A 52,202-nucleotide genomic window follows, 5' to 3' on the forward strand; every position below is an offset into this window, starting at 1 on the left:
TAATAGGCCAGTTTGCAGTATTAGTTTTAAGTATTGACGCTCCATTAAGAATGCTACTAGGTAGCAAACAGGCGAAAGAATTTATTCCACGTAAATTGCTCAAGAAAAATCGTTATGGAGCTTATATCAACGGAATATGGATGGTTGTTATCCTCTCTGGTGGATTAACCTTGGCACAAGCTTTAGTTCCAAGTTCAACTGCTGTTATGGCTCAATTGGTAAAATTAAATTCTACAACTATGCCGTTACGTTATTTATGGGTCTTTGCAGCATATATTGCTCTTCGAAAGCAAACCGATAAATTTACCAGTAATTATAAAATGACCAAAAATCAAGGCTTGGCTTTATTTGCTGGATTTTGGTGCTTCTTTGTGACTGGTTTTAGTTGCTTAGTTGGAATTTATTCACCTGATCCCTTTACTTTATTTTTAAATATCTTAACTCCAATTGTATTAACTGCATTAGGTGTAATTTTACCTATAATCAGAAAACACGAAGATAAGAACTAAAGAAAAGCATCCAAAAGGATGCTTTTTTGCTAAGCTCTATTTCTTTCAATTACTCAATTTTATGCTAAACTATTTTTAGAAAAAGAGATGGAGGTGGAAAAGTTGTCAGAAGAAAAGATTGCTGATCAAGCTGCAAAAATCATTCGGGCTCATGGTTTAAAGAGAACCCCGCAACGCCTAAAGATTTTAATTTACCTGATGACCCACCATAATCATCCAACAGCAGAAATGATTTTTAATGACATTTCTCTATCTGATGAAAAGACAGGTATTGCAACAGTTTATAATACTCTTAACACTTTTGTTGATTTAGGATTTGTAATTGAAATTAATAATGGAAATGATGGTTCAACTCATTATGATTTCTTTGCTAAGCCACATTTTCATGTAATCTGTACCAATTGTGGGAAAATCGCCGATGTTGAATACGCAAATTTTGATAAAATAGAAAGCAAAATGCGACAAGAAACCGAAAAACAAACAGGCTATATTACCCGCAGTTCTCACATTAAGATTTATGGCTTATGTCCTGATTGTCAAAAATTAGAAAAATAACTTAAAAGGCACCTTTATTGACTAAATTTAATAAAGGTGTTTTAATTAGCACTGTATTCAAATGAGTGCTAATTTTTATTAGGAGGTTAACTAATGTTAGTACCTACAGTTATTGAACAAACTGCACGTGGTGAACGTGCATATGATATTTACTCACGTTTATTAAAAGATCGTATTATCATGCTTAGCGGTGAAATTAATGACCAAATGGCTAACTCGATTATCGCCCAATTGCTTTTCTTAGATGCGCAAGATAATACTAAGGATATTTCCCTATACATTAATTCACCAGGTGGTGTAATTACTTCTGGTTTAGCAATTATGGATACCATGAACTTTATCAAGTCTGACGTATCAACTATTGCAATCGGTATGGCAGCTTCAATGGCTTCCATTCTTTTAACTAGCGGTACAAAGGGTAAGCGTTTTGCTTTGCCTAACTCTACTGTGCTCATTCACCAACCACTTGGTGGAGCTCAAGGTCAACAAACTGATATCCAAATTGCCGCTGAAGAAATTTTAAAGAGCAGAAAGAAATTAAACGAAATCTTACACGAAACAACTGGGCAACCAATTGAAAAGATTTTGAAAGATACTGAACGTGATAACTACTTAACTGCTCAAGAAGCTAAGGACTACGGCTTGATTGATGAAATCATGACAAACATGAAGTAGTAATAAATTTTTAATAATCAAAAAGACAGCTCGCATTGCGAACTGTCTTTTTTACGCTTGTTTAACTCGTCCTCGTTTATAATATATTAACATTCCAAAGAATAAGACTAATCCCACAATCGCTAAACTTTGCCAAGCTAGTCCAATACCATAATGATCAGAAAGATAGCCATTGAGGCTTAAAATCAGCACTGACACCCCAGCATCAAGTGCATTACATACTGATACAATTGTCGCCCTACTCTTTTCTGTTTTTATTGATTCTTGGAGCAAGGTTCCTTGAATCATTTGTTGAATAGTTCCAAATAAGTTATGAATCATAAAGATTCCCAAGGCCAGGTAGTAATTCCCTTTCAACATAACTACCAATTCAATTGAAATGGTTAAAAAAATCACTGAAAAAATGAGTAAAAAGAGTTGATTAATTTTCTTCTTATACAAATAGCGATAAATGTAACTACCAATATACCCTACAATCCCAATTGCAACCAAAATAGAACCAGAATCTACCCTTTTGCCATGTTGAAAGTATAGCTGCCATTGATCAATAGGACCAGAACTAATGAACCAAATTGGCAAACACAAAAGAATAAACTTAAAAGTTTGATATTCATTTGTAATAACTTCTTTTACCTCACTAACAACATTGAGTTCTTTAAAACTCAACTTCTGTGTACCAGCTTGAGAATCATATTTAAATAATGCAACTAAAATAAAAAAAGTCACCGCTAAAAAAGCAGCCCCTGTCAAAAGAGGTAACCGTAAATCAATATTGGCTAAAAAATGCGCTCCTATAAAACCAACAATCATATTAAACGGACTCGCAATTAAACTATAAGTTGAATAAATCTCTCCAAGCTGGTCTTTTTCATTATTTAAAGCTGCTTTATTTGCAATCCATGATGGTAGTGTACCAGACATTAAAGAATCGCCTAGTGCTGTCAAGAATGCGCTTAATGCCAAGAGAAGAAAATTTTTAGGACTTAATGCAAGAACTGCTAAGCCTGTAGCCCTAACTAAATTACTAATACTTGCTGTCTTTAAATAGCCTAAATGATCTGCAATAAAACCAGATGGAATTTCAGCTATAAAAGTTACAACCCAAAATATTGATAGAAAAAAGTTAATTTCTCCATAGCTATAACCAATATGATGCATAAATAAGTAAATAGTCCCCGACCAAACTGCGACACCTAAGCTATAAAGTAAATTTACTAAATAATAGATATTGCGATATTTTTTCATTAAAACTCCTCTAAAAAATAATTTTTTACTGTATTATATCTAACAAAAAAATAAACACAAGTTAAAATTAATAATCTTTTTTTAAGCTAAATAAAAAGGCCAAACATAAGGTTTGACCTTCCTAGCTAATAATTAAAATTTTTATTCTTAACGACTTACCACAAAGTGAGCTCTTTCACCTTTGGCTATTGCAAGTGTATCTTTCAAACTTATTTCAAGCATATTTCTAACTGAAGTTTTAGTAAAGTATGCTGAGTGAGGTGTCACAATTACATTTGGCATAGCTGCTAATTTCTTATAGTCAGCCGGAATTTGAGCATCATCAACTTTCTTAAAGAAGTAACTTGATTCATGAGCTAATGTATCAAGTCCGGCTGCAGCAATTTCATGTTTTTCAAGTGCTTCAATCAAAGCAGCTGTATCAACTAATTCACCTCTCGCGGCATTAATTAAAATTGCATCATTCTTCATTTCCGCAAATTGCTTTTTACCAATCATATTCTCAGTACTCTTAAGTAATGGCGTATGAAGTGAAATAATATCTGCTTCTTTCAAAACAGTATCAAAATCAGCATAAGTTAAATATGGTTCAACTTCGGGATTATAAATCACATCGTAAGCTAATACTTTAGCTCCCATGGCACTAAAAATTTGAGCAACTGCACTACCGATATGTCCAACTCCAATAAGTCCAATAGTCTTATTATAAATTTCATTGCTAATTAAACTATCAGGATTGGTAAAGTCACCTTTATCCATATTAGCCTTAAATTCGCCAATCTTGCGGTTCAAATACATTGCTTGAGTTACAGCCATTTCAGCAATTGCACGTGGTGAATATACTGGCACATTGGTAACTGTTAAGTGATATTTTTTTGCTAGATCAAAATCAATTGTATTAGTTCCCACAATTCGAAGACCAATTGATTTGATACCATAATCAGCTAATTTCTTATAAACAATTTCATCATCTAAATTGCCAAGTGGTTTAAGCAAAACTCCATTACAATCAGCTACTTGATCAACATTTTCTGCAGAAAGTGGATCATCAATCAATTTTAATTCACAACCGAATTTCTTTTCCGTAGCTGCAATTAATTTTCTTTCACTTTCACTTGGACTAAAAACTGCAATTTTCACTATAATTACCTACTTTCAAAAAGAAAATACTTGTTTATATATTTACTTAAATAATAATACTTTAGTTAGAAATTACTAGTTATCTTGCTTATTTTTCTTCTAAAAGCTAGCAGTAATACTTCTTCTACCAATATGTAAATTCCAACTGCAAGGAAAAATGCTAATCCTGCTTTAGAATCAGTTAATGGTAAAACAAACATTAAAACTAATTGGATAAATACTAAACCCAATTTACTTATTCCTTTTTCAAACCTCAGCAAGATCGCTGCTATAAAGGTTAAAAGTACAAAAATAAATAGTCTATAGTTTACAATAACTGTCCCTTGTAACGTTAAAATGCCAATAAATGCACAAGATAAAAGTGAAAAATACATCTTTGGTAAGGGCTGTGAATAGGCTTTCAAAACTAACTTCAATAGTTCTAAAACTAAAATTGCAATTGCAAAGATTGTGCTATTTAACTTTAAAATTAATAAAAGCGCGATTACTAAACTAAAATCAAAATAAATAAACTTATCTTTTGCTCTAGCCATGAACACACTGTATAAAATCCAAATTCCACTAACACCACTAACATAATTAAGGTTAGTTGCAAAAAGCCCCAATAAACCAATCAAAAAGGTTAATACAAATGAACTCCTTCGAATTACATTAGCATCAAAAGTAACATGTTTCTGCTTTAACCAAGCTAAAGAATATAGGAACAACTGATCTAAATGTAGCCATAGCGCAATTACTAAAAAGTATAATACTGCTGTTGTTATCCCTTGTGTCATACCAATTAAGAACCTAGTTACCAAGCTTAAAATTGCTCCTAAAAGTAAAAACACCATACTTTTTTCTTTAGATAAAAATAAAACTACACCAAAACCAATTATGAAAAGTCCAGCAACTATACTCGCATTGGTTATATTAAGTTTTGAATTAAGAAAAACTATACTCAAAGCCATAATTACAAAAGTAATCACTTGAAAATGAAAATTAAATATAGTTTGTTTTTGATTGTTTAAAGCAATTAGCAATAAAAGACCCGCAATTATGACAAGTTCATATTTCAAATTAGAATGTACTATATGAATAAGTAACATAAGAGATAACACATTCCAAATAGTGAAAGTTAAAATTCTTGAACTGTTCTTAAATAGAAAGTAAACGATACCACCTATAGATACAAGCGCAATAAAATAAAATAGCAATATCATGGCTTGCCGAATTGCATAATCTAGTAGAAGACCATATACAATAAAAATTAAGCTATTTCTTATCGTTAAAGTTTTCATAGTATAACCTCCAACAATCGAGATTGTTTTACTATAGGCTTTTATTTCTCCACTTATATTATATAATGCTTCAGAATATTAAACTTGCAATTAATACTCTCCTACCAAAAAAGTCATGAGAATTTCTCTTCTCATGACTTCTATCCTTCACGTAATTTATCCGCAATTTCTCTAATTTTCTGAAAACGATGATTAACTCCAGATTTAGAAATTGGACCATCTGGAACTTGTTCAGCTACTTCTTTTAAAGTTAAGTCACTATTTTCTAACCTAAATCTAGCTAATGATTCTAACTTTTCAGGAAGCTGATCTAATCCTAGTTTTTCATCTATCAATTGGATATCTTCTACTTGCCTTGCTGCAGCATTAGCTGTCTTTTTTAAGTTAGCTGTATCACAATTTACTAGTCGGTTCACTGAATTTCTCATGTCCCGCATAATTCTTAAATCTTCAAAAGCTAACATTGCATTAAATGCACCAACAATATGTAAAAAATCACCAATCTTTTCAGCTTCTTTAAGATATGTAATGTAACCACTTCTTCGCTTGGTTTTCTTACTATTTAAGTTAAAATAATGGTTCATTAAATATGAAATATCGTCATTATGTGCTTCATAGACAGAATAAATTTCTAAATGGTATCGACTAGTTTCAGGATTGTTTACACTACCACTGGCTAAAAAAGCACCTCGAAGATATGACATCGCGCGCTGTTCTTCTTCAAGCACCTTTTTAGGTACTCCAATTACAAACCCTTTTTCAGGATCAACAATCTCCAAATCAGCTAAGATTTCATTTACTTGTTGATTAAGTCTAACCAAATATTGGTTATTCTTTTTTAGTTTCATCTTACGAGAAACAATTAATAATGGCTCTATATTATAAGCTACCTTGATTAACGTAAAAATCCGGCGAGCAATCGCTGGATTTTCAGTTGTGATATCTAAACTTAATTGGTGGTCATGTAAGTTCAAAATTCCATTCATCCGTAAAAAAGCGGATAATTCAGCCTTGGCATGTTCAGGATGAACTTCTAAATTAGTTAATTCTTTTTTTACTTCACTTGCATAACTAACCATTATTTTCACCTCGTCGGCAATGTGCTTCGAAAGCGAGATCAATAATTTCTTTAGCTACTTTTTCACCATCATGAAAAACCAATCCATGTCTTTGGTCAATAAAGTCATCAGTGATAACGCGACAATTTTGCTCACGTAAACCTGCAAAATCACTCGATACTGGTTCAAGATACTCGTCATAATCAGCTGGATTAAACTTACTCATATCGATTTTTGCCCCATTGACTAAAGCAGTATCAATATAATTTCCACCTAGGTGAGCATTCAAAATCCGCACATGATCTGCATCAGAAAAGTGATCAGTTTCACCCTTTTGCGTCATAATATTGCAAATATAAATTACTTCGGCACTTGTCTGTCTAATAGCTTCCCCTAAATTACTAATCATTAAGTTAGGTAAAATTGAAGTAAACAAGCTTCCTGGGCCTAATACCACAGCATCCGCCTGCATAATTGCCGCCAAAACAGGTAATACCGCTTCAGGTTCTTTGTCATCATTGGTATCAGTCACCCAAACTCGCTTAATCCTTTTATCCTTACTAGTGATTTCTGTTTCACCAGCTTCACGACTGCCATCAACAAATTCAGCATTTAAAGTCAATGGTTCATTGGAAGCAGGGAAAACATGTCCATCTACTTTCATCATTTTAGATAATGATTGAACAGCATCAAAAATATTCCCATGCATTTCGTTTAATGCCGCAATGATTAAGTTACCAATCGCATGACCGGCAAAAAATGAATCTGAGCTATCAAAACGATATTGAAAAATATCTTTTGCTTCTTGTGGCAAATCACTCAAAGCAGCTAATACATTTCTGATATCACCTGGTGGGACAACATTAATATAATTTCTAATTGCACCAGAAGAGCCACCATCATCGGCAACTGTAACAATCGCTGTAATTTCAGCATTCTTTTCTTTTAAGGCATTCAAAATAACTGGTAAGCCCGTACCTCCACCAATTACTACTACCTTAGGCCGACGCCCTTTAATAACTCGGATAATCCGGCTTTCAGCATAAGCCAAATGCTCCACCTACTTTCTGATATAACGGCTTATTTCACGATGTGAAATATCAACTGGATACTTCTTTGATAAATCACGTGCTAACTGTTGTGCAATTGATACACTACGGTGTTGTCCGCCAGTACACCCAATTGCAATTGTTAACTTTTCTTTTCCCTCTTTAATGTAACCTGGAATTGTAGTTTCTATTAAGTCCAATAACTTTTTATAAAAAACCTTAGTTACATCTTTATCCATAACATAATCAAACACTCGCTTATCAAGCCCAGTAAAAGGCTTTAAATTAGGAATGTAGAAAGGATTTGGCAAAAATCTAACATCCATAACAATGTCGGCATCAATTGGCATACCATATTTAAATCCGAAACTCATTACTTCAACTGTAAACGGCTTACGACCATGTTCACTAAAGAGGCCGGTTAATTTTGCTTTTAAATCCTTGGGGGTCAAACTAGAAGTATCAACAATAATATTAGAGATGTTTTTTATTGGTGATAAAATTGCCCGTTCTTTTTGAATACCATCAAGCAAACGGCCACTTCTTGCTAATGGTGGCAGACGCCGAGTTTCTTTATAACGAGCAACTAATACGTCATCACTAGCATCTAAAAATAAAATTGTTGCTTGAGTATTTCCGTTATCTTCTAAAGAATTAATCTCATTTTCTAAATCTTTGTAGAAGCTTTTAACTCGCAAATCAATTAAAACCGCAACTTTATTAAAGTCATCAGATGTATTCATTAAATCCCAAAAACTGCCTAATAAAGTGGGTGGTAAATTATCAACAACAAAATAGCCTAAATCTTCTAATGAATGGGCAGCTACAGTTTTTCCTGAACCACTCATTCCAGTAACAATTAATAATTGTCTTGTTTCGCTAGCCATAATAACCCCTCCTTGTGAAAATTATATCACACCGGGTGTTTCATTTAATATAAAAAAATTCACTACCGTAAAAGTAGCAAATTTTTTAAACTTACTTTATTTTTCGTTTTCCAAAGTGCGGTTTTTATCCCTCTGTAAAACTGGCTTCAAATACTTTCCTGTCCATGATTTTTCGCATTCTGCAACTTCTTCAGGTGTACCAGTCGTAACGATTTGACCTCCACCTTCACCACCTTCTGGTCCTAAATCAATTAACCAATCTGCTGTCTTAATAACATCTAAATTATGTTCAATAACTAGAACAGTATTTCCTTGATCGACTAACCGTTGTAAAACAACTAGCAAACGCTTGATATCATCAACATGTAACCCTGTAGTTGGTTCATCTAAAATATAAAAATTATTCCCAGTTGATAATTTTTGAAGTTCACTTGCTAACTTCATTCTCTGTGCTTCACCACCAGAAAGTGTAGTTGCAGATTGACCTAATTTAACATATCCCAAACCAACATCAACTATTGTTTGCAATTTACGATGAATTTTTGGAATCTTACTGAAGAATTCGCGAGCTTCAGAAATTGTCATATCAAGTACTTGCGCAATATTTTTTTCATGATAAGTAACTTCTAATGTTTCAGAATTATATCTTCGGCCATGGCAGACTTCACATGGAACATAGACATCAGGAAGGAAATTCATCTCAATTTTGATAATTCCATCACCATGACATGCTTCACAACGCCCACCTTTTACATTAAATGAGAATCTCGCCTTAGTATAACCTCGAATCTTGGCCTCGTTAGTTTGAGCAAATAAGGCTCTAATATCATCAAAAACACTAGTATATGTAGCCGGATTTGAACGAGGAGTTCTACCGATTGGGCTTTGATCAATATCAATAATTTTTTCAATATCTTTATAACCGGTTATTTTTTCAAACTTCCCTGGTTTAGCAGAATTATGATTTAGCTTTTGTGCAAGTGCCCGTTTTAAAATTGTGTTAACTAAAGTGGATTTTCCAGACCCAGAAACACCTGTTACAACAACAAATTTGCCTAATGGAAAATCAACTGTAATATTCTTCAAGTTATGTTCGCAAGCTCCAGAAACAGTAATTTTCTTGCCATTGCCTTTTCTTCTTTCAGTTGGAACGGGAATAAACTTTTTACCAGACAGATATTGGCCTGTTAATGAATTAGGATTGGCCATCACCTCTTCAGGCGTACCTGCAGCCATCACTTTACCTCCGAAGCTACCAGCTCCTGGACCCATATCAATCAAATAATCTGCTTGTTTCATTGTTTCGTCGTCGTGTTCCACCACAATTAAAGAATTACCCAAATCACGCATTTTCTTTAATGAAGCAATCAAGCGGTCATTATCTCTTTGATGCAATCCAATAGAAGGTTCATCCAAAATATACATTACTCCAGATAAATTAGAGCCAATTTGTGTAGCCAAACGAATTCTTTGTGCTTCACCACCTGATAAAGTTCCAGCCGAACGCGACAGCGTCAAATAATCTAACCCGACATTAACCAAAAATGTTAGCCGATCAATAACTTCTTTTAAAATCGGCTTAGCAATCATGCTTTCTGCTTCGGATAATTTCACAGATTTAAAGAAAGTTAATTCTTTACCAATTGGTAAGTCACTAACCTCACTAATATCCTGTCCCATTACTTTAACAGCAAGAGCTTTTTGATTAAGACGCTTACCATGACAAACTGCACATGTTAATTCAGTCATGTATTTGCCCATCACTTCACGCATAAATTGGCTCATCGGGTGATGATAGCGCCGATCAATATTATTCATAACCCCTTCAAAAGCTTGCGTTGCATCATTTACGCCAAAATCACCTTCTAAATGGAATTTTATTTTTTTATCTGACCCATATAAAACTATTTTTCGTTGACGTTCAGTTAATTTCTTAAATGGTTTGTCCATATTAATTCGTAAACTCTGACAAGCTTGAGCGAGCATCATCTTATAATAGTCACTATTAGCCCAAGGAGCAATTGCCCCTTCATTTAAGGTTTTATCTTTATCTGGAATAACCAAATCTTCATCAACAGCTAATTTCATCCCTAAACCATCACAAGCTTCACATGCTCCAAAAGGTGCGTTGAATGAAAATAATCGTGGCTCCATTTCGCCAACTGAAAAGCCACATTTAGGACACGCATAATCTTCAGAAAAGTTCAAAACCTGTCCACCAATTACATCGACATCCATATAGCCTTCAGACAAGCGCAAAGCCGACTCAATTGAATCGGTCAAACGACTTTTGATTCCATCTTTAATAATTAAACGATCAACAACAATTGAAATTGAATGCTTTTTGTTTTTATCTAAATCAAATTCATCGCTTACTTCATGCATTTCACCATCAACTAATAAACGAACAAAACCAGCTCGAGCCACTTTTTTAAATACTTCTTGATGCATACCACGCTTTTGACGAATTACTGGTGCCAAAATTTGAATTTTGCTACGCTCTGGTAAATCCATAACTCGTTTAACCATTTGGTCAACTGACTGTCTTTCAATTAAAGTTCCATCATTAGGACAGATTGGATGTCCTACTCTAGCCCATAAAAGACGTAAATAATCATTAATTTCTGTTACTGTCCCTACAGTTGAGCGTGGATTATGTGAAGTAGTCTTTTGATCAATCGAAATAGCCGGATTTAATCCATCGATCGAGTCAACATCAGCTTTATCCATTTGTCCCAAAAACTGTCTTGCATATGACGATAAAGATTCAACGTATCGTCTGCGTCCTTCTGCATATAAAGTATCAAAAGCAAGTGAACTTTTACCAGAACCTGATAAGCCTGTTACAACAACTAACTTATCTTTGGGAATTGTTAAGTCAATATCTTTTAAGTTATGTTCACGAGCTCCATGAATTTCAATTTTATCTCTTACCATCAAAATCCTTCCCCTTATGCTTTTTTGGTGCATGAACTGAATTTTGCAATTCCATAATTGCATCACGCAAATTAGCAGCAGCTTCAAAGTCCAACTTCTTTGCTGCATCTTGCATCTGATCAGTTAAGTTTTTAATCATAGCTTGCTTTTGCTTTTTAGTTAATTCATCAAAGTTAAGATCGGCAAAACTTTCCTTTTCTTTCTCTTCTTTAACAGGTTTAGTAATTGAAATAACATCACGAATCGGTTTAACAATCGTCTTAGGCGTAATACCATGTTCTTCATTAAAGGCAATTTGTTTTTCACGACGACGACGAGTTTCATCAATCGCAATTTTCATTGAATCAGTGATCTTATCAGCATACATAATAACCATACCATCACTATTTCTGGCAGCACGCCCCATCGTCTGAATCAATGGTCTAGTTGACCGTAAAAAGCCTTCTTTATCAGCGTCTAAGATGGCAACCAAAGATACTTCTGGTACATCAATACCTTCTCTTAAAAGGTTAATTCCAATTAAAACATCAAAGTCCCCTTTTCGCAGGTCATGGAGGATCTGCATTCGCTCCAGGGTTTTAATATCTGAATGCAAATAGCGAACTTTAATTCCTAAGTCTTTCAAATAATCAGTTAAGTCTTCAGCCATTTTTTTAGTCAAAGTAGTAACAAAGACCCGTTCATCTCGCTCAATTCGTTTATTTATTTCACCAACTAAATCATCAATCTGGCCTTGAATTGGTCTTACTTCAATCTTAGGGTCAAGTAAGCCAGTAGGTCTGATAATTTGTTCGACTACTTTATTAGTTCGATTCAGCTCATAATCACCAGGTGTGGCAGAAACATACAAAATCTGGTTAACGTGTTTTTCAAATTCTTCAAGTTTGAGGGGGCGATTATCCAAAGCAGACGGCAGACGAAAACCGTAGTCTATCAAGGTTTCTTTCCGTTTGCGGTCACCATTATACATTGCTCGAATCTCCGGCATAGTAGCATGGGATTCATCAATTAAAATTAAGAAATCATCTGGGAAGAAATCAAGTAAAGTATGGGGTGGCTCTCCTGCTTTTCTACCTTCAATCGGAGCTGAATAGTTTTCGATACCATTTGTATATCCAACTTCACTCATCATCTCCATATCATAAGTTGTTCTTTGCTTAATTCGTTGTGCTTCTAGAAGCTTTCCTTCTCCTTCAAATTTCTTAACTTGCAAATCCATTTCCTGACTAATTCGTTTAAGGGCTTGCTTCATCTGTTCTTCATTAGTCATAAAGTGAGTTGCTGGGAAAAGCGAAATTTGATCTCTTTCACCAATTACTTCTCCAGTTAAAGAATCTACTTCGACAATTCGATCAATTTCATCGCCAAAAAACTCTACCCTAAATGCGTGGTCACTATTGCCTGCTGGAAAAATTTCCACAATATCTCCTCTAACCCGAAAACGACCACGTTGAAAATCAATATCATTACGATCATATTGAATATTTACTAAATCTCGCAATAAGACATTACGTTCATATTCTTGACCTTCATGCAAACTCAAGACACTTGCTGCATATTCTTTAGGATCCCCCAAACCATAAATACAAGAAACACTTGCGACCACCACAACATCATTGCGCTCCATCAACGCACTAGTTGCTCTGTGACGAAGCTGATCAATTTCATCATTAATTGAAGAATCTTTTTCGATATAGGTATCAGAACTTGGTACATAAGCTTCTGGCTGGTAGTAATCATAATATGAAACAAAGTATTCTACAGCGTTATTGGGAAAGAACTGCTTAAATTCCCCATATAGCTGACCAACTAAGGTTTTATTATGAGAAATAACTAATGTAGGTTTATTTAATTTTGCAATTATATTAGCCATGGTAAAAGTTTTCCCCGTACCAGTTGCGCCTTGCAAAATTTGTTCTTTCGCTCCCGCTTTAAAGCCTGCGGTCAATTTATCAATTGCTTGTTCTTGATCGCCTGCAGGTTTAAATTTTGAAACTAAATCAAACTTTCGATTGGTTTGTCTTTTAATCATAAAAAATCCCCCGCAAAAAAAATTGGACTTTAATAGTCCAATTTATCATTATTCTTATTTTACTACTTCGAACATGTTTTCGCAGGTAATAAGCTTATTATTTGGCAAATTTTGCAATTGCATCATGATATGCCTTGCATTTTTCTTCAGCCTTAGCATAAGTTTCAGCATTAGTACCAACATAAGCTTTAATTACTGGTTCTGTTCCTGATGGACGAAGTGCAACCCAAGTTTCATCATCCAAGAAGTATTTAAGTACATTTGACTTAGGGAAGCCAACTAATTCTCTTTCTCCAGCTTCAGTAACTTCTTTAGCCAATTCAAAGTCTTCAATCTTAACTACTTTATGGCCATTAATTTCTTTAAGCTGTTCTTTACGCAAGTTTTCCATTACTTTTGCCATCCGTTTTTGACCATCAAGTCCAGGCATTTCAATTGCCTTAGTGATTTCACAACTTGCACCATACTTGTTCCAGATTTCTTGTAATCCGTCAAATACTGACATATTTCTTGAAGCATAGTAGGCAGCAACTTCAAAGAACATCAATGCACCTTGCATGGCATCTTTATCACGGTTAAAGGTCTTAAATAAGAAACCATAACTCTCTTCAAAGCCCATTAAGAATTGACCATCACCAGTTTTGTGTAAACGATCAATTTCTTCACCAATATACTTAAAGCCAGTTAAGACATACTTAGTTTGAATGCCAAAAGATTTAGCAATCTTAAATGGTAAAGAACTTGAAACAACACTAGTAATAATTTCATATGAAGAATCCAATTTACCAGAATTCTTCAAATTAGTTAATAAGTAGTTAGAAATTAAAGTAGCAATTTGGTTACCAGTTAAAACTTGAAAGTCACCATTTGGAGTTCTAACAGCTGCACCCAAACGGTCAGCATCAGGGTCAGTTGCAACAATAATATCAGCTCCAACTTTATCTGCAACCTTGACCCCTTCATCAAATACTTGACGATATTCAGGATTAGGCTTAATTGTAGTTGGAAATTCAGGATCGATAATCGCTTGACTTGGAACTACTGTAAAGTTTTTAAATCCACCTTGTCTAAAGGCACGATCATAAATTACCTTACCTGTACCATGAACTGGTGTATAAACAATCTTTAACTTATCAGCAGTCTCCTTAATTAAGTCATGGTTAACATTAATGGTATCTAGTGCTTCAAGATATGCTTCATCAACATCTTCACCAACAAGTTGTAAGATATTCTTCGCACGTAATTCTTCAATTGGACTCACTGGAATTGCGAGTTGATTTTCCACTTCTAAAGCAGCTTTTTCAACTACGGCTGCATGTTCTGGAGGCATTTGCCCACCATCAGCACCATAAATCTTATAACCATTATATTGTTTAGCGTTATGTGAAGCTGTCACCATAATACCAGCAAAGGTACCAAGATGGCGAATTGCAAATGACAATTCTGGTGTTGGTCTCAAACCATCAAACAAGTAAACCTTAATGCCATGATAACCCAAGATTTGCGCAGAAAGCTTTGCAAAATCTTCTGAATGATATCGTGAGTCAAAAGAAATTACTACACCCTTTTCTTTAGCTTCTTGACCTTCTTTTTCAATTAATTGGGCTAATCCTTCAGTAACACGACCCACGGTTACAACATTAATTCGATTAGTCCCTGGTTCAAGTAAACCACGCATCCCTGCAGTACCAAAGTTAATATCAGTACCAAAGGCATCATCTACCCAAGCAGGATTTTGACCAAGTTCTTTTAATTGTCTTTGTAAATAATCTGGTAAGTTTTCAGCTTTAAGCCAATTTTCGTATGCTTGTCTAGCAGTCATAAAGTAGCTCCTATCATTAATTTTTTAATCCATAGAATAAACTAGTATAGTTTTTATTATACCACTTTGTAATTAATGAAAAAAAGCATACAAAAAAGCCTGCTACTTGCAGACTCTTATTATTTCTAGTCATTTAAGCTTTGAAGATAATTATAAGCTTCTTGTCCAGCGATACTACCATCACCAACAGCATTCGCTATCTGTCTTAAGTCTTTAGCACGAACATCTCCGAGAGCAAAAACTCCATCTAATGAAGTTTGCATTTTCTCATTAGTTATAATCCAGCCCTGCTTATCAGTAATGCCTAGTTCCTTAAATAAACTAGTTTGAGGTTCAACTCCAACATAAATAAAAATACCGCTTGCATTAATCTCTTTATGCTCACCAGTTTCTTTATCAAGATATTTTATAGCCGTAACTTTTTGGTCATTACCAATAATTTCTTCGGTTTGTGCATTCCAAATAAAGTTCATTTTACTATTAGCAAAAGCTCTCTTTTGCAATACAGGTTGTGCTCGTAAACTATCACGTCTGTGAATTACAGTAACACTTTTAGCAATATTAGCTAAGTATAAGCCTTCTTCAATTGCGGAGTCTCCGCCACCTACAACTACTACATCTTCATCTTTAAAAAATGCAGCATCACAAACGGCACAATAAGAAACTCCACGGCCTGAATATTCTTCTTCTCCGGGAACACCTAAATGTTTATGTTCAGCACCAGTAGCAATAATTACAGCTTTTGCTTCATATTCAGCATCACTAGTTTTGACTAACTTTATTTTTTTAGAAAAATCCACACTAGTTACATCGCCATATTTAAATTCTGGACCAAATTTCATTGCAGATTGATACATTTTTTCACTTAATTCCGGTCCTTGAATTTCTAAGAAGCCTGGATAATTATCAATCGCACCAGTATTATTCATCTGGCCACCATAAATTCCACGATCCAAAATTAAAACACTTAAATTAGCTCTTGCCGCATAAAGTGCAGCAGTTAAACCGCCAGGTCCGGCACCAATAATAATAATATCGTATTGCTTTGTCATCTTATGCCTCCTGCTTACTTTTCATAAGTATAATTATACCTTAGAAAATACTTTTGGCAATTTATCTGCTTACCAGCGAACTTCACTTGTCTTTTCACGGCACATCATTGCACGAATTTCTTCATCAATATCTGCACCTTCATACAAAACTTTATAAATAGCTTCAGAAATTGGCATATCAATACCATCTTTTTGACAAATTTCATGTACAGCCTTAGCTGTAACAGCACCTTCAACAACTTGTCCCATATTTTCTAACACAGCTTCTAACTTTTGACCTTCACCAAGTGCTTTACCGGCACGCCAATTTCTAGAATTTACTGAAGTACAAGTAACTATTAAGTCACCTATTCCTGATAAACCACTAAAAGTCCACGGTTGGGCACCAAAAGAAACACCCAATCTCATAATTTCAGCTAAGCCTCGAGTCATTAAAGCCGCTTTGGCATTATCACCATATTTTTTTCCTACCAACATCCCAGCAGCAATAGCAATCACATTTTTTACAGCGCCACCAATTTCAACTCCAATTAAGTCATTACTGGTATAAAAGCGCATATAATCATTTGAAAAAATTTCTTGTACTTTTTCTGCATTTTCAAAATTAGTCGAAGCACAAGTAATTGCTGTAATATCCTTTTGAGCCACATTTTCAGCATGACTTGGACCAGAAATTGCAACAATCTTATCTTCATGATCTGGATAAATTTCTTCAGTTAAAATTTGTGAAATTAGCTTCTTGCTTCCTGGTTCAATTCCCTTAGTTGCTGCCACAATTAATGGCTGTGTATTAGTGTCGAGCATTGCTTTTTTAACATTTTGAGCAACTTCTCTAATTGCTTTAGTAGGAACAACAAATAATACCAATTCACTATCTTTAACAGCTTGTGTTAAATCAGTAGTTGCTAATACACTTTTATTTAATGACCAATCTTTCATATAATGGCTATTACTGTGTTTTTCATTAATTTCATCGCAAATTGATTGTCGATTTCCATACAATACAACCTGATTATTTACATCATTATCGGCCAACATAGAAGCCAAGACGCTTCCCCATGATCCGCTACCTAAAACTGCAATTTTTCTCATAATTACCTCTCATATGGAAATTTTAATCCACTACCATCTAAGTACCAAGCTACATTATCTTGCTTGCGACGATAAATAACAAAGATAATAGCAGCAATAAATAATACCAAACTCAAAGCTTGTGATACTCGAATTACGTTAAAAATATATAAACTATCTGTTCTCATTCCTTCGACAAAGAAGCGAACTGTTGAATACCAAATTATATAACTAGCAAAAACCTCTCCTCGTTTAAAGAGACCTTTCTTATGTCGAAACATTAAAATCAAAACTAAGCCAATGAAATTAAAAAAGGATTCATATAAAAACGTTGGCTGATAATAATGTCCATTAATATACATTTGCTTAATAATAAACTCTGGCAAATGCAAACTTTGCAGGAATGTAAGACTTGTTTGTGCACCATGGGCTTCTTGATTCATAAAATTACCCCAACGTCCCAAAATTTGTGCCGCTAAAACACCAGGAGTAATAATATCAAGCATCAATAAAGGTGGCAACATACGATTCCTACAAAAAATAAGTAGCACCACTAATCCAGCTAACAAGCCGCCATATATTGCAATTCCACCATTCCAAATTGCAATAATTTGGTCTGGATGCTGTGAAAAATATCCCCACTCAAATATCACATAATACGTTCTAGCTCCTATAAAGCCAATTGGTACAGCCCAAAGCAAAAAATCAATGAAATCATCACTCATTATTTGCCGTTTTTTACCTTCAATAATTGCCATTGTTGTAGCAATCAAAACGCCAGTTGCCATAAAAATTCCATACCACTTGACGCTCAAATTTCCAAGTTGAAAAGCAACTGGATTTAGTGCTAAAAACAAATCATTTCCTCCGTTCTAGCTACTTATTTTTTTCATTTTCTGCAATTAATTTTGCTAATTGTTGTTGGAATGTAACACTTGCATCAAAGCCCATTTGCTTAGCACGAAAGTTCAAAGCCGCAATTTCAATGATAATTTCTAAATTACGCCCTACTTTAACTGGAATCGTAACTTGAGGAACTTCAATGTTACAAATTTCGCGAGTATCTTGATCAAAGCCTAAACGATCATAATTAGCTTTAGGATCCCAATTTTCCAACTTAATTACTAATTTAATTTCTGTATGATCCTTAACTGCTCCTACACCAAACATATCTTTAATGTCAATTATTCCGATTCCACGAATTTCCATTAAATGATTTAAAATTTTAGGTGCTTCACCAACTACAGTATCGTGATCTCTTTGATAAACATCAACACGATCATCTGCAATCAAACGATGCCCTCGTTGGATTAAGGCCAATGCTGTTTCACTTTTACCAACACCACTCGCACCAGTAATTAAAACTCCTATACCATTAATTTCAACTAATACGCCATGAATGCTAGTTCTTTGTGCTAAATGTTCTCGTAAATATTGAGTCAACACGCTCATTATGTATGTTGTTGATTCAGGTGTAGTTAAAATAGGAATCCCATTTTTAGCTGCAGCTTCTGTTAATTCTTTTGGTACTGGTAAACTACGAGAAATCAAGAAACAAGGCGTATCAGGTGTAGCCATTTTATTGAAAACCTGCAAACGTGTTTCATGATCAAGCATTGCTGCATAAGAAATCTCAGTTCTGCCAAGTAATTGAATTCTTTTTGAAGGATAAAAGTCAAAATAGCCAGTTAATTCAAGACCAGGACGATAAATATCAGAAACAGTTACTGCCCGATTTTTAATTAATTCCTTTCCTTGAACTACATGTAAAACATTATTATCTTCAAATAATTCTGTTAATTCAACTTTATCAGCCATAATCTTAACCTCTATTTGTCATTAACATCCTCTGTTGTTACATCACGAGCTGGTTTGCGATGATGCTCCTCTGTATCTTTATTTGTGTTCTTCCCATAAGAAACAAAGTCTTCCCAACTCATTTTATAGTCACTATCCATTTCTTTACTAATTTCACGTCGAATTTTACGTTTCAAGAAATAAATATATAACCAAATTAACCCTGCAATAATCAGAATAAATGGCAAGATAAGAATAAATAGCTTTAATAAAGCGAATAAAACACATACAACAATTGCTAAAATTAATACTACTACTAAAAATTCAATAAATCCCATAATATTCACCCTCTATTCTGGATTCTCTTGACTTAATCTCCATTGTAAGAAAGAATAGATTAAGTTATCGAGCTTTCCATCCATAACACCATTAACATCACTTGTTTCAAAATTAGTTCGATGATCCTTAACCATACTATATGGATGAAATACATATGACCTAATTTGTGAACCCCAAGCAATATCTTGTTGAACACCTTTTAATTTTTCTTTTTCTTTACGCTTCTTTTCTTCCTCTAATTGAAACAATTTAGCGCGTAAAGCATTCATAGCTGTTTCTTTGTTTTGAAATTGTGAACGTTGAGCCTGAGAAGTAGTTACAATTCCAGTAGGTAAGTGAGTAATTCTAACCGCACTAGAGGTTTTATTAATATGTTGTCCACCTGCACCACTTGATCTAAATACATCTATTCTCAAGTCAGCTGGATTAATATCTACTTCAATACTATCATCAATTTCTGGAATAACTTCAACACTTGCAAAAGATGTATGCCGTCTTTTAGCGGCATCAAATGGTGAAATTCTAACTAAACGGTGAACTCCCATTTCTCCTTTCAACAAGCCATAGGCATTAGTTCCTTTAATTAAAATACTTACACTTTTTACACCCGCCTCATCACCAGGTTCATAATCATCAATTTCAAATGTAAAGCCATGGGCTTCACTAAAGCGTTGATACATTCGCATAAGCATTTGCGCCCAGTCCATTGCCTCAGTACCACCTGCACCAGGATGAATTTCCATTAAAGCATTATTGGCATCATATTTACCTGATAAAAGTAAATTTAATTCATATTGGTGAAAACTATCTTTTAATTTTTCTAAATCAGTTTCTACTTCAACTTGCAAGTCATCATCAGGTTCTTCTTTTAATAACTCTAAAGCAGTTTCTTCATCAGAAAAAGCTTGTGCTAAGTCATTAAAGTGATCTCTTTTTTCTTTTAATTTATTTGTTTCACTAATTAATTTTTGAGCTGATTCTTGATTATTCCAAAAATCAGGATCAGCCATCTTTTCTTCATTAATTGCGATACTTTCATTTAAAGCATCAAAGTCAAAGAGACCTCCTGAAATGATTTAATTTAACACGTAATTCATCAAGTACAGTCGAAATTTCACTTATTTCCATTTTTTATCTCCTTTATGCAAAAAAGAGGAAGCTTTTGCCTCCTCTTTTATTATCAACTATCTTGCAATATTTTGTCTAATTTGAGCCTTCATAAATAAGCGAGTAGCATCAAATTCAATGTTGGCAACCATTTCTTCAAACATTCTATAACCAGCATCTTGATATTCAACTAATGGGTTAAGTTGACCATAACCACGCAAACCAATTGATTGCCGCAATTGATCCATTGCATCAATATGATCAGTCCAGCGATCATCAACAACTCTTAAAATAACAACCTTTTCAAATTCAAGCATTTGACTAGGATCAGATAAAGTTTCTTCTTTATCTTTATAATTCTCCTCTGCCAAGTTATAAAGCTTTTCTTTAAGTTCATCAGCAGATTTAATATTCTTCAAGTCAATCTTATCAGCAACTTCTTCATTGGTAAGACTTGAAACAATGAAGTCACGTAATGAATCGATTCGCCAATCTTTTTTGTCACCCTGAGTAAACATATCAACTTGATGAGAAATAGTCCGCTTAATCATTGGCATCAAGACATTTTTAAGTGATTTATCTTCTTCAATCACTTGCATTCTTTCACCATAAATAATTTCACGTTGTGTTCTCATAACGTCATCGTATTGCAAAGTTTGCTTACGAGTATCATAGTTATTACCTTCAACACGTTTTTGAGCTGATTCAACTTGACGAGTTATCATTCTACTTTCGATAACTTTATCATCATCATTGTCAGAAATTCGGTCTAAGAATACTTTTACTCGATCTCCACCAAATCTCTTCATCAAATCATCTTCAAGTGATAAGTAAAAGCGTGAATAACCAGGATCACCTTGACGTCCTGAACGTCCACGAAGCTGATTATCAATTCTACGTGATTCGTGTCTTTCAGTACCAATAACTGCTAATCCACCAAGTTCACGAACACCAGGCCCCAGCTTAATATCAGTACCACGTCCAGCCATGTTAGTAGCAATTGTAACTGCTCCTCTTTGACCAGCTTTCATGATAATTTCAGCTTCTTTAGCATGGTTTTTGGCGTTCAAAACAGCGTGAGGAATATTTTCTGCATCTAGCATTTTGCTCAAACGTTCTGAATTTTCGATTGCAACAGTACCTACTAAAACAGGTTGTCCCTTGGCATGTCTCTTTTTAATTTCTTCGACAACAGCTTTAAATTTAGCATCAAGTGTTGGGTAAAGAATATCTGGCATGTCTTTTCTTTGAATAGGACGGTTAGTTGGAATTGTGATAACTTGCATGTTGTAGATTTCACGAAATTCTTCTTCTTCCGTCTTAGCGGTACCTGTCATACCAGATAGTTTTTTGTACATTCTAAAGAAATTCTGATAAGTAATTGTAGCTTGAGTCTTAGATTCTTCTTGAATCTTAACTCCTTCCTTGGCTTCAATTGCTTGGTGTAAACCATCAGAATAACGACGACCTTGCATTACACGTCCAGTAAATGAGTCAACGATTAATACTTCCCCATCTTGGACAACGTAATCAATATCTTTAAGCATAATGTAGTTCGCACGTAAAGCCTGATCAATATGGTGAACTAAAACTTGGTTTTCAACATCATATAAGTTTTTAAGGCCAAAATGCTTACATGCCTTAGCAATTCCTTGACGAGTTAATGAAATAGTCTTGGTTGGCCAGTCAATCTTATAGTCACCATAATCCTTGTCATCATCAACATCATCGTCACTCTTATCTTCAGTTAAGGTTTTTACAAAACGATCTGCTCTAATATATTCGCCTGTGGCTTGTTGAGCTTCACCAGAAATAATCAATGGTGTTCTAGCTTCATCAATTAAAATAGAGTCAACTTCGTCGATAATTGCATAATTAAGTGGTCGTTGAACCATTTGTTCTTTATAAACAACCATGTTGTCACGTAAATAATCAAAACCTAATTCAGCGTTAGTTGAATACGTAACATCACAATTATATGCTGCACGCTTTTCATCTGGTGATTTTTCATTCAAGTTTAAACCAACAGTTAAGCCCAACCAGCGATATAACTGCCCCATTTCTTCTTCGTCACGTCCAGACAAGTATTCATTAACAGTAACTACGTGAACACCCTTGCCAGTAAGTGCATTAAGATAAACTGGCATAGTAGCTGTTAAAGTCTTACCTTCACCAGTCATCATTTCTGAAATATTACCAAAGTGTAGTGAAATACCACCAATTATTTGAACGCGATATGGATAAAGGCCTAAAACTCTCTTAGCTCCTTCACGACAAACAGCAAAAGCTTCTGGAAGTATATCATCTAGGCTTTCACCATTTTCAAGTCTTTTCTTAAATTCAGGAGTCTTAGCTTGTAACTGATCGTCACTTAATTTAGACATTTCATCAGCATAGCCTTCTACCTTATCTGCTAATTTTTCAAATTTTTTAAGTTCTCTTTTATCACTATCGTATAGTTTTTTTAAAATATTTACCATTAAATCGGTCCCTAAAATCTAATTTAAAGTCTAAAATACAAATGATATTTTACCATGTTATTAAAAAAAAGAAAAATAACTAATATAAAAGACCCCCTGAGTTTAATCCCAAGGGGTCCTAGAATATTTTAATATTTATTATTCATTAGTTTCAATCAAGCCATAGCGACCATCATTTCTCCGATATACAATGCTAGTACCATTAGTTTCAGCATCTTGGAATACGAAGAAGTCATGTTCAAGCATATCCATCTGCAAAATTGCCTCTTCAGGATCCATTGGCTTCAAACTTACACGCTTATTGCGGACAATATCAAATTCACTAGTAGGCTTTTCTTCTTCTGCTGGAGTTTCAATGAAGAAGTCCTTAACACCCTTTTCACGGCCTTTACGGTTAACACGGGTCTTATACTTTCTGATTTGACGTTCAAGTTTATCGGAAACAAAATCGATGCTCCGATACATATCATCAGAAGTTTCTTCAGCTCTCAAGACTAAGTATGGGAGGGGAATCGTTACTTCAACCTTAGCATCGTGGTTCTTGTAAACTTTCAAGTTAACGTGTGCAATAACATCTGAAGTTAATTCAAAATATTTTTCAAGCTTTTCCAAACGCTTTTCAACATAGCTTCTCAAAGCTTCAGTTACTTCAATATTTTCACCACGTACATTGTACTTTAACATAAAAGATTCTCCTTTCAACCGCTATGCGGTTTTTCTTTACACCTATATTATACCAAAAATGTAAGCACTTGCACGACCTTTATCGACTAATTGTAAAACTTTCTACATGTATATCTGGATATAGTTGCCAAATAGCATCTCTTGCGTGGTACAAGGTTCGTCCAGTTGTATAAATATCATCTAGAAGTAACACTTTGCCATTGGGATTTAACTGCTGCTTAGTCTTTTTTTCGAGATAAAAACTTTGAGGAGTTGCCAAACGTTCCTGACGATTTAACTCTCCTTGACTAATCTTTAAATCATATTTCTTCAAGATTGGACATAAAGGTACCAAATCTCGAAAAATTTCATAAATCGTGTCAAAGCCCCTTTTTTTGATATGACTTTCTGAGGTGGGAATGGGGATATAGTAATCAAAACCTAGTGGCACACGCGTTCTAATTAAAGCTGCTAATGCCTTGCCTACTTGATAGTCCCCATATCTTTTATATAACCTCATTGCATTATAAAACTGCACATCATATGCATAAATTGCTTGATTCTTTAACAAAGCTTGATATTTTTTCTGCCAAATTTGACAATCTTGACAAATTTCATTTTCTCCAGATTTTTGGCAGTACTTGCATCCCTTTTCTAAATAGGAAAAAGAATTTCGACAATCAAGGCACAGAATATCTACACTTTCAGATAAAGGATTAAACAAGTTATAAAAATTTAAAGCTGGTAAAAATTTATTTCCGCAAAGATAGCACCTCATCGGTTCATCCTCTTAATTTCTGAAATTGCTTGTCTAATGGGTAAAGTATATTTATGATAGCAAAATAAAACTAACCCATCTTGATCATCACTGCTTCTCCCCACTCTACCTGCAATTTGAATCAAAGATGCTCTTGTATAAATGGCATCATCAGCTGCTACAATAATTACCCAAACATGTTTAAAAGTAACTCCTCTTTCTAAAATAGTTGTGGTAATTAGAATATCAATCTTTTTATCTCTAAATTCCTGTACTTTATCAATCCGTGCTTCATCAGCCGCATGAACACCCTTTATTACCATTTCTTTCAATTGATGGCAGGCTTTTAAAGCTTCTAAATAAACTGGTATTTCGTTTATCCTTGGTACAAATAATAACAGCGGGTGGCCTGCTTTTATTACTAATATTATTTGCTTGAGTAGATGTTTATTTAACTGCTTTTTCTTCAAAAAAGGTTTTAAAAATAATTTTTCTTTAGGGACAGGTAAAAGTCCCCCATGAAAGCGTCTATTTAATAATGAAACTGTAATTTTTTTGTGTTTAATTTTTTCAAGTAAATCATCTGGTGGAGTTGCTGTTAAATATAACTTCATACCATCAGTTTTAACAGCATTATTGGCCCCAAAATGCAACATAGGACTTGGAGCGTAAGGAAAAGAATCCACTTCATCAATTATTAATAAATCAAAAGCATGATAAAATTTTAGCAATTGATGAGTTGTACAGATAATTAATTGTTCTGCTTCATAATCTTTATACTCTCGACCATGATACTTCCCTATTTTTATTTTAGAAAAAGCACTACTAATTCTCGGATATAATTCATTAACCACATCAATTCTAGGAGTAGCTATACAGGCTCTTAATCCAGCTTCTAAACATAATTTTAAGCAGTCAAATAACATCTCTGTTTTTCCAGCTCCTGTTACTGCATGAACTAAATGATCTTGTCGTTTTTTAAAAGCATAACAAATTTCTTGTGATACTTTTGCTTGTCTAGCTGTCAAATTCCCTGACCAAGTTAACAAATCATTTTGTTTTGAGTATGACTTATTACTTAAATCCCTAATTAAGTAGTCATTCTCACTCACTCTCCCTAGTCCAATGCACGCTCGACAGTAAAGTTTTTTCACAGCTATTTTAGTATTGCAATAGCTTCCACATCTCTGACAAATATTATTAATTATTCCGCTAATTTTTTCACAATTAGGAAATATGCTAGAATCATCTTGATTGATAATCCATTGTCTTCCTGCTAGTGAGGTATGATTTTCCATAAAATTTCCTCCCTAAATTTAATTACCCCCAAGAAAGGAGAATTTTTTTGTCAGAAAAAGAAAATTTTTTAACCATTAAAGAAGCTGGACAAAACGAATTAATAATAAAAAAGAGTCGTTTTATTGCAAGCTTCGCCAGAACAGATACTAAAGAGAAAGCCGAAGCCTTTGTCAAAGAAATATCCAAAAAATATCATGATGCTACTCACAATACCTATGCATATACAATTGGCTTAAATGACGATCAAGTAAAAGCCAGCGATAATGGCGAACCACAAGGAACTGCTGGAGTAGTTGAATTAAGAGCTTTACAATTAATGAAATTAAAAAATGTTACCGTTGTAGTAACTCGATATTTTGGTGGAATAAAACTTGGCGCAGGTGGATTAATACGAGCATATTCAAATAGTGTAACTGAAGCTGCCAAAGCGATTGGTGTTGTAAAAAGAGTATTACAAAAAGAATTAACATTCTCAATTGCCTATAATCGCCTAGATGAGATAAATCATTATTTAGAAGAAAACAACGTTTTTGTTTCTAATCGTGAATATGGAACTGATGTAACTTTTACACTATTTGTCGAAGATAAAGATATCGAACCATTAGAAACTGACCTTACTGATTTATTAAAAGGAAAAGTTGATTTAAAAGAAATCGGTCAGCGCTATAACGAAATTTTACTTAAAGAAGTCAACTATCATGAACAATAAAAAAACTGGGGTTTTACCCCAGTTTTTTGCATTAAAACTAATTATCTTTATTATCTCTACTTGTTTTACGTTTTAATTGATTAGGTTTTTCACCACCAAGATGCCAAACCTCAACCGTTGGATCACTTCTTCGAGTGCTATTTATCATTCTTTGAATCAAATTAAGCAATGGATGATATTTATCACCTAACAAACCAACTGACTCAACAAAAAATTCTAATGCAATCAGCAAACCTAAGATCAAAGGCCAAATTCCCCAAGAAGGTGATAAAAGGAAAAGCAGTGAAACAAACGAAAAGACTAATGAAATCCCATAAATACATAATACAGCCTGTCGATGACTAAGCCCCATTCTCATCAATTGATGATGCAAGTGATGCTTATCAGCTTGAGAAATAGGCTTATGATTTAATTTCCTACGAATCATTGCATAAACAGTATCAGTAATTGGCACACCTAAGATAATAATTGGCACAATTAAAGAAATAAAGGTTACATTCTTTAAACCTTTCAAAGATAAAATTGAAATCATAAAGCCTATATATAAAGCCCCTGTATCACCTAAAAAGATTTTAGCTGGATGGAAATTATATGGTAAAAAGCCCAATAAAGCTGCTGCCAAAATAAAACAAGCAATTGGAATATATAGTTCTTTAGTGTGAAGGAAGAAATATCCAACAACTCCCATCGTTGACAATGAAATTAATGAAACTCCAGTTGCCAATCCATCTAATCCATCAATCAAGTTAACTGCATTAGTTAAGGCTAATATCCAAAAAATGGTAATAGGTAAACTCCACCAACCTAAAGTAATAACTTGTTTGGAAAAAGGTAGAATAATTTCTTTCATTCTAATTCCAGCTAAGAAATAAATAATCATAGCAGCAATAATTTGTCCTGCTAGTTTTTGCTTAGGTTTTAATTCTAAAATATCATCAATTAAACCAGTTAAAACCATCACACTAGAAGCAAGTAAAATTGAAAAAGCTTCATGTGTTGGGAACTGCTCCCGCAATAAAATAAAAATTCCAATATTAAAGGTCACAAAAATACCTAATCCTCCAATTGTAGGCATAGGCTTTTTATTAACACGACGTGCATTAGGATTATCAACTGCTCCTAAAACAAATGCTAATCTTCTGATAAAAGGCGTTACAGCCGTTTGAATAATTACTAAGAAGAATAATTTTACAATAATTAAAAACATGTTTTTCTAAACTTTCTGCTAATATCTAGCGTTTATTATACAAGTTGTGAAAAATTAGTACAAATACAAAAAGGACTTATTTATACAAATAAGTCCTCTTTTTGGTTATTTAGCAATCGCCACCGCACGTTTCTCACGAATTACGGTTACTTTGATATTACCAGGATATTCCATTTCTTTTTCTATTTGGTTTCGAATATCTCTAGCTAAAATTGTCGTCCGATCGTCAGAAATCCTATCTGGTTCAACCATAACTCTAATCTCACGACCTGCTTGAATTGCAAATGCTTGACTAACACCTTGATAGCCTGAAGCAATTGTTTCTAATTGAGTAAGTCTTCTAATATAATTTTCTAATGACTCACTTCGTGCACCTGGTCTTGCTGAAGATATGGTATCAGCAGCCACAACTAACTCTGCAATAAACGATAATTTAGGCACATCACCATGATGAGCTGCAATTGCATTGACTACAATATCAGATTCATGGTACTTACGTGCTAATTCAACACCGATTTCGACGTGGGAACCTTCAATATCGTGGTCGATAGCCTTACCAATATCGTGTAATAATCCCGCGCGAACCGCTAATCTTTCATCTAAACCAAGTTCAGCCGCCATAGTTCCAGTTAACTTCCCAACTTCAATTGAGTGAGCCAGAACATTTTGGCCATAAGAAGTCCGATATTTAAGTCGACCTAAAACTTTTACCAATTCAGGATGCATTTTATGAATACCTAATTCAATCAAAGCTCCTTCACCAGCTTCATAAATATCATCATTGACCTCTTTACGAGCTTTATCAACCATTTCTTCAATTCTCGCTGGATGAATACGCCCATCTTTAATTAAACGTTCCATTGCTCTCTTAGCAATTTCTCGTCTAATTGGGTCAAAGCCACTCAAAGTCACAACTTTTGGAGTATCATCGATAATTAAATCAACACCAGTTAAGGCTTCAAAGGAGCGAATATTCCGACCTTCACGGCCGATAATTCTTCCCTTCATTTCCTCATTTGGCAGTTCGACAACTGACACCGTTGTTTCAGCAACAGTATCAGCCGCGCTACTTTGAATTGCATCTACCAAAATTTGTCGAGCAAAACGATCCGCCTTGGCTTGAGCCTGCTCATTACTATTTCTTATTAATTCAGCACGCTCACTGTCAAGTTGATTACTTAACTCAGCTAAAATTATTTTCTTAGCTTCGTCCTTACTTAATTCTGCTACTTCATAAAGCTTCTCTTTCCGCTGAGATAATAACTCATCGGCTTCAGTCTGCTTTTGAGTAAGGTCGGCTTCTCTTTGCTCCAACTGAGTCTTAGTTTGTGTGATTTGAGCATCTTTTTTGCTCAAATCCTTTTCTTTTTCTTGAATGGCATCTTCTTTTTGTTGCAAACGAGCATCCCGATGACTAAGTTCAATTCTTTGTTTACTCAAATCATTTTCAGTTTGCTCACGATAAGCTCTAATTTCTTCTTTTGCTTCTAAAATTTGCGCTTTTTTATCGTTTTCTGCCTCTTGGCGAACTGTTTTAGCAGTTTGTTTAGCTACCTCAACTTCCGCCTTAATAGCATCTAATTTAGTATGGGCATTTTCAAGCAAATGTTGTGCATCATTACGTGCATTCTCTGCTTGTTTCTCCCAATGCAACTTTCTAATTAAATAACCAATGCCATAACCAATTAAAAGTGAAACAATAGCGATTAACACAGGAATTAAATCTGTTTTCATCATTATCACTATCGCCCTTTTTAAGAATTATACACACAAATTAATGATAAATTTTCCTATAAAATATGTCAACAAAAGTAAAAAGACCTTAGTTAAAAACCAAGGTCTAAATCTATTTCTTCAGTCTTATTTTTTACTAGCTTTTTCGCCACTTTTTTCATCCTGCTCAATTTTTTCCTTTATTTTTGCAGGATCTTCTTTTTCTTCAAGTGATTTTGCATCAATTCCATATGCTTCACGAACTTGAGTCATAATTTCATTATAGATGTCTGGATGGTCTTCCAAATATTGCTTGGCATTTTCTCGGCCTTGACCAATTCTATCTTCCTTATATGAGTACCATGATCCGGCTTTGTCAACAATATCCTTATCAACTGCCATATCTAATAATTCGCCAGATTGGGATATTCCTTTACCATACATAATATCAACTTCAGCAACTTTAAAAGGCGGTGCAACCTTGTTCTTCACAACTTTAATTTTCACACGGTTACCCACAACATCACTTGATTGTTTAATTTGTTCCGCACGGCGCACTTCAAGACGAATAGTTGAATAAAACTTTAATGCGCGACCACCAGGCGTTGTTTCCGGGTTACCAAACATAACGCCAACTTTTTCACGAATTTGGTTAATGAAAATGGCAATAGTCTTAGTCTTATTAATATTACCAGACAATTTACGTAATGCTTGACTCATCAATCGGGCTTGTAACCCAACGTGAGAGTCACCCATTTCTCCATCAATTTCAGCTCTAGGTACTAAAGCAGCAACAGAGTCAACTACCAAGATATCTATCGCTCCACTTGCAATCAATGTATCCGCAATTTGTAAGCCTTCTTCACCGGTATTAGGTTGAGATAAGATAAGTGAATCAATATCAACACCTAAAGCTTCTGCATAAGCTGGGTCCATTGCATTTTCTGCATCAATATATGCAGCAGTTCCTCCACGTTTTTGAACTTCTGCAACTGCATGCAAGGCCACAGTTGTCTTACCAGATGATTCAGGCCCATATACTTCCACAATCCGGCCACGAGGGTATCCTCCTACACCGATAGCGGCATCAAGAGCCAAAGATCCTGTTGGGACAGTAGATATTTGAGTATCAACCTTTTCTCCCATGCGCATTACAGCGCCCTTACCAAAGTTCTTTTCAATTTTCTTCAGTGCTGCATCTAAAGCAGCTTGTTTCTCATCTTTAGCCAAAGTATTTCCTCCTTAAGCTAGTTACTAGTTAATTATACTTGCTACCTAGTTACAAATGCAAGCAAAAAACGAACTAGCGTTCATTTATTTACACATCATAAGATCCACCATTAATTAGATACCCGATTATTTGAATATTTTTTTAATTAATAAAAAAAAGCCTTACGGCTTTTAAATTACAATTCACCAGCAAAAACATCCCTAGATTGGTAGAAATAATCCCAACCGGAGTAAATTGTAAAAATCAAACAAATATATAACAAAATTGTACCAATAAAAAAGATATCTCCTAATAATAAGAAAATAATTGACAACATTTGAGTAGCAGTTTTTATCTTCCCTGGCATCTTTGCTGCTAAAACTTCACCATCATTTTCAACCAAAATTAAACGTAATCCAGTTACTGCAAGTTCTCGGCAAACAATAATTGCCACAATCCACGCTGGAGCTTTACCCATACTTACTAGAAATACAAAAGCTGTCATTACCAGCATTTTATCAGCAAGTGGATCAGCAAACTTTCCGAAATTAGTTACCAATCCTCTTGCTCTAGCGATATGCCCATCAAGGTAATCGGTATACGAAGCACCCGCAAAGATTACTGCTGCCAATACTTGGCTAAATGGGATATTAACATTAGCAAAATTAAAACTTCCAGTTGGGAAATTTAAAATTAACACTAACATAAAAACAGGAATTAAAATAATTCTAAAAACTGTTAAACGATTTGGTAAATTCATTCTTTAACTATTGTCCCCCATTATTTTGACCTTCACCAGCACCGGTATTGCCTGTTGTACCTGTATTGCCAGTGTTTTGATTAGTCGTATTTTGGCTAGTTTGATTTGTATTAGTTTGGTTAGTGTTTGTTTGACTTGAACTAGCTTGGCTAGACTGTGTATAAACACTTGAAGAACTAGTTGCAATGCTACTACTTTGTGAATAAGTATTAGTATATGAAGATTGAGTTGTTCCAGAATTTGATGAAGATGAAACTTTTCCGATAGTTAAGCGCAAGTTCAAACTTGTACCAGCTGGAGTATAAGGGATTTTCTTACCTCCGACTGTTACTTTAGTGCCTGTATCATTGGATAAATAAATCGAAACAGATTTAGCAGATTCAGGAATTTTTACAGTATGCTTGCTATCAGATGAAATCGACCCACTCCATTTAGTTTCGCCATCAACAGTAACTGATGCTGAAAGATTGTTAGTTCCAGCATGAATTACTAAATTACGGTTACTTTTAAGTCCAGTAACTTGATATGAACCATATCCCAAGCGAGTAATCTTTACATGACTCTTTTCAGTCGATGATGATGCTTTTTCTGAAGAAGATGAGCTATCAGATTGTGATGAAACAGTTACTGAATCACCTGCATCAGATGCTTGTTGTGAAGATCCTCTAAACAGAGATGTAATTAACACATAAATTATTACAATTACAATTACAACTCCTGCTCCTAAAATAATGCGTGGCATTTGATTTTTGAGCATTCCTTTTTTACTATTAGTGGTCTTTTTTACTTCTTCAGTCTTATTATCAATTGAATTTTCAACATATTCATCACTATTAGTTTCAGGTACATCTTGATGGTATTCAGCTAAAAGTTCCTTACCATCTAAACCAACAACTTGTGCATATTGTCTAATAAATGCACGTACATAAAAATCTCCAGGAAGCTTGTCAAAGTCACTATTTTCAATAGCAGTTAAATATCTACTTTGAATTTTGGTTGTTTTTTCAACATCGGCAATAGACAAGCCCATTGCTTCTCTAGCACTGCGTAGTTTTTCTCCGATATTAGCCATAATAACCTCTTGTTCTAAAAAATTAACAAATTGAGTATACCACAAAATGATGTTAAATTAGCCATCCACCTGTAATATATATTGTCTGTCCTGTTAAATAATCACTTTCAGGTTGTAAAATGTTTTTTACCCAAAAACTTATATCTTTGCCTGACGCTAATCGTCCTGCCGGAATTTCACTTTTCACTTCATCTAAAACATCATCAGAAAAGATTGCATTCATTGGTGTATCAACTGCTCCTGGGGCTAAAACATTGACAGTTAAGCCACTAGCTGCAACTTCTCTTGCATAAGCCTGACTAAATCTCGTCAAAGCAGCTTTAGAGGCACTATACGCTGACTCTAAGGCACTAGCTTGACCACCATAAACAGATCCCAAATAAATAATCCGACTATGCTTGTATTTAAGTAAACAAGGTTCTAATAACCGAGTTAACTTTAGCGGAGTAACTAAATTAATTTGTATTTCTTGTTCCAAATTATCTAAATCTTGTTCTCCAAAAAAGCCATAATTGGTTACTCCTTGTGCAAATATCACAACATTAACTGGCAACAAGCCTTTACAAAATTGCTGCAATTCAAAATTATTTGCTAAGAAATCTAATTTTATTGCAATAAAATCTTGCTTAGGAAACTGGCTCATTAACTGATTAGCTAACTTATTCGCTACTTGCTCTTGATTACTATAATGTAAATACAATGACCAACCATCAGCTGCCAGCTCATTAGCTATTACCTGTCCAATTCCACCAGTTGCTCCAAAGATAATCGCTCTTTTCAAATCATCATCCCTATTCTATAGTGGAAAAAACTGAGCAAGTTTTACTTTCTGCCAATAAATCTTGACAAATCTGCCAATATTCTTCAAAACTCATTCTTTGTAATAATTTTAGCGTATCAAAAATATTTTCATCATGAATTGCTTCTTCTGCTAACTCAAAACCTAAATCAGATAAATTGTTAAAAGCAGCCAACAAAGTAGCTAATGAAACTTTCTTCAACATTTCAAAAAGCTCTCTTAACTCATTCATTTGTTTAGTATATTTTTCTGATGCAAACAATGTTGTTTTTAAGTCACTCAATAGACTATCGCCATTGTTAATACCTAAAATAGTTACAAAATTCCCTTGTCTAGTATAATTTACATCAAATTGTAATGGGCTAGTTAATTCACCATGTAACATTTTCTCTTGATACCAGGCACTCTTTTCGCCTAGCATAGATTCTAACATTATTTCAAACAAAATTTGGCCTAAATCATTATTTACTAATACTTTCTTAAAGTCTGGTAATTTGATTCCTAAACAGAAATAAGGCACCTCTGTCTTATTTTTAAATTCCGTAATCCCTAATTTACCAGCTTCCGATTTAAAAGTATGGTCTCTTTTTGGCCCGCTTTGTAAGTATTGTTTATCTAACTTCTTAACTTGACTAAATAAACGAGTGATTGCTGATGGAGCAAAATCGCCTACTGCAATAAAATGCATATTATTAGCTGTATAATTTTCTCGATAAATTCTAGCTAAATTGCGACTATTAATCTGTTTAATTGTCTGGCTTGTGCCTCCAATATCAAGGCCAAGATTGCTCTCACCAAAAAGTTGCTTCATTATGCTATCGCTAATTGGCCAAGTTGGCTCATCTCGATACATTGCTAATTCTTGAGCAATAATTGGTCGTTCTTTATCAATACTCTTTTTACTAAAATTAGGATCACCCACAAGTTCAAATAATAAATCAACTGTTTTACTCACATTATCAATACTACTTGCATAAAACATCGTAGCATTATAACTCGTAAAAGCATTGGTACTTGCACCAATTTCATCAAATCGTTCAGTAATATCTCCACTTTTTTTACTAAAAAGTAAATGTTCTAAATAATGTGCTGATCCAGGAATTTGCTTATCACTACTCCCAAAATCGACAATAATTCCAAAAAACTTTTGTTTAAATCCCTTTCTCAAAACTACTTGAGCAGTAAGTCCTGAAGAAAAATTTCTTTTTTCAATATCTAATTTTTTCATTTGATATAAAAACTTTCATTTAAAGTAAGCTTATTAGCTAATTTTATTAAATCCTTTATTTGCATTTGTCGAATACTCTTACCTAAATCATCAAAAGCATATTCAGGCATTAATAAAGCTCTCAATTTTAGCATAATTCGATAGCCAGCTCGATCAAGTCCATACTGATGCTCATTATAGATAGCCTTCTTTATTTTCTTAAAAATGGCTTGATCAATATCTCCTGCTTTAATATTATCTATTTCTTCTTGAGCAATTTTGCTAGCTTGTTCTAACTTATCATGACTAAGCCCAGCAGAAATAAGCAATAAAGAATTATTAACGTAATTATCAGCATCAACAGCATAAGCTGCACCAAGCTGCTCACGAATTTTTCTAAATAAAATTGAGCTATCATCGCCTGCCAAATAACGTGCTAAAAATTTACCAGCTAACCGCTCTTTTTTATTCAATTGACCATTATAACCGAATCCCAGTAGCATTTGTGCTTGTTCAAAATTACGTTTTTCTTCATCAGTAAATGGATCAGGCAACATTTCTATAACTAGGTTAGAACTTGTAAACTTAGCTTCAAAATCATAATCACTAAAGGCGTCTTTTAACAATTTTATTATATACTTTGAATTTTTAGCATTACCAATCATAGCTGCTGGACAAGTAGTTAAGGCTTCACTATATGCATCCAGGCCCTCTTTATCAGCTTCTAAAATTTCATTAATCGGTCCCATAATCCCATGAGCAAAATCTGGTTGATCATGATACCACTTTTTAAAGAAATGTTCCCAAGCATAACTAGTTGGACTAGCCATCAATTCTTGATACTCATTAAAAAGTTGATTTTGAGCCAACTTAATTACCTTGGAATCTAAGTTAGGATAGCGAACAATCCGGCTAAAGGTCTCAATTATTTTTTCATAACTATATTCAGGGTCCATTACTTCAAGTGGCTCAATATAGCTTAACCTATACATCAAAAGAAGCTCTCTACCATATAGCTGTGGCGTTACATCAAAGGACATATTATATAAATCTGTCAATGCACGAGTTTGCTTATTAATAGTATTAAAATATTGACTACTATTAACTTGCATTTTAGCTAATAAGCTGGCCATTGCTAAATTATGTCCAGTCAATGGCATTTTCAAAAAAAAGCCAATATTAGCCTTGGTTAAGTTTTTATTTTCTGTAATAAAAAAATTATTGTCCATTATCATTCTCCATCTTTGGCTGAACTAGTACTTGCCGAGGCTTAGAGCCTTCAGAAGGCCCAACTATTCCCTTAGCTTCCATTTCATCAATAATTCTAGCAGCTCGATTATAACCAATTCTAAAGCGCCGTTGCAGCATAGAAACACTTGCAGACTGTTGCTTAGTAACTAGCTTAACCGCTTCTTCATAAAATTCATCTTCTGGTTCATCATTGCTACTATTATCTGACTGTTCCTCACCTTTTTGGGGCATCATTGATTCATTGTAATCTGCTTCTTGCTGATCCTTTACCCAAGCAACTACTTTTTCAACTTCTTCAACCGAGATGTATGCTCCTTGAACTCTTTCAGGTTTAGCAGCACCAATTGGTAAATACAACATATCTCCACGACCAAGTAATTTTTCAGCTCCTACTTGATCTAAAATAGTCCGTGAATCAACACCACTTGATACAGCAAAAGAGATTCTAGAAGGTACATTGGCTTTAATTAAACCAGTAATGACATCAACACTCGGTCTTTGAGTAGCTAAAATCATATGAATTCCAGCTGCCCGTGCCATTTGACCCAAGCGAACAATGGCATCTTCAACATCATGGCCACCAACCATCATTAAATCGCTTAATTCATCAACAACTACCAGGATAAATGGCAATTTTTTCATAACTGGCTTTTCTTTGTCTTGGTTGTTTTCAATAACCTTTTGATTGTATTCCCCAATGTTTCGAACGCCACCAGCAGCAAAGAGTTTATAGCGTCTTTCCATTTCTTTAACAGTTTTATGCAAAGCATTAGCTGCTAACTTCGCATCAGTAACTACTGGAATTAATAAATGTGGCACTCCACTATAAACAGACAATTCTACCATCTTAGGATCTATTAATACCAACTTAACATCATCAGGATTGGCCTTCATCAAAATACTAGTAAGCATCGTATTAATTGCAACTGACTTACCTGAACCAGTTGATCCTGCAATTAACATATGAGGCATCTTAGTCAAATTCGCAGAAATTGTCGTACCAGTAACATCTTTGCCCAATGGTACATCAAGCGGATTAGCTTTTGACTTATTGTCTTGATTGAGCATAACATCTTTAAATGAAACTGCACTAGTTGTCTTATTAGGAACTTCTATCCCTACTAAGGGTTTACCAGGAATAGGAGCTTCAATTCTAATATCTTTTGCAGCAAGTGCTAAGGCCAAATCATCAGCTAAATTTACAATCTTACTTACTTTAACCCCAACTGCCGGTTGAATTTCATAACGAGTAACAGTAGGCCCTAAAATAGCCTTTTTTACATTTACTTCTACTCCAAATGACTTAAAAGTAGACTCCAGCACTTGTGTATTATGGCGAATTAAATTTTTATCGCCAGATTGATCAACCTTTTTTATTGGTGCTAATAAATCAAGCGGAGGTTTTTGATAGTTAGAATTTATATGGGTAGGTTTAATTTCACCATGATCAACATTACCTAACTCCATTTTCATCTTCTGGTCTTCATCAGAAAAAGCGTGACTTTTAGGAAGCTCTTTCTCCTCAGAATTAGATGGGGATGGAATCTCAATTTCAGGTTCAAAATGAGTCTTTTTTTCAGTAGTAGTCTTTTTAGACAAGTCAGGCATGACATCTAAATCAGTTTGACTTTGTGTTTTCATATCTCCTGTATCTGGAAATATATCATTATTAGCTAAAGGATCTTGCAGATTTTTACGATTATCACGATTTTGTAAGTAATTATCCCTTGCTTCGACATACTTATCCTTTAATTTAATGCCCGCATCTTTATTAGTTTCAATGAATTTTTGGCTAGAAGATTGGAACAAATGCAATATTTGAACAAATTTAACATCAAAAAACATTAATAAACCGCTAATAAGCAAAAGAAGGCCCAGAATGACTGCGCCTAAATTTCCTAATAAGGGATAAAAAATACTGTAATAAAAACTACCTACTAATCCACCACCAACACTCTCAGTCAAGTTGCCACGACTAAATTCAGCTAAGATGGTTTTAGTAAATACATTAATAAATCCATTAAAAACATCAAGATGACTAAAGAAGTTAGCAGCTAATTCCAAAACTAAGCCACTATATGCCAAAAATAATCCACTACTTCGCTTAAATCCAATTAATGGTGGCTTAGAGTAAATTAACATTACAAATCCAAACATTAAGAATAAAAATGCAAGGATAGGATAACTGTCGCCAATAAAAAAGCGGAGAATATTTGCAAACTCTTTACCAATTAATCCAAGTTTGGCAAAGGTTAGCAAGGCATAAATCACCAAAAAAATGCCAAAAATTGCCCAACGTAATTCTTTTTGAGCAACAGTTTTTGCCTTAGTTGCCTTTTTCCTTTTTCTTGGCATTTCTTCTCCCCCCTTATTGATTAAAAGTTCGGTTCAAAATTCAAGTTAACTGGTTCATCTAAAGCCACTGAAGTTAACTGATAAGTTAAAGTTTCAATATATTCAACTAGCGGTCTACTTAAAAGCTTATAATCACTTTTTTCAAGGTCTTGACCATCACCATAATAATCTTTTAAAAATACAACTTGTGTAATAAGACCTGATACTGTAAATTCACCTGGATTAGGACTTACTTCAAATGGAACTGCAATTTCAAAATAACTTCCACCTTCAGCTTCTAGTAAATTCCCTTCATCATCTTGTTGGGCAGCTTTTCGTAAAGCAATGTTAACTTCGCTCTTAACGTGATTTTCTTCATTTAAATCATAGTGAAAATTTCTTACTAATACAGGTGTTTCTTTTGTAAATTCAACCATTTTATTCATCTCCTAAATTTCTTTCATAACGTTCATGTCTATTGTAATCATCTTTCAATTTATCATTTTCATAATGGTGACTCTTTTCAAGCTTAGGAAACCCTTGTTGGCGCAAAGCTTCCATAATTACCATTGCAGCAGAATTTGATAAGTTATATGCTCGAATATGATCTGACATTGGAATGCGCAAATTGCGGTCATAGTACTCTCTCATAAATGTTTCTGGTAAACCGGTAGTTTCTTTACCAAAAACAAAATAATAATTCTTATTATTATCTGTGTAATCAACATCAGTATAAGATTTTGACGAAAACTTAGAAATCAAATACATTTCATCATTAGGACCCAGAGTATCCAAAAAAGCCTTTAAATCATCATGCTTGTGAATTTCAACTTTGTCCCAATAGTCGAGTCCAGCTCGTTTCATTTTTTTATTATCAAGTTGGAAACCTAATGGTTCGATCAAATCCAAAACAGTTTCTGTTCCAGCACAAGTTCTAGCAATATTGCCAGTATTTGCTGGCATAAGTGGTTCAAATAATACAATATGATTAGTCATTTTTATCTCCTAAATCTAATTTAGTCTGAGCTTGTTTATTGATTTCAAATAAATCCTCATCATTATAAAAACGGGATACAGACTTAAAATAGTTAAAACTTCGTGACACAATAATTTTAACAACTGCATAAATCGGGATACCAAAAATCACACCCCAAAGTCCCCAAACGGCACTAGCACCTATTAAAAGTAAAATTGTCGTTATTGGGTGCATCTTCATCTTGTTTCCTACAACGATTGGAGAAATAAATCTCGTTTCAATTGTTTGCTCAATTGCAAAAACAATTAATACATTAATTAACATTCCCCAAGAAGTAATTGAAGCAATTATCAAAACAGGAATAAGAGCAATAAATGTACCAAAATATGGTATTAACAACATAAATGCAGCTAAAACTGCCAAAGCACTTCCATATGGAAGACCGATTATATTATAGCCAATAGCATAAATAATACCGACCCAAACCGCTACTGTAATTTGACCACGAATATAGGCACTAATTGCTTCGTTAATATCATGAAGTAATCTAGAAAAGCTATCTTGCCATCTACGAGGTGCAAATTTAGTCAAGTAGCCATTTAACTGGTGACCATCTTTAAGCATATAAAATAATACAAATGGTGCTGTTAGCAGCGTCATAAAAATCATTGTAATTACACTAACAGCAGATGAAATATTTGTAAGTGCAGCTGTTCCTGTCTTTTGCCAAGATTTGAAAAGAGTTTTTTCAACACTATCAATTACACTATTAATATTGGATTTAAATCCTTTAAGATGAGGATCATGCAACAAATTTTGAGTTGTTTTTACACTCGTATCCCAAATATTAGGCCAATTTTTAATTAGGGCATCTACTTGACCTTGAATAATTGGCAAAAGTGAATTAATAACCCAAATTAAAGCACCAAGCACTAGTAAAAATAATACCAGAATGGTTACTGTTCTTGGAACTTTTAACTTTTGCTCAAAAAAATCCACAATTGGATTCATCATATAATATTGTACCAATGCCAAAATCAATGGTGGTAAAATTGCGCAGAAAAATACCCAAGCTGGATTTAAAATAAACGAAATTTGTTCAAACAAAAATATAATTAGAAAGAACAACAATATATTAAGTAAAAAAATCGTAAAGCGGTTATTCAAAAACCAATCTTTAAACAAAGTGGGCCGCTTCAAATTAGTCTTATTATCCATAAATTAACCCCTTTTTATGTCTAATTTAAATTTTAGCATAAATAAAACTCGCCTATCTCAAAATAAGCGAGTTTTTTTAGCTATTTCTTGATTCTAAAGAGCCACTTTCTAGCTTCCTCAATCAAAATTAATGGGATTGGAATAAGACAAAGCATCATCCAATCACTGACACCCAAAATACCAGTGTTAAAAATACCTTGAACGCCTGGAGTAACTGTTAAAATAATAAACAAAATTATTTCAAATAAGATTCCAGTCCAAATATGTGGATTGATAAATAATCCCTTTTTGAATACTGATACCTTTTCAGTTCGACAATTAATAACATTAGCAATTTGACTAAAGACAATTGCACCCAAAGTCATAGTTGTAGCTTTGATATAAATATCACCACTTGTTGCCAAATGTCCGAAAGCTAAACCAGCTTGCTTATTTACAAAGAAGTAAGCAGCAACTGAAACTAAAGCTTCGAGCAAACCATACCACAAGAATGCTTTGACAAGAACCCTCTTATTCAAAAGATGATCATTGCGACTAATTGGGGCACGTTTCATGACATCTGGATCACTTGGTTCAGCCCCTAAAGCTAAAGCTGGCAACATATCTGTCCCTAAGTCAATTGTCAAAATTTGCATTACAGTTAAAGGTAAAGGAATCAGACCACCAGATAATAAGTAAAGAACTGAAGGAATTGCTTCAGGAACATTAGATGAAAGAATATATGTCAAGAACTTACGAATATTGCTATAAACAGTTCTACCTTCCTCAATTGCAGCTACAATTGAAGCAAAATTATCGTCAGTCAAAATCATATTGGCTGCATCTTTAGCAACATCTGTTCCACTAAGCCCCATTGCAATCCCAATATCAGCTCTTTTAAGAGCAGGAGCATCATTTACTCCATCACCAGTTGCTGCGACTACTTCACCATTTTCTTGGAAAGTCTTCACAATCTTGTATTTTTGTTCTGGTGCTACTCTAGCAAAAATAACCTCATCTTTTAATGCTTCACGTAATTCGCTATCAGACATTTCATCAAGTTCACGTCCATCAATTACACGTGCATTTTCAGAAGTTATACCAATCTTAACTGCAACTGTTTTAGCCGTTAACTTGGAATCACCTGTAACCATAACAACTCGAATTTTGGCATCATGACAATGCTTAATTGCATCATAAATTTCTGGTCTTGGAGGATCACTCATTGTTACCAATCCAGCAAACACAAGTTGATCCTCAGCAGTTTCAATTGTCAGACTAGAAATAGCATCATCATTTTTAATCTTCTTATATGCTAAACCCATGCTACGCAAACCTTGACGCGCATAATCTGCATTTAAGCGATCCAATTTTTGCTTATCTTCCATTGTTAACGGCTTAACTTCACCATTAACTTGAACAAAAGCACAATCCTTAATTAAGTCACTATATGAACCCTTAACCAATACTGCTGCTTCAGTATCGCTAATTTGGTTAACCGTAGACATTTTTTTACGTTCTGAATCAAATGGAAATTCTCTCAGGCGTGGCATCTTAACCATTTGCTTGTGGATATCATATCCCGCCTTTTGAGCCATGATTACTAAAGATGCTTCAGTTGGTGTACCTAAAATTTTATTTTGACCATCTTTGTTCTCTATTGAAGTATCGTTGTCCAAAGATGCAATTTCAGTAATAACTTTTAAATCAGGATGTTCATCATACCAAAGTTGTTTACCATTCAATTCAACTTGACCATTGTTAACATATCCATCACCAGTAACTTCAAATTCATCATTTAAAGTTCTAATGTAATGAATCGTCATTTGGTTTTGAGTTAAAGTACCCGTTTTATCAGAACAGATAACGGTAGTTTCACCCAATGTTTCTACTGAATTTAATTCTTTAACTAAGGCGTGCTTTCTGGCCATCCTTTTAACACCCTGAGCCAAGGATAACGTAACCGTTGGTAATAACCCTTCTGGAATAAAGGCTACAATCATTCCTAAGCTAAAAATAAAAGCTGCTCCAAAAGGTTGCTTCACAAATAATATTGAAGCAATAAAGAAAAAGAGACCAATTGTAAATGCAATGATTGATATTTGCTTAGTTAAGCGATTCAATTCACGCGTTAAAGGAGAATCTACTTTTTCCTGTTTCTGAGTCAAGTGAGCAATTTGCCCAAGCTCAGTATCCATTCCTGTACTAAAGCAAATCGCTGTTGCAGTACCAGATACAGCTGTGGTTCCTGAATATACCATATTACTTTCAGCATATTTACCCTCACCTGGGTCAAAGCTAGTTCTTTTACTTTCAGGAACTGATTCACCATTCAAAGCTGATTGATCCACTTGTAAACTTGTTGCGCTAATAATTCTGGCATCTGCTGGCACCTTACTACCAGCTTGCAGTGCAAAAACATCACCAGGAACAATATGCTTAGCTTCAACTTGCTTTTTCTTTCCATCACGATAAACTTGCACATAACTTTCAAGCATTTTATTTAAAGCATCTGTTGCTTTTTGTGCTTGTCGTTCTTGCCAAAAACTAAATGTCCCATTAATAATATTAACCAGCCAAATAGCAATTCCTAATTCCATTGTTCCTGAGACAATTGCAATAAAACCAGAAATCCAGAGTAGGATTGCCATTAAAGTTGTAAAATTTTTAATAAATGTTTGCCATTGACTTTGCTTAGGAGGGCGCTTTATTTCATTTAGTCCATATTTTTCCAGTCTTTTTTCTGCTTCTTCTGAAGAAAGACCTTTACTAGATGAATTAAGTGTCTGATAAACGCTATCAATTTCACTTTGAGCATAAAGCTCGCGAATTTTCTTTTCGTCCACTTCATTCTCCTCTTTCTTAAATGTTACTTAATCATTTTAACTCAAAAAATTTAACTAGCAATGATATACTAATAAAAGTTCAGGATGTGAATGGAGGGATTATATATGAAAGTTCTCATTGGAGGCTATACAAAAAAGACCTCAAAGGGTATTTATCAAGCTGATTTGACCTTAAAAAATGGCCAAGCTAGTTTGGAAAATTTTAAGGATTATATTGAAATAAATGGACCAACATATTTTAAAAAATGTGGTAATTATTTGTTTTCAATTGCTAAAAATGGTGATGAAGGTGGCATTAGTTATTTTCATCTAAATCCAGTTAAATTAATAAATTCTGTTTTTCAAACTGGCTCTTCACCTGCATATTTAGGTATCAACGAAGATAAACAGTTAGTTTATACAGCTAATTATCATACAGCATACTTATCTGTTTATCATTACGATAATCAAGGTGTGAGCTTAGTTGATCAAATTAAACATGATAATTTCAATTTAGGTCCTCGTCCAGAGCAAAGTGATGGCGCACACCCACACTTTTTTGACGAAACACCTTCAGGTAAGTTAGTTTCCTGCGATTTAGGTAATGATAGTGTTGATTTTTACGAATTAAAAGACGGTCATTTAGTTCATTTAGCTCGTTATCTAAATGAAGCTGGATTTGGTAGTAGGCACATAGTATTCAACAAAGAAAACAATTGCTTTTATGTTGCTGGTGAATTATCAAGTAAAGTAAATGTCGTTAAATATAACGAAAGAACTTGGGAATTTGAAAACATAGCTACTTATAAAACTATTCCTGATGATTATACTGAACATAATGGTGTAGCAGCTATTCGAATGTCAAATGATGGCAAGTTTTTATATCTTTCTAATCGTGGTCACAATTCAATTACTGTATTCAAAATAAAAAATGATCATACATTAGAACTCATTCAACGAATTTCTACATTCGGTGAGTTCCCTCGTGACTTTAACTGGGACAGTAGTGAAAAATGGGTTATCGTAGCTAACCAAAATACAGATAATGCTACACTATATGAAAGAAACAGCGAAATGGGAACATTAGCTGTAGTTCAAAAAGATGTGGCTGTTCCAGAAGGCACTTGTGTAATATTTAGTAAGGAGTAGTTTAAAATCAATGCTAATTAACATTATCAAAGCAATCATTTTAGGTATTATTGAAGGAATTACAGAATTTCTTCCAATATCTTCTACAGGACACTTATACTTAGCGAATTATGTCGTTAAATTACAAGAAAATCAATCATTCATTGATATGTTCATGGTAGTTATCCAACTTGGAGCTATTTTAAGTATTATAGTTATTTACTTTAACAAGCTTAATCCATTTTCATTGTCAAAAACTAAGTTACAACGTGAAAATACTTGGTCACTTTGGTTAAAAGTTATTGTTGCTGTATTACCTTCAGTAATCATTGGTTTGCCACTAAATGATTGGCTTGATGAACATATGACGAATTGGCAAGTAATTAGTGCCACTTTAATTATCTATGGGATATTATTTATCTTACTTGAAAATTACTACCGAAATCGCAATGCTAAGTTAACTGATTTGAATAAAATTAGTTTTCGAATGGCTTTCTTAATTGGATGTTTCCAAGTTCTTTCATTAATTCCAGGTACATCACGTTCTGGGGCTACTATCCTAGGAGCAATGCTTTTAGGAGCTAGTCGTTATGTTTCAGCTGAATTTTCATTTTTCTTAGCAATTCCAACTATGTTTGGTGCTTCATTATTAAAGATTGTCAAATATGTACACGCTGGGCACACTTTTGTAGGAGATCAATTAGCAGTTCTTTTAGTTGGTATGGTAGTTTCCTTTGTTGTTGCGTACCTTGCTGTTAAATTCTTACTTAAATTTATTCAAACTCACGACTTTAAGTCATTTGGTTGGTATAGAATAGCTTTAGGTATTATAGTTATTATTATTGGAGTTTTTGTAAAATAATGAGGTGACCTAAATGCTAAATCTTTTATTAGTATTATTGATCATTTGGCTATTGTTTAAGTTAGGAATTGGTTTATTTAAGATACTCACTTTTTTATTTGGAATCATCCTAATTTTTTACATTGCCTCCTTCATATTTATTCCAATTCTTATTATTTTAATAATTGGATTAGGAATTAAAACATTAAGTAATAACTTTTTATAGTAAATAGACTGGTAGAGTAATTCTACCAGTTTTTTATTGTAATAAAAAAAGTCAAAGCTAATGCTTTGACTCTTTTTAGATTAATTAAACTTAATCTTTTTTCTTTTTATTAATGAAGATCATACTTGCTAAGCCCATTAATGCGATTCCTAAACCAGCAAGAGCTGAAGTATTCGCACCTGTTTGAGGTAAAGTACTTTGCTTACTATTAGCAGTATTCTTCACCTTATTTGCTGAGCTTGATGAAGTAACAATTGTAGACTTGTTATCTTCCATACCTGTCTTCTTATTTGGTTCTGTAACATGAATAGTTACTTTTACTTCATCCTTTGATCCATCTGGATAAGTTACAACAACAGTACCGGTTGTATCACCGTTATTCGTATTTGGAGTTTCTTTCCAAGAATATTTTGTACCGTCTGGCAAATCACCTTTATTCTTAATGCCATCAGATGGGCTTGGAGTAGTTCCTTTATTAGTTGTAATATCCTGACCTTGTGGTTGTGGATCAGTAGGGGTATTAGCATCTCTATCTGAACCTGAGTTATCAGCTTTGTAAGTAATATTTACAGTAACGTTTTCAGTATTCACATTAGGAATCACTTCAGAAACAGATTCCGTACTTGGAGTATATCCAGTAATATCTGGAGCCTCAAACTTAGGCCAAGATTTATCTTCACCAACTTGCTTCCAATCGCTATAACTTACTTGACCATTCACTTGATCAACTGTTGCTGTTCTTTCAAAGACAACTAGTTGAGTAGTTACATCAATATCACCATTTGGGTTAATTACATTAATTGTACGTTTTATACGTTTTCTCAAATTGGTTTCAGTTACACCGTCTGGATAATTCTTAGATGGATTATCTGGTAGTGGATCATTTGAAGATTTTGGATCATCTGGTGTTACAACAACAATCTTGTGAGTTAACTTAACGGTCTTATCACTTGGATTTGAACCATCGCCTGGGAAGTCAATTGTCGTTGGCACTTTTTGACCTGGTACTAATTCGTAGCCTTCTGGAATTGTTGTATCTGGTACTTCAACACTTTCGCCTGGCTTTCCTGGTACTTCAACTGGCTTAACTGGCTTGTCTCCATCTTTGAAAATAATCTTTCCTGCTGGTTGATCAGTTGATGGAGTGTCTGGTGTCTTCTTTTGAATCTTAACAACTGTTTCACTTGGAGTTGTTCCATCACTTGGGAAATCAACTTCTGTTGGTACTTCTTGACCAGGCACTAATTCATAACCATCTGGGATCTTTTGATCTTCTTCACTTACTGGCACCTTGTCTCCAGGCTTACCTGATACTTCTACTGTTTTAACTGGTGTATCACCATCTTTGAAAACAATGTGAGTTGTTTGTTCAGTTGGTGTCTTTGGTTGTACCTCAACTACTTTATCACTTGGGTTTGATCCATCGCCTGGGAAGTCAATTGTTGTTGGCACTTCTTGGCCTGGTACTAATTCGTAGCCTTCTGGAATTGTTGTGTCTGGTACTTCAACACTTTCGCCTGGCTTTCCTGGAACTTCAACTGTCTTAACTGGCTTGTCTCCATCTTTGAAGATAATCTTACCTGTTGGTTGATCAGTTGATGGAGTGTCTGGTGTCTTCTTTTGAATCTTAACAACTGATTCACTTGGAGTTGTTCCATCACTTGGGAAATCAACTTCTGTTGGTACTTCTTCACCTGGCACTAATTCATAACCATCTGGAATCTTTTGATCTTCTTCACTTACTGGCACCTTGTCTCCAGGCTTACCTGATACTTCTACTGTTTTAACTGGTGTATCACCATCTTTGAAAACAATGTGAGTTGTTTGTTCAGTTGGTGTCTTTGGTTGTAACTCAACTACTTTATCACTTGGGTTTGATCCATCGCCTGGGAAGTCAATTGTTGTTGGCACTTCTTGGCCTGGTACTAATTCGTAGCCTTCTGGAATTGTTGTATCTGGTACTTCAACAGTCTTACCTGCTTCACCTGGTACTGTTACCTCCTTAACTGGCTTATCTCCATCTTTGAAGATAATCTTACCTGTTGGTTGATCAGTTGATGGAGTGTCTGGTGTCTTCTTTTGAATCTTAACAACTGATTCACTTGGAGTTGTTCCATCACTTGGGAAATCTACTTCTGTTGGTACTTTTTCGCCTGGTACTAATTCATAACCATCTGGAATCTTTTGATCTTTTTCACTTACTGGCACCTTGTCTCCAGGCTTACCTGATACTTCTACTGTCTTAACTGGCTTGTCTCCATCTTTGAAGATAATCTTACCTGTTGGATTCTTAACATAGTTGATTACCACTTCAGTACTTTCAGTATCACCATCTACAGTTACTTCTGGCACTGTACTTTGATCTGGTGTGTATCCCTCTTTAGTACTTGCAGTGTAGCTTTCCCAAGTTCCAGTTGTCCAATCACTGTACTTAGTTACCTTACCAGTTACTTCATCAACAGTGGCTGTTCTAGTTAACTTAGCTTCTTGTGTCTTTACTAAAACTTTTTCCTTAGTTACTGGATCTACTTCATAAATCCTTCTAGTAACTGTCTTGTTTAAGTCTTTTTCACTTACGCCATCTGGATAATGAACTTTTGGATTTTCAGGTAAAGTATCTTCCGGTGTCTTTGGATCATCTGGATTTACTGTAGTTGTCTTGTGAGTCAATTTAACTACTTTATCTTCTGGTGTTGTACCATCTGATGGGAAGTCTACTTCTGTTGGTACTTTTTCGCCTGGTACTAATTCATAACCATCAGGGATCTTTTGATCTTCTTCACTTACTGGCACCTTGTCTCCAGGCTTACCTGATACTTCTACTGTCTTAACTGGTGTATCACCATCTTTGAAGATAATATGAGTAGTCTTTTCAGCTACTGTATCAGTATAAACAACATTGTAAGTTACAGTCTTATTTACTGTATCAATAACAGGATCAGAAACAGTTACACCGTTTTGAGTTGTTGAAGCTACCTTTAATGAATTTAAAATGTTTTGTTGGGTAGCGGTATCAATTTTATCAGTGTAATAATTAAATTCCTGAGTATTGTTTGTCTGGTTAAGTTCTTCGTGAGTGTAATCTTTAGAAATGTTATCAGGTCCAGCTACTTTAAAAGCATTTGCCGGAATCTTCTTATCTGAACGTTGACTTGTTTCATTAACAATTAACTTATAAGTTTGATTATCTACCAAATGATTATTTTCTTGAGCACGTCTGAAATCACTACCCGCAGCACCAGCCTTGTAGCCAGCAATTAAACGTGTTTCTGGAACGTCAGTTACAGTAGAATCCACTACAGTAGTGAAGTCCATTTGAACTTTCTTAGTACCACCTAAATAATAACCATTAGCACTTTGGTAGTGAAAAGTATAGATATCACCTAAGTACTTAACATTTTTGTCATCATTGCTATTTAAATCTAAGTTAATTAATGGGCCGTTTTGAGTTGTACCGTCATTATGCTTGTAACGAGTAATCCAATTTCCACCAAATTCAAGGGCATCATCCCATTCATATGAAGTTCTATTTTTTATACTTGCTGGAAACCAGTTGTTATCATAGAACAAATGATTCATAGTAGTTTGACGGTCTAAATTAGCTCTACCATAGTTAGCGTAAGAAAATGTAGGCAAGTTAATGTGGGTCCACATTTCTAAAGCTTCAGGATCTGACCCGTTGTAGTAGTGACCATTAAATTTTTTATCATGAATGAAGTAATCACGATATTCATCTGAGAGTTCATTTGAATTGTGTAAGATAGTTGGGCCTTTATCAATATCAAATTGAACTTGTTGCCAAGTTTGTCGATCAGTTGGACCACCAATTACTTGAATAGTAACATTATTAGCTCCACCTTTAATCTTGACATTTTTAGTCATCATAATTGAGAACCATTGTTCATCAGTTTTAGTGGAGTTATTTACATTAGAATTCCAGACGATACGCCATCTCTTTTCATTTGGTGCTAAAGTGCCGCCTGTTTGTACGTATCTTTCACTAATATCTTGAAGAGTAACGTAGTTATTAGCATTGTTTGGATCCTTATCTGCAGATGGATAACGACGATTACCATCCCCCAAAGTATAAGTTGAAGCTGATGCTAAGTTAGAACTGTTCAAATCTTGTGGTTGATTTGTAACTTGGCTTGATTCATTAGTTGTAACAGAATCACTTGAACTAGATGCAGCAACTGATGCATCGCTTGAACTACTAGTTGTAGAATTTGAACTTACATCACTTGAACTTGCACTTACACTATTTGTGGCTTCGTCAGCTTTAACTACTTGAGCATTACTTACAAAAGTAACACCTAGTAAAACCGATACCACCCCAATAGATAATTTTCTTAACGAGAATCTTTGCCTTTCATTAAACATTGATTTCATAACTATCCCCCTAATAGCATAAAGTTATTTCAAATTTTTTATCCCTCGTATTAATATTCTAATAGAAATAATTTATTATTTGTTAACTTTTGCTATTAAATAACCTATTGTTCAGATTATCAAGAGATAAAGTAATAATACGGACTTTACCCCCCCCGATATATATAAAATTCGAATATTTAATAAACCGTTGATAGATATAGTATTTTAAACTTTTAAAGATATAAATACTAATAAAATAACAGTTTTATCATTAATTTAATATAATGTATCAAATCGTTTAAACATATGCTTAAACATTTACAAAACCACATAAAAAAGCCAAGGTATTAAACCTTGACTTTTTTACTAGTTACTCTAGTCTTTTTTCTTTTTACTAATGAATAGCATTCCAGCTAAACCAAGTAAAGATAAACCTAACATTTCCAAACCAACTTTATTTTCACCAGTTTGTGGAAGAGTCTTAGCACTAGACTTAGTGATAGTAGAGTTTCCTGAAGTACCCTTAGCACTGGTTAAATTATGAACTTTGTCATTCTTAGTTGATTTATTAGTGTCCTTATCTGAACTAGTTTGACTTCCATTATTTGTTTCATCAGTAAACAATGGGTCACCTAGCTCATAACGTTTAATGGTTTGATCTGGCGTTAAGTCCTTAGTTGTTCCATCTTCAAACGTTACTGTTGTTGAACCGTCACCCTTTACTTCAATGTTGGTGATACCCTTGTCTGGGTTTGACTTAGTAATGTTTTCCTTAACTGCTTGCTTTTGTTCATCAGTCAAGTCGCCATCACCCTTCACTGGTACCTTATCAAAGTTACCATCAAAGTTCTTGTCTTCGCCTTCATTGAACAATGGATCTCCAAGTTCATAACGTTTAATGGTTTGGTCTGGTGTCAATTCCTTGGTTGTTCCATCTTCAAACGTTACTATTGTTGAGCCATCACCCTTCACTTCAATGTTAGTGATACCCTTGTCTGGGTTTGACTTAGTGATGTTGGTCTTAACTTCTTGTTTTTGTTCATCTGTTAAGTCGCCATCACCCTTTACTGGTACCTTATCGAAGTTACCATCAAAGTTCTTGTCTTTGCCTTCATTGAACAATGGATCTCCGAGTTCATAGCGTTTGATGGTTTGATCTGGCGTTAAGTCCTTGGTTGTTCCATCTTCAAACGTTACTGTTGTTGAGCCATCACCCTTCACTTCAATGTTGGTAATTCCCTTGTCTGGGTTTGACTTAGTAATGTTTTCCTTAACTGCTTGCTTTTGTTTATCTGTTAAGTCGCCATCACCCTTTACTGGTATCTTATCAAAGTTACTATTGAAGCCTTGATCTTCACCTGGATTAGTCAATGGTTCGCCTACATCATAACGTTTGATGGTTTGGTCTGGTGTCAATTCCTTGGTTGTTCCATCTTCAAACGTTACTGTTGTTGAACCATCACCCTTTACTTCAATATTGGTAATTCCCTTATCTGGGTTTGACTTAGTGATGTTGGTCTTAACTTCTTGTTTTTGTTCATCTGTTAAGTCGCCATCACCTTTTACTGGTATCTTATCAAAGTTACCATCGAAGTTCTTGTCTTCGCCTTCATTGAACAATGGATCTCCAAGTTCATAACGCTTGATGGTTTGATCTGGCGTCAAGTCCTTAGTTGTTCCATCTTCAAACGTTACTGTTGTTGAACCATCACCCTTTACTTCAATATTGGTAATTCCCTTGTCTGGGTTTGACTTAGTAATGTTTTCCTTAACTGCTTGCTTTTGTTCATCTGTTAAGTCGCCATCACCCTTTACTGGTACCTTATCGAAGTTACCATCAAAGTTCTTGTCTTTGCCTTCATTGAACAATGGATCTCCGAGTTCATAGCGTTTGATGGTTTGATCTGGCGTTAAGTCCTTAGTTGTTCCATCTTCAAACGTTACTGTTGTTGAACCATTACCCTTCACTTCAATGTTGGTGATACCCTTGTCTGGGTTTGACTTAGTAATGTTTTCCTTAACTGCTTGCTTTTGTTCATCAGTCAAGTCGCCATCGCCCTTCACTGGTACCTTATCGAAGTTACTATTGAAGCCTTGATCTTCACCTGGATTAGTCAATGGATCGATCAACTTGTAGCGGTTCACAGTTTCTTCTGGTGTAAAGGTACTTTGAGTACCATCACCCATTGTTACAGTTGCTGTACCATCTGGCTTAACAGTTACATCTGTGATGTCCTTGTCTGGATTACCATCCTTGATATTCTTAATTACTTCAGCCTTTTCAGTATCAGTAATATCTCTGTCACCTTCAACTGGAACCTTCTTAATGTTGCGGTTCAAGTCTTCACTTTCACCAGTGTTAGTCAATGGTTCACCTAACTTACTACTGATGATAGTTTGATCAGGTGTCAATTCCTTTTGAGTTCCATCACCAAAGGTTACGATAGTACGGCCATTGTCCTTAACATCAATGTTAGTAATATCTTTGTCACCATTAGTCTTCTTGATGTTTGATACTACTTGACCTTTTTCTTCATCAGTTAACTTATCTGCATCTTTTACAGTAGTCTTGTCAAATGAGTTAAGGTCTGTATCTGCTTCACCAGTGTTAGTCAATGGTTC

At 34.4% G+C, this 52,202-nt stretch carries 40 protein-coding genes (1 of these 40 only partly in view); 6 read left to right on the plus strand and 34 right to left on the minus strand.

Annotated elements, in window-relative coordinates; genetic code table 11:
* The 3 genes from ETI37_RS00595 to clpP all read left to right on the plus strand — a co-directional run.
* A protein-coding gene (locus tag ETI37_RS00595) for an APC family permease (protein ID WP_006586995.1) crosses the window boundary here: on the plus strand, positions 1–509 show its end. The gene continues 916 nt to the left of window position 1, outside the view; the window shows 509 of its 1,425 coding nt (coding positions 917–1,425); the start codon falls outside the window, past its left edge; it ends in the stop codon at positions 507–509.
* A gap of 87 nt (positions 510–596) precedes the next feature.
* A complete protein-coding gene (locus ETI37_RS00600) occupies positions 597–1,064 on the plus strand; it encodes a Fur family transcriptional regulator (protein WP_006586996.1) in 468 nt (155 codons plus the stop codon).
* A 93-nt stretch (positions 1,065–1,157) separates the two neighbouring features.
* Positions 1,158–1,739, plus strand: coding sequence for an ATP-dependent Clp endopeptidase proteolytic subunit ClpP (gene clpP, locus ETI37_RS00605; protein WP_006584983.1), 582 nt, complete (start codon positions 1,158–1,160; stop codon positions 1,737–1,739).
* 51 nt (positions 1,740–1,790) lie between these two features.
* Here clpP and ETI37_RS00610 read toward each other — a convergent pair whose 3' ends face one another.
* The 19 genes from ETI37_RS00610 to ETI37_RS00700 all read right to left on the minus strand — a co-directional run bounded on the left by ETI37_RS00610 (position 1,791) and on the right by ETI37_RS00700 (position 25,753).
* Positions 1,791–2,984, minus strand: coding sequence for an MFS transporter (locus ETI37_RS00610; protein ID WP_006586997.1), 1,194 nt, complete (start codon positions 2,982–2,984; stop codon positions 1,791–1,793).
* 147 nt (positions 2,985–3,131) lie between these two features.
* Positions 3,132–4,124, minus strand: a complete 993-nt coding sequence (locus tag ETI37_RS00615; protein WP_006586998.1) for a D-2-hydroxyacid dehydrogenase — start codon at positions 4,122–4,124, stop codon at positions 3,132–3,134.
* Between the two features lie 65 nt (positions 4,125–4,189).
* Positions 4,190–5,404, minus strand: coding sequence for a hypothetical protein (locus tag ETI37_RS00620; protein WP_006586999.1), 1,215 nt, complete (start codon positions 5,402–5,404; stop codon positions 4,190–4,192).
* Between the two features lie 140 nt (positions 5,405–5,544).
* Positions 5,545–6,483, minus strand: coding sequence for a DNA-binding protein WhiA (gene whiA, locus ETI37_RS00625; protein WP_006587000.1), 939 nt, complete (start codon positions 6,481–6,483; stop codon positions 5,545–5,547).
* Positions 6,476–7,513, minus strand: coding sequence for a gluconeogenesis factor YvcK family protein (locus ETI37_RS00630; RefSeq protein ID WP_022091228.1), 1,038 nt, complete (start codon positions 7,511–7,513; stop codon positions 6,476–6,478). Before ETI37_RS00630 ends, whiA begins: the two co-directional genes overlap by 8 nt.
* Positions 7,514–7,522: 9 nt before the next feature.
* Positions 7,523–8,398 (minus strand): RNase adapter RapZ, encoded by an 876-nt coding sequence (gene rapZ, locus ETI37_RS00635; RefSeq protein WP_006587440.1) that lies wholly within the window; start codon positions 8,396–8,398, stop codon positions 7,523–7,525.
* Positions 8,399–8,494: 96 nt separating this feature from the next.
* On the minus strand, positions 8,495–11,335 hold the full coding sequence (uvrA, locus tag ETI37_RS00640; RefSeq protein WP_006587003.1) for an excinuclease ABC subunit UvrA: 2,841 nt from the start codon (positions 11,333–11,335) through the stop codon (positions 8,495–8,497).
* Entirely contained in the window at positions 11,322–13,367 is a 2,046-nt protein-coding gene (gene uvrB / locus ETI37_RS00645) for an excinuclease ABC subunit UvrB (RefSeq protein ID WP_006587004.1), read from the minus strand. The genes uvrA and uvrB overlap by 14 nt, the downstream gene beginning before the upstream one ends.
* Before the next feature lie 97 nt (positions 13,368–13,464).
* Positions 13,465–15,189, minus strand: a complete 1,725-nt coding sequence (locus ETI37_RS00650) for a phospho-sugar mutase (protein ID WP_143458372.1) — start codon at positions 15,187–15,189, stop codon at positions 13,465–13,467.
* Between the two features lie 125 nt (positions 15,190–15,314).
* A complete protein-coding gene (gene trxB, locus ETI37_RS00655) occupies positions 15,315–16,241 on the minus strand; it encodes a thioredoxin-disulfide reductase (protein ID WP_006587006.1) in 927 nt (308 codons plus the stop codon).
* 69 nt (positions 16,242–16,310) lie between these two features.
* On the minus strand, positions 16,311–17,333 hold the full coding sequence (locus tag ETI37_RS00660; protein ID WP_006587007.1) for an NAD(P)H-dependent glycerol-3-phosphate dehydrogenase: 1,023 nt from the start codon (positions 17,331–17,333) through the stop codon (positions 16,311–16,313).
* A gap of 2 nt (positions 17,334–17,335) precedes the next feature.
* Positions 17,336–18,169: a prolipoprotein diacylglyceryl transferase gene (gene lgt, locus ETI37_RS00665; protein WP_006587008.1), complete on the minus strand. Its 834-nt coding sequence runs from the start codon at positions 18,167–18,169 to the stop codon at positions 17,336–17,338.
* 19 nt (positions 18,170–18,188) lie between these two features.
* The gene (hprK, locus tag ETI37_RS00670; protein ID WP_006587009.1) at positions 18,189–19,130 is read right to left on the minus strand and encodes an HPr(Ser) kinase/phosphatase; all 942 of its coding nucleotides are present in this window, start codon (positions 19,128–19,130) and stop codon (positions 18,189–18,191) included.
* Between the two features lie 11 nt (positions 19,131–19,141).
* Positions 19,142–19,447 carry a hypothetical protein gene (locus ETI37_RS00675; protein WP_006587010.1) on the minus strand — a complete coding sequence of 102 codons (306 nt, stop codon included), beginning with the start codon at positions 19,445–19,447 and terminating at the stop codon, positions 19,142–19,144.
* Positions 19,448–19,459: 12 nt separating this feature from the next.
* Positions 19,460–20,576 (minus strand): peptide chain release factor 2 gene (prfB, locus tag ETI37_RS00680; protein ID WP_143435212.1). Its coding sequence is split into 2 segments (ribosomal slippage): positions 19,460–20,503 and positions 20,505–20,576, totalling 1,116 coding nucleotides; the frame shifts between segments, so codons are not numbered across the junction.
* Between the two features lie 56 nt (positions 20,577–20,632).
* Positions 20,633–23,035: a preprotein translocase subunit SecA gene (gene secA, locus ETI37_RS00685; RefSeq protein ID WP_006587012.1), complete on the minus strand. Its 2,403-nt coding sequence runs from the start codon at positions 23,033–23,035 to the stop codon at positions 20,633–20,635.
* Between the two features lie 138 nt (positions 23,036–23,173).
* Positions 23,174–23,719, minus strand: coding sequence for a ribosome hibernation-promoting factor, HPF/YfiA family (hpf, locus tag ETI37_RS00690; RefSeq protein ID WP_006587013.1), 546 nt, complete (start codon positions 23,717–23,719; stop codon positions 23,174–23,176).
* 79 nt (positions 23,720–23,798) lie between these two features.
* Complete coding sequence (locus ETI37_RS00695) at positions 23,799–24,476, minus strand: ComF family protein (protein ID WP_006587014.1); 678 nt, start codon at positions 24,474–24,476, stop codon at positions 23,799–23,801.
* Positions 24,473–25,753 (minus strand): helicase-related protein, encoded by a 1,281-nt coding sequence (locus ETI37_RS00700; RefSeq protein WP_006587015.1) that lies wholly within the window; start codon positions 25,751–25,753, stop codon positions 24,473–24,475. The genes ETI37_RS00695 and ETI37_RS00700 overlap by 4 nt, the downstream gene beginning before the upstream one ends.
* A gap of 47 nt (positions 25,754–25,800) precedes the next feature.
* On the opposite strand from ETI37_RS00700, the gene ETI37_RS00705 reads away from it, so the two are divergent.
* Positions 25,801–26,463 carry a YigZ family protein gene (locus ETI37_RS00705; RefSeq protein WP_006587016.1) on the plus strand — a complete coding sequence of 221 codons (663 nt, stop codon included), beginning with the start codon at positions 25,801–25,803 and terminating at the stop codon, positions 26,461–26,463.
* Positions 26,464–26,500: 37 nt separating this feature from the next.
* On the opposite strand, the gene ETI37_RS00710 is transcribed toward ETI37_RS00705, so the two are convergent.
* The 13 genes from ETI37_RS00710 to ETI37_RS00770 all read right to left on the minus strand — a co-directional run bounded on the left by ETI37_RS00710 (position 26,501) and on the right by ETI37_RS00770 (position 43,035).
* Positions 26,501–27,670, minus strand: coding sequence for an MraY family glycosyltransferase (locus ETI37_RS00710; protein WP_006587017.1), 1,170 nt, complete (start codon positions 27,668–27,670; stop codon positions 26,501–26,503).
* 105 nt (positions 27,671–27,775) lie between these two features.
* Positions 27,776–29,407, minus strand: a complete 1,632-nt coding sequence (rny, locus tag ETI37_RS00715; RefSeq protein ID WP_143458373.1) for a ribonuclease Y — start codon at positions 29,405–29,407, stop codon at positions 27,776–27,778.
* Between the two features lie 123 nt (positions 29,408–29,530).
* Positions 29,531–30,613 (minus strand): recombinase RecA, encoded by a 1,083-nt coding sequence (gene recA, locus ETI37_RS00720; RefSeq protein ID WP_006587019.1) that lies wholly within the window; start codon positions 30,611–30,613, stop codon positions 29,531–29,533.
* Positions 30,614–30,789: 176 nt separating this feature from the next.
* Positions 30,790–31,353, minus strand: coding sequence for a CDP-diacylglycerol--glycerol-3-phosphate 3-phosphatidyltransferase (gene pgsA / locus ETI37_RS00725; RefSeq protein WP_006587020.1), 564 nt, complete (start codon positions 31,351–31,353; stop codon positions 30,790–30,792).
* A 7-nt stretch (positions 31,354–31,360) separates the two neighbouring features.
* Positions 31,361–32,425 carry a helix-turn-helix domain-containing protein gene (locus ETI37_RS00730; protein WP_022091230.1) on the minus strand — a complete coding sequence of 355 codons (1,065 nt, stop codon included), beginning with the start codon at positions 32,423–32,425 and terminating at the stop codon, positions 31,361–31,363.
* 52 nt (positions 32,426–32,477) lie between these two features.
* On the minus strand, positions 32,478–33,206 hold the full coding sequence (ymfI, locus tag ETI37_RS00735; RefSeq protein ID WP_006587022.1) for an elongation factor P 5-aminopentanone reductase: 729 nt from the start codon (positions 33,204–33,206) through the stop codon (positions 32,478–32,480).
* Positions 33,207–33,216: 10 nt separating this feature from the next.
* Entirely contained in the window at positions 33,217–34,452 is a 1,236-nt protein-coding gene (locus ETI37_RS00740; protein WP_006587023.1) for a M16 family metallopeptidase, read from the minus strand.
* A complete protein-coding gene (locus ETI37_RS00745) occupies positions 34,449–35,660 on the minus strand; it encodes a M16 family metallopeptidase (RefSeq protein ID WP_022091231.1) in 1,212 nt (403 codons plus the stop codon). The genes ETI37_RS00740 and ETI37_RS00745 overlap by 4 nt, the downstream gene beginning before the upstream one ends.
* The gene (locus ETI37_RS00750; RefSeq protein WP_006587025.1) at positions 35,650–38,037 is read right to left on the minus strand and encodes a DNA translocase FtsK; all 2,388 of its coding nucleotides are present in this window, start codon (positions 38,035–38,037) and stop codon (positions 35,650–35,652) included. The genes ETI37_RS00745 and ETI37_RS00750 overlap by 11 nt, the downstream gene beginning before the upstream one ends.
* A gap of 20 nt (positions 38,038–38,057) precedes the next feature.
* On the minus strand, positions 38,058–38,462 hold the full coding sequence (locus tag ETI37_RS00755) for a DUF1149 family protein (protein WP_006587447.1): 405 nt from the start codon (positions 38,460–38,462) through the stop codon (positions 38,058–38,060).
* Complete coding sequence (locus tag ETI37_RS00760) at positions 38,455–39,012, minus strand: tRNA (cytidine(34)-2'-O)-methyltransferase (protein ID WP_006587027.1); 558 nt, start codon at positions 39,010–39,012, stop codon at positions 38,455–38,457. Before ETI37_RS00760 ends, ETI37_RS00755 begins: the two co-directional genes overlap by 8 nt.
* Complete coding sequence (locus tag ETI37_RS00765; protein WP_006587028.1) at positions 39,005–40,210, minus strand: AI-2E family transporter; 1,206 nt, start codon at positions 40,208–40,210, stop codon at positions 39,005–39,007. The genes ETI37_RS00760 and ETI37_RS00765 overlap by 8 nt, the downstream gene beginning before the upstream one ends.
* Before the next feature lie 80 nt (positions 40,211–40,290).
* Entirely contained in the window at positions 40,291–43,035 is a 2,745-nt protein-coding gene (locus ETI37_RS00770; RefSeq protein WP_006587029.1) for a cation-translocating P-type ATPase, read from the minus strand.
* Between the two features lie 105 nt (positions 43,036–43,140).
* Between ETI37_RS00770 and ETI37_RS00775 the strand changes: the two genes are divergently transcribed.
* Together ETI37_RS00775 and ETI37_RS00780 are read left to right on the plus strand one after the other, a co-directional pair.
* A complete protein-coding gene (locus ETI37_RS00775) occupies positions 43,141–44,163 on the plus strand; it encodes a lactonase family protein (protein WP_006587450.1) in 1,023 nt (340 codons plus the stop codon).
* Between the two features lie 10 nt (positions 44,164–44,173).
* Positions 44,174–45,004: an undecaprenyl-diphosphate phosphatase gene (locus tag ETI37_RS00780; protein WP_006587031.1), complete on the plus strand. Its 831-nt coding sequence runs from the start codon at positions 44,174–44,176 to the stop codon at positions 45,002–45,004.
* A 295-nt stretch (positions 45,005–45,299) separates the two neighbouring features.
* Here ETI37_RS00780 and ETI37_RS07775 read toward each other — a convergent pair whose 3' ends face one another.
* The gene (locus ETI37_RS07775; protein ID WP_244285209.1) at positions 45,300–49,598 is read right to left on the minus strand and encodes a mucin-binding protein; all 4,299 of its coding nucleotides are present in this window, start codon (positions 49,596–49,598) and stop codon (positions 45,300–45,302) included.
* 357 nt (positions 49,599–49,955) lie between these two features.
* Positions 49,956–52,202 (minus strand): MiiA motif-containing surface protein (locus ETI37_RS07875; RefSeq protein ID WP_244285210.1); only part of this gene is annotated, 2,247 nt, incomplete at its 5' end.

It is taken from the genome of Lactobacillus mulieris (assembly GCF_007095465.1).
In the GTDB taxonomy this organism is placed as follows: Bacteria; Bacillota; Bacilli; order Lactobacillales; family Lactobacillaceae; genus Lactobacillus; species Lactobacillus mulieris.

Coding starts and splice junctions, on each gene's coding strand:
- ETI37_RS00600 (WP_006586996.1), top strand. CDS start 597: ATGGAGGTGGAAAAGTTGTCAGAAGAAAAGATTGCTGATCAAGCTGCA.
- clpP (WP_006584983.1), top strand. CDS start 1,158: ATGTTAGTACCTACAGTTATTGAACAAACTGCACGTGGTGAACGTGCA.
- ETI37_RS00610 (WP_006586997.1), bottom strand. CDS start 2,984: ATGAAAAAATATCGCAATATCTATTATTTAGTAAATTTACTTTATAGC.
- ETI37_RS00620 (WP_006586999.1), bottom strand. CDS start 5,404: ATGAAAACTTTAACGATAAGAAATAGCTTAATTTTTATTGTATATGGT.
- whiA (WP_006587000.1), bottom strand. CDS start 6,483: ATGGTTAGTTATGCAAGTGAAGTAAAAAAAGAATTAACTAATTTAGAA.
- rapZ (WP_006587440.1), bottom strand. CDS start 8,398: ATGGCTAGCGAAACAAGACAATTATTAATTGTTACTGGAATGAGTGGT.
- uvrA (WP_006587003.1), bottom strand. CDS start 11,335: ATGGTAAGAGATAAAATTGAAATTCATGGAGCTCGTGAACATAACTTA.
- uvrB (WP_006587004.1), bottom strand. CDS start 13,367: ATGATTAAAAGACAAACCAATCGAAAGTTTGATTTAGTTTCAAAATTT.
- ETI37_RS00650 (WP_143458372.1), bottom strand. CDS start 15,189: ATGACTGCTAGACAAGCATACGAAAATTGGCTTAAAGCTGAAAACTTA.
- trxB (WP_006587006.1), bottom strand. CDS start 16,241: ATGACAAAGCAATACGATATTATTATTATTGGTGCCGGACCTGGCGGT.
- ETI37_RS00660 (WP_006587007.1), bottom strand. CDS start 17,333: ATGAGAAAAATTGCAGTTTTAGGTAGCGGATCATGGGGAAGCGTCTTG.
- hprK (WP_006587009.1), bottom strand. CDS start 19,130: ATGGCTGATAAAGTTGAATTAACAGAATTATTTGAAGATAATAATGTT.
- ETI37_RS00675 (WP_006587010.1), bottom strand. CDS start 19,447: ATGGGATTTATTGAATTTTTAGTAGTAGTATTAATTTTAGCAATTGTT.
- secA (WP_006587012.1), bottom strand. CDS start 23,035: ATGGTAAATATTTTAAAAAAACTATACGATAGTGATAAAAGAGAACTT.
- hpf (WP_006587013.1), bottom strand. CDS start 23,719: ATGTTAAAGTACAATGTACGTGGTGAAAATATTGAAGTAACTGAAGCT.
- ETI37_RS00695 (WP_006587014.1), bottom strand. CDS start 24,476: ATGAGGTGCTATCTTTGCGGAAATAAATTTTTACCAGCTTTAAATTTT.
- ETI37_RS00700 (WP_006587015.1), bottom strand. CDS start 25,753: ATGGAAAATCATACCTCACTAGCAGGAAGACAATGGATTATCAATCAA.
- ETI37_RS00710 (WP_006587017.1), bottom strand. CDS start 27,670: ATGTTTTTAATTATTGTAAAATTATTCTTCTTAGTAATTATTCAAACG.
- rny (WP_143458373.1), bottom strand. CDS start 29,407: ATGATGAAAACAGATTTAATTCCTGTGTTAATCGCTATTGTTTCACTT.
- pgsA (WP_006587020.1), bottom strand. CDS start 31,353: ATGAATTTACCAAATCGTTTAACAGTTTTTAGAATTATTTTAATTCCT.
- ETI37_RS00730 (WP_022091230.1), bottom strand. CDS start 32,425: ATGGCTAATATCGGAGAAAAACTACGCAGTGCTAGAGAAGCAATGGGC.
- ETI37_RS00740 (WP_006587023.1), bottom strand. CDS start 34,452: ATGAAAAAATTAGATATTGAAAAAAGAAATTTTTCTTCAGGACTTACT.
- ETI37_RS00745 (WP_022091231.1), bottom strand. CDS start 35,660: ATGGACAATAATTTTTTTATTACAGAAAATAAAAACTTAACCAAGGCT.
- ETI37_RS00750 (WP_006587025.1), bottom strand. CDS start 38,037: ATGCCAAGAAAAAGGAAAAAGGCAACTAAGGCAAAAACTGTTGCTCAA.
- ETI37_RS00755 (WP_006587447.1), bottom strand. CDS start 38,462: ATGAATAAAATGGTTGAATTTACAAAAGAAACACCTGTATTAGTAAGA.
- ETI37_RS00760 (WP_006587027.1), bottom strand. CDS start 39,012: ATGACTAATCATATTGTATTATTTGAACCACTTATGCCAGCAAATACT.
- ETI37_RS00765 (WP_006587028.1), bottom strand. CDS start 40,210: ATGGATAATAAGACTAATTTGAAGCGGCCCACTTTGTTTAAAGATTGG.
- ETI37_RS00775 (WP_006587450.1), top strand. CDS start 43,141: ATGAAAGTTCTCATTGGAGGCTATACAAAAAAGACCTCAAAGGGTATT.
- ETI37_RS00780 (WP_006587031.1), top strand. CDS start 44,174: ATGCTAATTAACATTATCAAAGCAATCATTTTAGGTATTATTGAAGGA.
- ETI37_RS07775 (WP_244285209.1), bottom strand. CDS start 49,598: ATGAAATCAATGTTTAATGAAAGGCAAAGATTCTCGTTAAGAAAATTA.